Source organism: Neorhizobium vignae, from assembly GCF_000732195.1.
GTDB classification, from domain to species: Bacteria; Pseudomonadota; Alphaproteobacteria; order Rhizobiales; family Rhizobiaceae; genus Neorhizobium; species Neorhizobium vignae.
In genome coordinates, this window is the sequence record NZ_JNNU01000012.1 from 170,128 (window position 1) to 224,233 (window position 54,106).

The following is a 54,106-nucleotide window of genomic DNA, read 5'->3' on the forward strand; positions in this document are numbered from 1 at the left end:
CTCTCTTGCAATGCGAGTCCGATACTAAGGACGAGTGTCTTGCGGCGATCGAAAGCGGAATACGGCTTGTCCCAGCGGACGTGGAAAGGATTCGAGCTGGGCGTGCGCCGCAAGCCTGGCACCCGAGAGTGGCGCAACAACAGCGCCGGGCGAAGTTCAACGCCGCCGCGCTTGCCGTTGGTCGAGACATGCCTCGATCCTTGAAGACAAGCAGCCGCGAGCTGCTCGAACTCCTCAATAGGGCCGCACACACGGCGAAGACCAGCGCCACAGGAGGCACTGAGCACGGCGTGGACGCGGATATCGAAAGAATTCGCGAGAAGGCGGCGGTGGTCGCCCACTACTTCCAAGCAACGTTTGGCGAAAAGCAGCCGCCTCGCTCGCGCGTGCCTGTCCTCGCGAAGAGCGATATGATCGAAGCGGCATTCCTTCAATCCTGGCATGCTCTTTCCGATCTTCAGCAGCACGTATATTCGCCGAACGAAATCGCCTCGTCCGCCTCCAATCCCGATTCCTTGCTATTTCAAAGTATCGCCTTTCTCGCCGGCACGAGGAGTACGATACCCCTGATCCGCACGCCTCGCATCGACGGAACGCCACCTCGCGAGCTGTTGCACGTCGACGTGATGGCAGGAATCGGTGGTGCCTCTCTCGGCCTCGAGACCGCTGGTTTCGCACCCGCCGCACTTTTCGAACCGTCGATCAATGCACGCCGAATCCTTCAGGACAATCGACGCGCCTGGCCCCTCAAAGACTATACCGACCCAAGCGATCTTCTGCGCCAGTGCAAAGAAATGGGACTCCGAGAAGTCGATCTCGTGACGAGCGGCACGATGATGTTTCCATTTTCTCCAAAGGTGAAGGGTACCGACTTTCACCGATCTGTCTTCGACGGCTTTATTCTTGTCGTGCGCGACCTCCGTCCGCGCGCCGTGTTCTTTGGCGTGGATCCTTCGATGATGACGAAGGCTAGCGCTCCGTCCAGAGCGGAGATCGAGAACTCCTTCGACGTCCTCGGCTATGGGTCGAGGTGGATCGAAGTGCAGGCTTCGAGAGCCGGCCTGCCGAAAACGGAGCGGCATCACGTTCTCGTCGCGATGTCGCGTCGCGCGATCGAGACGTTCGAGATGCCGGTGATTATCAACCCGGTGCGGAAGTCGCTGTGGCATGCGATCGGTAATCTGGCAGCGCCCGGACGACATCGGTCGATCCAGAATAGCAAGCAAAACAGCGCCTACGAAGCGTGGTACCGCGCGTTCAAAACGAGACTTGGAGACGGGCTCGCGCCAGCGTTCACGCTGTCCAACGGGAAGTTTAATCTGGGTGAGTGGGAAGAACTAAGCATAGACATTTCGAAGCTCGCCGAGGAGCTCCCGGCGCCCGAGCTTGTGGTCGATCCCAACTATAAATTCAAACTGACGCGGAACATGCTCGCGTCGATCAATGGATTTCCACTCCGTTGGCGACTGACTGCAGCGCTGGATCTTGAGCGAAGACAGCTCGATGGTGCGATTTCGCCGATCGTTGCCAAGATGGTAGGGCTTGCGCTCTATCCCTTGCTCACCGGCAAATCATTGGACTACGAGCGGGCTGTGACGACCCCCTTGCTCCACTGGCCTACCCGCTCGGAACTTTTTCTTGGGCCGCCCCCGCCCCCATTGCTTCCACGTCCGCCTAGCATCGCACGCCATAGGCCGCGCAAGGCAACCTCGATCTAAGCCCGAGAAGGCCGGCGTCGAGGCGCAACGTTACCATGTTCTATCACCATCTCCTGTAGCCCAATCCTGCAAGATGACGCTTCATCATCTCCGTTACCTCCGTGGTGCTGGATTTGGAGCGATCGGAATCCTCCCCATCGATGCGCAGCTCCACTCCCGCTCGATAATCGAAAGAGAAGATCACTTCGAAGCTCTGACGGTCGTAGACGAACGAAAGCGTTTCGTTGCCTTGGGAGTCCCTGTCGACGATTACATCCGCGTCGTCAGGAAGTGCGTATTCCAGCTCGTGCCATAGCGATAGAAGCGCGCCGTGATCAGGGATGTTCGGCTGGCTCGTCCCAGTTGGATAAAACGGCTCGGTCCGAAGCCTGGTTTCGATCAACTCGAGAACGGTCTCCCGATCGCCGGGCGACTCGCCCTGCATAGGGTCGACCGGAAAATAGTAGTGCCATCCGTTCGTCCCCACCGGGTTCAACAGGACATCCTGAATTCCAATTTCCAGGTCAGCCCAATCGAGCTGCTCGAGTCCCGTCTCGGACTGAACCTTCAACATGACTTCCATGGGCGACCGCCACTCGCCTTCCCCCGGTCGCCAGAACACCATTCGATCATGAAGTCCCTGCCGGTGGAGGGTGTGAAACAAATCCAGTTCTGCCATCAAGGGCTCCAGCGCCTTGACGAGTTCCTCGATAATCTTCGTGTTGTACATTCTGCCCCCAGCGAGCGTTGTCCATTTGCGGACTCACGGTCTTGGATGCCGATGCATGAAACAAACCCGATGGATTCGACGCCGTCGGTACGAGTTTGCGGATCATACTAAAGTCGAAATTGACGCCGGACCTGTAAGGCGTCGGAATGCCTTCGCATCGTCGCCAACGTGGGATCCACGCAAATGACCATATCGCCTATAGCAGGCTCGATAGGAGCGGCTGGCATAGCCGCCCGCTGATTGCGCGATCCCCTCGGGGCCGCGCCGATCTCCCGGTGCTCCCCGCCATGCCAGCCCGAAAATCAGAACAGAACGGAACGAAATCCAAAGAGATTTCGAGGCCTTTTTCTGCCGTGGACTTCAAGCACCGCACTAGCGGGCGAGTTCGCTGCAACGGTCGTGATCAGGCAGTTGACGATGGAAGGGCCTGAGGCGAACTGCTAGGCCAGTCGCAGGCGGCCGCCCCATTGAACCAGAATTCGAACTCCAGCACGTAGTGGATTTCCGCTGCGATCGCTGAACTGTGACATGGAGATACGTCAGATGGAAGATATCATCACACAACTTACCCGCAGGCATCCGCATTGCCCCCGTTGGATGGGCAACCTCTCCAAAGATCCCTTGGGCACGGCGTTTCAGTTCGCCGTCATCGACAAATGGCGGCAGGCCCATGCGGGCGACGTCGACGCGCTTTATGTGCGACTGTTCGAGGAGATCGCCGTTATGATCGCCCGGACTGGGCGACACTACCCGGTACCGACCAGGGAAGAATTCGCCGAGACGATAAAGCTATACCTGCCTATGGTGCTCGGCGTCTCCTGGCAACGTCTTCGCAATCTTCCACCACCGCCCACGCCTGAGGAGATGCGCTCCCGGATCAAGCGCTCCCGCTAGCGAGACGCCGCGGCGGCTTTCCAAACGAAATCAATCGAATACGAACGGAGTCCTCGCGGATTGCGAAGGCGAACCCGCGCGCTCTGGCACCCCACCGTGAAAACCAACCATGAAAGAGGGAGATCCAGATGAAGAAAAGAAATTCCATAGACCTCGAACTTCCCGCCGGCGATCCTGTCGACCTCAGCTCGGTAGACCTGGAACCCGCCCGCGGCTCTGGCTCCTACCACGACCTCGAACGACGCCTGTTCGACTCGGTGCGGCTACGTCACAGGAGCCAGCCGCTCGTGGTCGAGAGCGATGGGGTCTCGCTCCTCGCAGAGCTGCTGACGAAATATGCGCCTCCGCCGAGAAACCACGCTTCTGACCCGGATGACACTCCCGCAAGCCTCTGGCGGCTCTCCCTGCGTCGTCGGGCCGTGAAGCGTCCGATCCATTAATCAGCGGGCCTTGTCGGTCGCCGACGAGGCCCGCTCTCCTTCCCACTTTCCAAGCCTCCCCAATCTGCTGCTCGCACGCGGACGGCGAAGCTATGTCGAAATCAGAGGATCCAATGAGACGAGTTTTTGAAACGCCATGTCGGGACGACGCCCGCGTCACCCCAAAAGTTCGACGCGGATACCCGCGTGATGTCCTCGCTAGACGAGGAGGTCTCACATGAGGCGCGAACATCTGGTCAAGCAGCACCTTTGGAGAAGCGCGCGGGGCTCGTGCCGGACTACCGGATCCCGGATGAAGTGACTTATCTACGCCCGACGATTACGGAAACGTTCGAGAAACCGCCGCTGCCGACGCAGGCGGCGCGCATTCCATCCGACAAGTCGCCATTCAACACCAGAGGCGATCGCTACAACCCGCTGAGCGGACGGCGCATCGTTGCTGAAAGCGCTCTCGAGATCAAGGCCGGGAAGATCCTGGCGACAAGGGAAATCGTCGAACTCCGCGAGCAGTGGCCCCGCGTGTATTACATCGACCGGCATGGCGTGAGGCGTTCCCACACGTTCGACATCTGGGCCAGGAAGCTCGATGGCAAACGGGTGGCGATTGCCATCAAGCCGTTCGACAAGATCGATCCGAACGAGTTCTTCGACATGCTGCTGCGGATCAAGGACGCCGGCATCGGCGGGCTTGCAGACGACGTCAGCTTCGTCACCGAGTACTACGCGAGCGAGTATGCCGCCGCGAACGCCGAGGAGATCCTATACGCGAGGCGGGGGAGAAACGAAGACGACGTCGAGGGGACGAAGGCGCTTCTACGCGAGGTGAAAGGCAGGATCCTTTTCGGTGAACTCCTAAAGGACCTCGAGATCCAGGCCTTCCGCCGCATCGCCCTTTGGTGTCTCGTCGACGAAGGCTGGCTGCGCCCAGTCAGGCCCTCGCTGATCGAGGACCACACCCTGATGGACGTTCTGGTACCGTCGAGGGCGTCATCATGGCAGTAGCCGCCCCGCTTGCCTTCAACCAGCCTGCCGCCGTGGTGCCGATGTACTACCTCGGCGACGCAACTCGTATCGTCGTCGACGAAAAGGACTACGTGCTCGTCAGCCAGGACGTTAGGAAGACGGTGCTGCGCGATAGAAACGGATTCAACGAGGAATTCGGACACGAGCAGATATACACCCTCCATTGCGAGAACCGGTTCAGGATCGAGCGGGGAAGCTCCGAGCTTGCGCTCGGCCTTCCAAACCTCACGGACGTCCCGCCGCACAAGCTGGAAAGGCGTTCTTCTACGCCGATGCTCTGGACGAATTCGTGAAGATCCAGGCCGTAGGTCCGGACTATCCGGGCCTGCGCGAGGCCGGTTTCAAGCGCAAGAAGGTCACGCTCGGCGCCGCATGCCTCGAAGATCTCATCCCCATCATCGAAAAGACCGTCAACGAACAGTCGATGCGCGGAAGCACGCGGGGCGGAACCGTCTGGAAGTGGAGGAAGCTGGTATGTCCGCGCCACTTCTATCGTCTGTTCATAAACTATGCCGAAAACAGCTTTCGAGTGGAGAGTCTCGTCAGCGCTCACAACGGCCCCGGCGTCATTCCGTCCCGGCACCACCCGGACGACCTGCTTGTCTGGCTCGACCATGCCAAGATTTACGCCAGCAAGAAGCGTCCGAAGGTCAAGGCCGCCCTCCAGATGCTGGAGGCGAAGGTCTTGGAGCTGAACGCCGAACGGGAGCTACGGGGCCAGAGGCTTCACGAGATGCCGTCCGAAATCCTCTTCGGGAAAATGGTCAAAAGCCTTGGCAAGTACTACATCGTCGCCGGCCGCCTGGGCGAAGAAATCGCCCAGGCTTCGTTCGCATCGGTCCGGAACGGACTTCAGATCAGGCGGCCTGGCCAGCGCATTGAGATGGACGAGTGGAAGATCGATCTCGTCACCCTGCTCGCCTTTTCCGGCCTCACCAGAAAGATGACCGACGAGCAACTGGATCTGATCAAGAGCGCCCGCATCTGGATCACGACCGTGATCGACGTCGCGACCCGAGCCATCCTGGCGATGCGCTTCAGCGCACGGGCGCCGTCCAAGGATTCCTCGCTCGCCGCTCTGGAGATGGCCGTCTCCAACAAGACGCATATCTCGGCGGTGATCGGAGCGGGCACTCCCTGGATCTACAACGTGTTGTTCTCGACGCTCGTGACCGACTGGGGGCCGGCTTTCCGAGCAGTGGAACTGCGCGCCTCGGTAGCGCAGCTTAGGGGCGAGCATCAGTTCACGGCTGCAGGCTGGGCCGCCGGCCGCGGCCACATCGAGTCGCTCTTCAAAACGGAGGGGCTTCGGTTCCTTCACTGGTTCGAGGGACGAACGTTCGCGAATGTGGTCGAACGCGGACCGAACGGTGCGGTCGCGAGGCTCAACGTTGACGAACTGAACCGTCTTCTGGTCCGCGCCATCGTCGACATCTACCACCATACGCCGCACGAGGGACTGGGCGGCGAGACGCCGCATAACGCCTGGCTCCGCCTTACCGCGAAACACGGCATCCTGCCGCCTCTGCATCCCGACCAGAGGCGCCATGTCTTCGGCACGAAGATGCGCCGCTCCATCTCCGACAAGGGCGTGCGGTTCCTTGGGATCCACTACAACCATCTCAAGCTCCAGCAGATGAGGCGAAACCAGGCCGCCCTCCCCGGCTCCAAGGCGCCCACGGCGGACATCCGGATCGACCGCTTCAGCCTCTGGAAAATCTCCTTCTTCGACGGGTCCGAGTGGGTGACCGCGGAAGCCAGCATGGGACTGCCCGACGACGTCAGCGTCTGGGAATGGGTCGGCGCTGCCAAGGAGCACGCCGCAATTCACCGGGCCAACGCGAAGATGAAGCTCTCCGTCCTGCTCGCGGCGGTCAACGACCTCCGTCGCGCAGGTCACGCCGCATCCGCACGCGCTGAGCTGGGCACCGACGTTCCGTCCGCCAAGCAATATGCGGTTGCGGAAAAGAACTACTTCGACCGGGAGATCGAAGACGACATCGATGGTCCAGCTCCCGATCTGGCCGAACTCCGAATCCCGCACGACCCGCTGGAAACCGGCATCGATGCCTTTCGCCACCTGGGGACCAGCCGCGCGGCGGTGGAGGCACAGGCCCAGGCCGAGAAGGTCGTGCGACCCGATCCGTCCGGCTTCATGAACCCAGCAGATCCATCGTCAGACGACGACGATGGCCTCGACTTCGAATATTAGCAATGGAGCATCACATGACCTTCAAGAATTATGACGCAAGTTTCAGCGAGGCCGCGAGAGCGCTCTTCGACACGCTCTCTCCGGAGCAGCAGGAGCGTGCACGCCGGATGGGCGGCATGCAGGCAGCCTATATCGGTACCAAGCGGGATCTGGAACTGGACAGGGAGTTCGACCGGGTGACCGAGAACGCGGCCGCCGCGCTGTTCGGCAAGTCGGGCAAGGCGCGAGCGCTCTTCGTCCTGGGCGAATCGGGCTCCGGCAAGACGACTTCTGTCGAAAAGCACATCGCGAAAAGGCGCCAGTTCCTTCCGAGAACGACCGCGGATGGCGTGTCGGTGCGGCCGCTGGTCCCAATGCTCGCGCCGAAGCCCCTGACACTCAAGGGTCTGGCGCTCGCGGGCCTTGGGGCGCTCAACTACGAAGTCCACAACACTAGGATCTCGGGCTTTGACCTTTTTAAAGAGTGGAAGAACCAGCTCCGCGAGCAGCAGGCTCTGTTCCTTGCGATCGACGAGCTTCAACATGTGCTTCGCGGCGACACCGTCAAAGAACTTCAGACGGTGGCCGACGTGCTGAAGGACTTGCTTCAGATTCCCGGCTGGCCCCTGCACATGTTCCTCAGCGGGGTTCCAGCGCTCGCCGGATTTCTTCATCAGGATGGTGAGTCGGAACGGCAGCTCAAGGAGCGGAGCCATATCATCGAATTCCGACGCATGAGCTTTCCCGAGGACATCCCTGTCACGACCAAGATCGTCGAGAAGATCATCCGCGTCGAAGCCTGTCTCGAACCCCGCGACGTGCTCCACGAAGAGTTCGTCCATCGGATCCTCCACTCCAGCCACTTCGCGTTCGGCTCGTCGATCGAGTTGACCCGGATCGCCTGCGACAACGCCATGAGGCTGGAGCAGGATTACGTGGGTCCGGCAAACTTCATCGCAGCATACGCCCTCAAGAGCGGCTGCCGGCCATCGCAGAACATCTTCGCGGTCAAAGAGGGATGGCTCGACATATTGCCGATCAACTCTCTCCAGGAACTACTCGACAGCGTCCGTAGGCCTGCTCGTAGCACGAAGGGACGTTGAGATGGCCTACCCCTGTATCAAACCGGTGGAACCGCTCACGCAGTTCATCTCGCGCGTCGCCGCCTCTCGTGGCGTCTCCCTGTTCCACTACCGCCGGCACATGGACATCCGGGCGCGTTACAGCCGTCGCGAAAAGCTGTATGAGCGTTTTTCTGGCATGAGCGGAATCTCGGAGGACGTCCTGCGCCGCCACGACTTGGTCAAGGTCGGCGGAAACGTCCAGATCTTCGACATGACCTTCGACCTGAGAGACGTATGGGCGAAATCCGCAAGGGTCTGCGCGTCGTGCCTACGTGACGACCGGCTCAACGAGAGCGGTCGTCACGAGGCCAGGCCCCATCAGCGGTTCTCATGGATGCTGCGTGTTCTTGGACGTTGCCACAAGCACGGATCAGGGCTCGTTCAGATCGGCAGCGACTACGACCGGTTCTCATATGGAGACTTTTCACGCGCGGTCGTTAGCGGGTCTGGAACTCTCGACGCCCTTCTTCGGGACGAAGGCGACAACTCGTGCATCCAGGCTTCGGACGTCTACTTCCATCAACGGATCGAGGACGCGGCAACGCTCTCACAGGACGCGGCACGCGTACCGGGAGGAGCCGGGCCGTCGGGAGACATGTTGGAAGACCTTCCCCTCCCCGCCGCGCTCCTTCTGACCGAAATCGTCGGCGGCATGAAGCTGCTTGGCGACCGCTACCGGCGACGGAGACTTGGCGAAGAGGTGCGCCAGGCTGCCGTCGTCGCGGGGTTCGAGGTCACCTCGCGCGGCTACGACGGTCTTCGTGATTTTCTAAAGGAACAGGATGCCGTGCACTGGACGAATGCACGGCGAGGACACTTCAAAAACCTGTACGGACCGCTGCAGGAGTTCCTGCGCACGAGGCTGGAAGACGACGACTATCGGGATGTCGTGTCGTTCATCGCCGAGCACGCGATGTCGGCTCATCCCCTGGGACCCGAGGACGGCTTCCTGGGCTCGGCCCTGCCCCGAAGGTACCACAGCATCAGGACGGCAGAGGTGAGGCATCATATTCATCGAACGACCTTGCGGGGCATTCTTTCAACGGCGGGTGTGCTGCCTCCTGGTTCGGACGCCAAAGCCGACGGTCGCGTTTTGATCGACGCGAACAGATTGGAAGAACTTGTGACGCAGTGGCGAGACCGCCTGCCCACGGAAAAGGCGAAGTCCGCCTTACGCATCAGCGGTCCGGCGCTGCGATCGATCACCCGCAAAGGCCTATTGCTGAAGACGAGCACGGATAGTGAGACCGACAGCAAGATTTCCGCCGCATCGTACGCGCAATTGATGGAACTGCTCGATGAACTCCCCCGCGGTTCGCCTGCGCCCAGGATGAAACGCCTAAGCTACGTCGCGAGAATGGTCGGCCGCAGCTACGCCGAGATTGTTTCGCTGGTTGTCGACGGCGTCGTGGCGAATGCTGTCATTGACGCAAGCCAGAGCGAAGCGTTTCGGCTCGACCAGATCTTTTTGGATGCCTATGAGGTCAAGCGCGCTTTCGGAACCGCCGATCCACCTGGCGTCACGTTCGAACGCGCGGAGCGTATGCTCGGCACCACGACCCAGACGGTCAGGCGTATTGTAGAGGTCGGCCTGATCGAGACGTTCGAAACCGAAAATCCCGTGAACAGGCGGAAGCAGCGGTATTTCTCCCCGGAGGCTATCGACCAGTTCAAAAAGGACTACGTGACGCTGAGGAACTTCGCCCTCGGGCGAGGAAACATCGCTCGCGTGAAGGCTGCATTGACTGCCTTGGGTATCACGCCTGTTCTCAAGGAAAAGGGAGTGGCGACGATCTACAAAGCGTCGGAAATACCGAGCGATTTGGCAGTGAAGTAGCTAACTTCACGAACGTGCCTCAGACCCGCCTAGGCGGGTCTTTCTTTAATGTATGAAATCGTGACTCAACAGAATGCGACTTCGTGACATTTGGCGCGAATAGTTAGCATCGACTCTTTGTTTTTATTGAGAAAATAGCGGAAAATTCGTTAGATCGTGCTATTTCAGTGGAGTCTATCCAGTGTGGGCAGCCATTGATTTTGACGCACAGCCAATAAAGTGACGCAGTAAAACCTCCGCCTGAAGCGAGAAATTCAGGCGGAGGACGGAAATCAAAGAGAAAACAAGACCACCTTCAAATCTAACGACTAAACTGCCCAAGCATCAACCAAGCAATAGGCAAGTACGCCTGGAATTGATAGTTAACGCCCGATGCGGCGCTCTACACGAAGAATCCACAAACGCATTAAGAAGTTTGATTCTTACTAGAACAAAACATGAAACAATCGCATTGGTATGCGTGAAATACTTCATACTATCGGCCCATTGAGCACAGCCCTAAGGGTAGAGATAAAGGATATGGTGATCAGTTGGTCTCGCCACTGGCGGCAGTCTCGTTCGGACTTGTCGGCGGCCACGCGATGTGAGCTACTGCTCGTCCATGAGGGGTCGGGGGTGCCTTCTTCGCACATCCCCGATCCCCACTTGATGAAGATCAACGCAGGCGTATCGTGAAGCGATAGGTTGTTCCCGGGCGCAACAGGGCGAGCAAGATGAACCTGCGGAGGCTGTCACCGCTGATTTTGAGGATATGCGTCGCGATGATCGCGGCCGCCATTCTCTTCGGCGCGCCCGCCTCCCATGCCGCCCATCAGCCATGCTCCACCGAGACCGTTGCTTCGATCGGCCATTCGCACGGTGACGATCACCATTCGAGAGGCAAGGTGGCGCTCGGCGATCAGGCATGCTGCAGCAGCACCTGCCCTGTCTGCCTGCTGGTTTTCCCTTTTCCGACCACATCGGCGGGCATCTCGATGCTGGTGGTTCGTGTCTCCGATCTTCAGGATCACCTGACCGGGAGAGCCCCCTCGCCCGGCCTCAAGCCTCCGCAGTCCGCCGCCTGATGAATCCGTCCGCGTTCCAGCGGAAATCCATCATCAGCATGTCGGCATGCCGACAAGGATCGAGAGGCATATCATGTATCGCCGTCAATTTCTGAAGACGCTGGCCGCGGGTGCGGCAGCGGTCTCGCCCGTCATCAATTCCACCCGCGTGTTTGCAAACCCCGCCCCCGTGGATCTCATCATTGGAAAGAGGATCCTGGACGTGAACGGCAAGGCCGCCAGCGTGTTCGGTTTGGCCGACCGCAGCGGCAGGCCCGGCCTCGTTCTCGATGCGGGTTCGGACCTCAGCGTCCGCCTTTTCAACCAGTCCCAGGAGGACACGCTCATCCACTGGCACGGCCTGACGCCGCCGTGGGACATGGACGGCGTGCCGGAAAACCCGGCAGCACCGCTCGCAGCCGGACAGAGCCGGGAGTACGCCTTCCCTGTCGGTCCCGGCGGCACCCACTGGATGCACGCGCACACCCTGCAGGAACAGGGCCTGCTTGCGGCACCTCTGATCGTCCGGACGGCAGAAGACCGCGCCCGCGACGAGCAGGAAGTCGTCGTCCTGCTGCATGACTTCTCGTTCAAGTCACCCGAAGAACTGCTGGAAACCTTGAAGGGCGGCAGCTCCTCCGGCCATGGCGGGATGCAGTCGAGCCACAAGGGCATGATGCAGACAATGACGAACATGCAGGGTCACCAGATGCCGATGACAGGCATGTCGACGATGAGCATGCCGATGAAAGGGATGTCGTCATCGGATCTGAACGACATCGAATACGATGCATATCTCGCCAACGACCGCACCCTGGACGATCCCGAGGTCGTCAGGATCGAGAAAGGCGCCCGCGTCCGCCTGCGCATGATCAACGGAGCGACCGCCACCGCGTTCACGATCGACACGGGCGGCATCGTCGGCAGCCTGATCGCCGTGGACGGCCGCGATGTCGAACCCGTGGCTGGAAGCCGCTTTCCCATCTCGATGGGGCAGCGCATCGACATCCGGCTGGAGCTTCCTCCTGGTTCGGGTTCGTATCCGGTTCTTGCACTGCGCGAAGGCGCGGCGGAGCAGACCGGAATTGTCCTCGCGACGAAGGACGCAGCTATCGCAAAGATCGGCAGCGCCGCCTCGAAGACGGGTCCCGTTCTCGACCTCGCTCTCGAGCAGAAGCTTCGTGCAAGGACCGCTCTCTCCGCGCGGGCGCCCGACAATCAGTTCGCGGTGACGCTGACCGGTGACATGGCTGCATATGCCTGGGACCTCGCTCCGTCCGCGCCCCTGGAAGTCTCGAAGGACAAGCGGGTTCGCCTGACGATGCGGAACATGTCGATGATGGGGCACCCGATGCATCTCCATGGGCATCACTTCCAGGTCGTGCGCGTCAACGGCCAGGATATCCCCGGGGCCGTACGCGATACTGTCCTTCTCACTCCGATGGCCGAGGTGACCGTGGAATTCGACACGGCCAATCCCGGCCGCTGGCCGCTCCACTGCCACCACCTGTACCACATGGCCACAGGAATGATGACGTACGTCGCCTACGACGGCGCGATCTGATCAAGAAGGAGACCGACATGGCCCACGACCATCATGGACATCCTCACCACCACGATCACGGGGATAGGCACGAGGCGGACAACGCGCCTCCCCTGAGGACGGTGACAAATTCCTCGGCAGGAGAAGGAACCGTCTACACCTGCCCGATGCACCCGCAGGTCAGGCAGATCGGGCCTGGCAACTGCCCCATCTGCGGAATGACCCTCGAACCGGAAGCGCCGACGATCGCTTCCGGGCCTAGCCCCGAGCTGATCGACATGCAGCGGAGATTCTGGATCGGCCTCGTGCTGGCGCTTCCGGTGCTGGCGCTGGAGATGGGCGGCCATCTGACGAACCTGCACATGCTGCTGGGACCACAGACATCGAACTGGATTCAGATGGTTCTGGCAACTCCCGTCGTCCTCTGGGCGGGGTGGCCCTTCTTCGAGCGCGGCTGGCAGTCCGTGCTGACGCGCCACCTGAACATGTTCACTCTGATTGCCATGGGAACCGGGGTCGCGTGGATCTACAGCGTCATCGGAACGATCCTGCCGGGCGAGTTTCCGGAAACCTTGCGCTCGCCCGAGGGCACGGTCGCGGTCTATTTCGAGGCGGCCGCCGTCATCACCGTCCTGGTGCTGCTGGGGCAGGTTCTCGAACTTCGGGCGCGTGAACAGACAGGGGGTGCGATCCGGGCGCTCCTGGATCTGGCGCCCAAGACCGCGCGGCGGGTCAAGGCCGACGGCACCGACGAGGACATCGGGCTGGAAGCGGTCGCCGTGGGCGACAGGCTGCGAGTACGACCAGGGGAGAAGGTCCCGGTCGACGGCACTCTCCTCGAAGGTCGAAGCTCCGTCGACGAGTCGATGATCACGGGCGAGTCCATGCCCGTGACCAAGGAAGTCGGTGCCAGGCTCATCGGAGGCACGATGAACCAGACTGGCGGCTTCATCATGGAGGCTGGCAAGGTCGGACGCGATACGATGCTGTCGCAGATCGTCCGGATGGTCGCGGAGGCGCAGAGATCCCGTGCTCCCATCCAGCGCCTGGCGGACGAGGTGTCCGGCTGGTTCGTTCCGGTGGTGATCGTGATCGCCATCGCGTCCTTCGTCACCTGGATGCTGGTCGGCCCCGAACCGCGTTTCGCCCACGGCCTCATAGCGGCGGTTGCCGTGCTGATCATCGCCTGCCCCTGCGCCCTCGGGCTTGCCACCCCCATGTCCATAATGGTCGGTGTCGGTCGTGGCGCTAGGCTCGGCGTGCTGATCAAGAATGCCGAGGCCCTCGAACGCTTCGAGAAGATCGACACGCTGGTCGTCGACAAGACCGGCACCCTGACAGAAGGCCGACCCAAGGTCACGGCGATCGCACCCCGCGAGGGCATGTCCGAAGAGGAACTGCTCCGACTGGCGGCGACGCTGGAAAGGTCTAGCGAGCATCCCCTGGCACTGGCGATCGTCAACGCCGCGAATGAACGTGGCATTCCCCTCGGCGACGCGCAGGACTTCGACAGTCCGGTGGGCAAGGGCGTGACGGGCACTGTCGAAGGCAGGAAGCTCATCCTTGGCAGCCACCGGATCATGGGCGAGGCCAATGTCGATGTGTCCGCAATGGCATCGAGGGCCGAGGAGCTGCGCGGTGAAGGCGCGACAGTGATCTTCATGTCGGCCGACGGAACCCTCGCTGGTCTGTTCGCCATCGCCGATCCGATCAAGGCCACCACGCCGGAAGCTGTGAGGACGCTCGTGGGCGAAGGGGTTCGGGTCGTGATGCTGACTGGCGACAACAGGACGACAGCCCAGGCGGTGGCGCGCAAGCTCGGCATCGGCGAAGTCGAGGCAGAGGTCCTGCCCGAAGACAAGAGCAAGATCGTCGCCCGCCTCCGGAACGAAGGACGCATCGTCGCCATGGCCGGGGATGGCGTGAATGATGCTCCCGCACTGGCGGCGGCGGATGTCGGCATTGCGATGGGGACAGGCACCGACGTTGCGATCGAAAGCGCCGGGGTGACGCTCCTCAAGGGCGATCTGCAGGGCATCGCACGCGCTCGGCAGTTGAGCCGGATGACGATGCGCAACATCCGTCAGAACCTATTCTTCGCGTTCATCTACAACGCCGCAGGCATTCCCATCGCCGCAGGCGTTCTCTATCCGACCTTCGGGCTTCTCCTGTCGCCCATCATCGCCGCCGCGGCAATGGCCCTCTCATCCGTAAGCGTGATCGCCAACTCCCTCAGGCTCAGGAGCACAAACCTATGAACTCGTCCCGCACATGGCTGCTGATGGCGGCCTCGCTCATCGTCATCGTCGCCTTTTTCTTCCTCCGCGAGCACTGGGCGCATGCGCTGGGGCTAGCGCCATATCTCCTGCTGCTCGCCTGCCCGCTGATGCACCTGTTCCACGGTCATGGTGGTCATGGCCATGGCAGCGGGCAAGATCAGAAGGACCGGTAGACCCGGTGACCTATGATCGCTCGACATCGCGCACGGCTGTCGTGGAGGCGCGGCCGGAGGAGGTGTTCCAGGTCCTCGATGATCCGAAGACCCTCGGCGCTCACATGGAGAGGCCATCGGTCATGATGCTGGGCGCGACCATGAAGTACGATCTTGACGAGGCCGGAGGTCGTGCTGTCGGGTCCGTCATCAGGATGACCGGATCAGTCCTCGGGATTGGTCTATACCTTGAAGAGGTGGTGGCCGAACGGCTGCCGCCTCTTCGGAAAGCGTGGCAGACACGCGGTCCTGTGCGCCTCCTTGTCATCGGTGCCTACAGGATGGGGTTCATGATCGAACCATCGCTTTCAGGATGCTCGGTCAAGGTGCAACTCGAATACGATCTGCCGGACGGCCTGCCAGGCAGGCTTCTTGGACGCTTGTTCGGTAAAAGCTACGCCAGCTGGTGCGTCAGCAGGATGGTCGCGGAAGTGGACGCGCTTCGCAGAAGCCTTCGATGACAGCCTAGTTCTTTTCCATGAAGGCGATAGCCTCCGCGATTGCAACAGACAAAGCTCTGGATAGGCCTGCAGTCAGGCTCGGGGCCAAGGGACCGCGTCAGAAATCGCCCAAAGCATATCCGGCGCCGCGCACGGTCCGGATGACTTCGTCGGACTTGCCAAGGCTGATGACCTTGCGAAGCCGGCCGATATGGACATCGATCGCGCGCTCGTCGACGGTCGTGTCGTCGCCCCACAGGGATGCCTTGAGTTCCGAGCGGGAATAGACCTTGCCCGGTGTCCGCATCAGGAATTCAAGAAGCTTGAATTCCTTTGGCCCGAGCTTGACCTCCCGTTTCTGCCGGTGAACCCGATGGGCTTCCCGGTCGAGCGTGAGATCGCCGACCTTGAGCATATGGTCCAGGAGGGCGGGATTGACGCGCCTGAGCAGGTTCTTCACACGGACCACGAGCTCGACCGGGGAAAATGGCTTCATGACGCAATCGTCGGCACCCGCCGCCAGCGCGGTAAGGTGAAGGCCTTCACCGCCCGACGGCACGAGGAGGATGATCGGAAGGCGCGACAGGACGGGATCGAGACGCACCTCGCGGCAGACCTCGAGACCTTGCACGCCCGGAAGGTCCGAACTCATGACCAAGATATCCGGCGGAACGGCTTTCAAACGGTTCGAGATCTCGGCTCCACTTGCCAGCATCGATACGACGAAGCTGTCGGCCACGAGGGCTTTCCGCAATATCAGACGGAACGACTCGTCGTCGTCGACCAACAGGACCCGCGCGCTCATCTCGTGGCCACCAACTATGTTTCCATGGAGTATCCGGCACCGCGGACGGTGCGGATGACATCCTGCATGTTGGAGAAGTTGAGTGCCTTGCGAAGTCTTCCCACATGGACATCGACCGTACGCTCGTCGACATAGATGTCATGGCCCCAGACGCCGTCCAGAAGCTGCGAACGGGAGAAGACCCGTCCCGGCGCCGCCATCAGGAATTCGAGCAGGCGGAATTCGGTCGGACCCAGACGCACTTCGCGGCTCTTGCGGTGGACGCGATGGGTTTCCCGATCAAGTTCGATGTCGCCGCAGCGCAGAACGCTGGAGAGCACCTCGGGACGGGCCCGGCGCAGCATCGCCTTGACGCGGGCCATCAGTTCCGGCGTCGAGAAGGGCTTCACCACATAGTCGTCGGCACCGGTGGCGAGGCCGCGAACACGTTCGCTCTCCTCGCCACGGGCCGTCAGCATGATGATCGGCAGGCGCTCCGTTTCCGGGCGCATGCGCAGCCGGCGGCAGAGTTCGATGCCGGAAACGCCGGGCAGCATCCAGTCCAGGATCAGAAGGTCCGGTACCCGCTCCTGAAGCCGAATCTCGGCTTCGTCGCCCCGCAAAACGGTATCGACCTCATAACCCTCGGCTTCCAGATTGTAGCGAAGAAGCACGCTCAGCGCTTCTTCGTCTTCTACGACAGCGATTTTTGGCAGCATTCTTGAGCCTGCTCCGTCAGCATTCCGTCTTATTCGGTGATCGCGCCGAGCGTGTTCGACGAATCGTCCTTCGGACGATCGCCTTCCGGCTGGGCGCCTGTCGTCATGTAGTAGATGGTCTCGGCGATGTTGGTGGCGTGGTCGCCGATACGCTCGATGTTCTTGGCGCAGAACAGAAGATGCGTGCAGGTGGTGATGTTGCGCGGATCCTCCATCATGTAGGTGAGGAGTTCGCGGAACAGCGAGGTGTACATCGCGTCGATTTCCTCGTCGCGGCTGCGGATCGCCTCGGCCTTTTCCGCCGAACGCGTCGCATAGACGTCGAGGACGTCCTTGAGCTGCACGAGAGCGAGATCGGAGAGATGTTCCAGACCTCGGGCGAGCTTGCGCGGAACGCCGGTGCCCTGAACCGCGATGACGCGCTTGGCGGTGTTCTTGCCAAGGTCGCCGACGCGCTCCAGATCGGAGGCAATGCGCAGCGAGCCGACGATCTCGCGAAGGTCGGCTGCAACCGGCTGGCGGCGGGCGATCGTGACGATCGCCTTGTCGCCGATCTCGCGCTCGGCGTGATCGAGGATCACGTCGTCGGAGATGACCTTCTGCGCGAGTGCTGCGTCGGAATTGACGAGCGCCCGCACGGCGTCCGAGCACATCTGCTCGGCGAGGCCGCCCATTTCGGAGATGCGGCGGCTCAGGTATTTCAGTTCGTCGTCATAAGCCGACAGGATATGGGTCGATGCCATCTTCTAGTCCTCAAAATTGATTTTCAGGCGGCACAGTCGGCTGGATCAGCCGAAACGGCCCATGATGTAATCCTGGGTGCGCTGATCGTCGGGATTGGTGAACATCTTGTCGGTGTCGTTCTCCTCGACGAGCTGGCCGAGATGGAACATGGCGGTGCGCTGCGAGACGCGGGCAGCCTGCTGCATCGAGTGCGTCACGATCACGATCGTGTAGTTGGCACGCAGTTCATGGATGAGTTCCTCGACCTTGGCGGTCGCGATCGGGTCGAGCGCCGAGCAGGGTTCGTCCATGAGGATGACTTCAGGCGACACGGCGATCGCGCGGGCGATGCACAGACGCTGCTGCTGGCCGCCGGAAAGCCCGGTGCCGGATTCGTGCAGGCGATCCTTGACTTCGCCCCAGAGGCCGGCGCGCTGCAGGCTCGCCTCGACGATCTGGTCCATGTCGGCCTTGTTCTTGGAAAGGCCGTGGATGCGCGGACCGTAGGAAATGTTCTCGTAGATGGTCTTCGGGAACGGGTTCGGCTTCTGGAACACCATGCCGACGCGGGCGCGAAGTTCCACGACGTCGATGTTATTGTCGTAGATATCGTCCTCGTCGAGGGTGATCTTGCCGGTTACGCGGCAATTCTCGATCGTGTCGTTCATGCGGTTGAGGCAGCGCAGGAAGGTGGACTTGCCGCAGCCGGAAGGACCGATGAGAGCCGTCACAGTGTTTTCGCGGACGTTGAGGTTCACGTCGAAAAGCGCACGCTTTTCGCCGTAATAAACCGAAACGTCCTTGCCGATCATCTTGTGGGAAGCATCGCTCATCTTTTGGTCCAGCGCCTTTTCTACTGCCGATTCTGACATCATATTCATTGTCATACTCCTTCTACCAGCGCCGCTCGAAGCGACGCCGCAAGAGAATTGCGCCAACATTCATTAGGATGAGGAACAGGAGCAGGATGATGATTGCTCCCGAGGTACGTTCGACGAACGCGCGTTCCGCTTCGTTCGCCCACATGTAGATCTGCACCGGCAGCGCCGTCGACGGGTCGAGCGGCGTGGTCGGATAGTTGGCGACGAAGGCCACCATGCCGATCAGGAGCAGCGGCGCGGTTTCGCCGAGTGCGTGGGCCAGGCCGATGATGGTGCCGGTCAGGATGCCCGGCATGGCAAGCGGCAGGACGTGGTGGAAGATCGTCTGCATCTTCGATGCGCCGAGCCCGAGGGCGGCCGCCCGGATCGACGGCGGCACGGCCTTCAATGCCGCGCGGGTCGCGATGATGATCGTCGGCAGCGTCATGAGGGTGAGCACCAGACCGCCGACGAAGGACGCGGAACGCGGCAGGCCCATGAAGTTGACGAAGACCGCCAGACCGAGAAGACCGTAGACGATCGAGGGAACGGCCGCGAGATTGTTGATATTCACCTCGATCAGGTCGGTGAACTTGTTCTTCGGGGCGAACTCCTCGAGATAGATCGAGGCGGCGACGCCGATCGGCAGCGCCAGGACAAGCACGATCAGCATCATGTAGAACGAGCCGATGAGCGCGACGCCGACGCCGGCCGCTTCCGGACGGCTCGATGCGCCGTTGACGAAAATGCCGCTGTTGAAATGCTTGGCAAGCGCTCCGCTGTCGGAAAGCTGCGTCATCCAGCCGAGCTGCTGATCGTTGATCTTGCGGTTTTCCTGGCTGACGTTGAGGTCGATCTGGCCCTTGTAGGCCGAGTCGATATCGCCGGACGCGAGCAGTCTTACCGTCTGCGTCGTGCCGATGATGGCCGGATTGGCGACCACCAGGTCACGCAGCTGAACGCGGACGCCATCCGACAGCATCTGGCTGACTGCGCGGGCTGCGACACGGTCGTCCACGCTGACATTGAGCAGCTTGGCGAGCGCGTTGCGGGCGACGACCGGATAGTTCGCCGTCATCAGCTTCTGCGGATTGGTGGCACGTTCGTTCTGCGGGTCGATGATCTGCTGTGAGAACTCGACCGGCATGGTGATCATGGTCTGCTGGAAGGCGGTGTAACCTTTGGAGACCACCGACCACAGGAGAAGCATCAGGAAGATGATGCCGAAGGAAAGCGCGGCGATGCCATAGGCGCGGAAGCGGCGTTCGGCGGCGTAACGGCCCTTGATGCCGATATCGCGACGGACGGACTTGGCCTTGGGGATGCCGGCGGCGGGAGAAACCACATCGGTCATTCGTACTGCTCCCGGTATTTGCGCACGATATAGAGCGCGTAGATGTTGAGGCAAAGCGTGATGGCGAACAGCGTGATGCCCAGCGCGAAGGCAACCAGGGTCTGCGGCGAGGTGAACTCGAGGTCACCCGTCAGCTGGTTGACGATCTTGACCGTCACGGTCGTCATCGGCTCGAACGGATTGATCTGCAGGCGGGCGGCGACACCGGCCGCAAGCACGACGATCATGGTTTCGCCGACGGCGCGCGATGCGGTCATCAGGAGCGCGCCGACGATGCCCGGCAGAGCAGCCGGCAGGACGACCTTCTTGATGGTTTCCGACCGGGTGGCGCCGAGACCGAGCGAGCCGTCACGCAGGGCACGCGGCACTGCGGTGATGATGTCGTCCGACAGCGAGGAGACATAGGGGATCAGCATGATGCCCATGACGAAACCGGCCGTCAGAACGCTCTGTGCCTGGATGAAGTTGGCATAGTCGCCGGTGACGAGGCCGTTCAGCTGCGAAGAAATGTCGCGAAGGAACGGACCGACCGTCGTCAATGCGAAGAAGCCGTAGACGATGGTCGGAATGCCGGCGAGCACTTCGAGCAGCGGCTTGGCAACCGCGCGGACTTTCGGCGAGGCGTATTCCGACATGTAGATTGCCGAAAAGAGGCCGATCGGAACCGCGAAGAGCATCGCGACGAAACCGATATAGAGCGTGCCGAGCAGCAGCGGGATGAGGCCGAACTGACCTTCGGAGCCACCCGAGCCCGCGGCCGCAAACCGCGGATCCCATACGGTGCCGAAGAAGAATTCCCAGGCGGGAATGGCGGTGAAGAAGTGGGCGGCTTCCGTCAGCATCGATGCGACGATGCCGACCGTGGTCAGAATAGCGATCGAAGAAGCGACGACGAGGCTGCCGAGAACCACTTTTTCCACCCGATTGCGGGCGCGGAAGCGCGGCGCGATCTGGCGGTAAGCGAAGAGGCCGCCTCCGATGGAAGCCCCCAGAACGACGATCGTCATCAGGATACGGCTGACGAAGGTCATCCGGTTCAGTTTGGCAGCGGCCTTGACCATGAAGGGCTGCGGATCGCCCGCAAGCGCAACGCCCTTGGCGCCGAGCGCAGCACGAAGCTCCACCGGGTTGTTCTCGATGCGGGCGATCTCGTCGCCGGTCAGCGCATTCATGCCGCGGGCGATCGAGGTAATCATGCCGTAGCTCAGGCCCTGTTCGGCCTGCGACTGGGTTTTGACCTCTTCGGGAAACGCACCGCGGACCGAGGAGCTGATATACATCGGGCTGGCGACCAGCCAGACAAAAAGAATGACGACGGCCGGCAAGATCGCCCAGACGGCGACAAAAGAACCGTAATATCCAGGCCGCGAATGAAGTTTGGAGGAAATTCCTCCGACCAGTGCCAATGCATACCGGGCACCGGCGACGTAACCGGCTACGCCGATTATCGCCAAAATCAACAATATTAGTGATGTGTTCATCATAATCCCCCGGCGTACCGCCTTCGGCGGCAACCCATCACCGCCCAGCTCCGGTCATCGGAACCGATCGCATCGCCGTCGCGCTTCGCGCAACACCATCGCCGCAAAATCGACGATTTCCTACCGAGGCAAAAGCCTCCGGTCGGAGAGAAACGGCGCCGCCGGAAGCGGCGCCGTTCTTTTGATTACATGGTCTTGCCAGCGGTAAAGTCCTTGCGGGCCTGTTCGCGCTGCGCGTCCGGAGCGGCAACCAGACCGTATTCGATGAGCGGCGAGTCGGGGCCGATCATGTCGTCGGAGAGGAAGAACTCGACGTATTCTTTGAGGCCCGGGACGACGCCCAGGTGAGCCTTCTTGACGTAGAAGAACAGCGGACGGGAAACCGGATAGGTGCCGTCAGCGATCGTTGCCGCGGTCGGCTTGATGCCGCGCATGGTGGCGACCTTCAGCTTGTCGGCGTTGTTTTCGTAGAAAGCGAGGCCGAATACGCCGACACCGGTCTTGTTGGCAGCGATACGAGCGAGCGTCTCGGTGTAGTCGCCGTCGATGTCCACGGCAACGCCGTCCTTGCGAACAGCAACGCAAGCCTTGGTCTGGGCAGCCTTTTCAGCGATTTCCTTGGCGATGACGTCGGTTGCGCCGGAATCCTTGCAGCCTGCGGCAAGAACGTTCAGTTCGAAAACTTCGCGCGTGCCGTGCTTTTCGCCCGGGATGTAGGCAGCGATCGGGCCCTTCGGAAGCGTCGGGTTGATCTCCGACCAGTTCTTGTAGGGGTTGGCGACGAGCTTGCCGTCAACCACGACCTGAGCGGCGAGAGCCTTGTAGATGTCCTTCGGCTCGAGCTTCATCTCGCCGTTGCTGCTGGCAGTCGCGAAAACGATACCGTCGTAACCGATGCGGATTTCCTGGACGTCGGTGACGCCGGCCGCCTTGCAGGCTTCGGCTTCAGACTTGTTGATCGCGCGGGAAGCATTTGCAATGTCGATCGTGGCTTCGCCGACGCCCTTGCAGAATTCCTTAAGGCCAGCGCCCGTGCCGCCCGACTCGACGATCGGGGTCTTGAACTTGGGGAAGGCTTCGCCGAAAGCTTCTGCAACGATCTTCGCATAGGGAAGAACGGTGGAGGAACCGGCAACCTGAACCTGATCGCGAGCCGTTGCGACGCCTGCGGTGGCCAGCAGAATTGCGGCTACGGCGCAGCTTCCTAGATACTTCTTCATGGATTTCTCCCTTGGAATTCGGATTGACGCTTGGGCGTCGGCTACCCTCTATCTGTTGCTCATTACAGTTTTGTGACAGATTTATTTCATTTATGAAAAGGACACGCCCCAGCATTTGCACAGGTTTGCAGCCTCCGCGCCTGCTCCGGCGGAAGGGACAGAATATCGGTTATGACAGCGATATCGGCGAGGGTGGAGATTTCTATCGCCGCAGTTCGTCGAGCGCATCAGGATGGCGTGATCCGGTATCGGTGACATCAAGCCACGACGCGCGGTCAGGCGGGTCATGGGGCAGAAGACGCCCGATGAGACCAAGGTCCCCGCCCCTACCGGACCTTGGTCCCGAAGGCAGGCTCATTGGTCCTACTCCCATGGATTTATATCCGCCGCTGCTCCAGAGTGCACGGCATCTGAAAGCCACGAAGCGCAAAGCAGTTGTGGCTTTGGCAATGCATATCAGGAGATGGGTGAACATGAACAAGGTCCTCAAGAACGGCATCGTCGTGCTTGCGCTCGCCGCCGTGTCCGTCGGCGGCGGTGTAACCGCATTTCCGGACCTCGCCTTGGCCAAGGATGGCAATGGCGGAGGTAATGGGGGCGGCGGTGGAAACGGTGGCGGCGGTGGAAACGGCGGCGGCAATGGCGGTGGCCGCGACAACGTCTCGAACCATGGCAATTCCGGCAAAAGCCGGTCGACTTCGGCCAGTCTCGGCTCCGGCAAGGAGCGGGCGAAGAAGGATGCCGACCGCAAGGTTTCGAACGGAACACCGGCGCAGAAAGCCAAGCCACAGGCCGCAAAAGTGGCGGGCCTCAGCTCCCTGAAGCGCAATTACCACGCCTATCTCAACACCAACGATCCGCGGATGACATCGCTCTCGGCCTACGTGAAGGCCTATGCGCAATACGAACTGACGAACGGCATCGACCCTGCCGCCACCGATCCCGAGCTCGGCGAAGCCGCGCTTCGCGATGCGCTGGAGGATTTCGCGGGCGCGCCGGTGAGCGACGAGGCCTTCGGATGGGCGCAGGACGAGCTTGGAGTGGGGCCGGCGGTCGGCAAGATCGACCAGGTCCGCGACCAGCTCGACACGGACGCGGCTCTCTAAGAACCGCCCTCAAAACCGACAGCGCCGTAGGCCTTCCGGCATACGGCGCCTTGCAGATGGTCGAACCGCAACGATACCCTCTCCGGATCCGTGGGATCCGGAGAGCTTGCGGCACTAGAACTTGTAGTTCACGCCAGCCTTGAGCGTCTGGTCGCGCACGTCGGTCCTCGATGAGACGCCGCCGGAAGTGCTGCGGACATCGTTGGTCATGGTGTAATTGTATTCGACCCGGGCCGACAGGTTGTCGGTGAGCTTCTGCTCGACGCCCGCGCCCAGGATCCAGCCCGGCTTCCAGCCATCCGGACCGGACGTGCCGTTCTTGCCGCCGAAGCTGGTGAGCGCAGCGCCCGCGGTGCCGTAGACGAGCGTCTGGTTGAAGCCGACGCCGGCCTTGGCCTTGGCAGCCACGCGGCCCTTTTCGGTGATCTTGCCGCCCGGTACGCGGCTTTCCACGTTGCCCAGATGCGAGGCTTCGATTTCCGCGCCGACGACGCCGGAATCGAGGTCCATGTTGTAGCCGCCGTGGGCGCCGAGAACGAGGCCCTTGTCGCCATCGAACGGGTTCAGCTTGCGGGATGCCATGCCGAGATCGGCACCGACATAGGCGCCGCCCCAGCCCGCTTTCGGCGCGCCGGCAGGTTCGTTATAGGCCGGCGGTTCGGAATACGGTGCGAGGTCGGCCGCCCAGAGGGGCGTGGCGAAAGATGCGGCGAAGATCGCCAGGGCGAAGGGCTTCTTGTTCATGGTCTTGGCTTTACTCCGTACGGCACCTGCGTCGCGAACGCATGCAGGCGGTTACTCAAAAGGTTACGCACCGCTCGGCAGTCACGGTCATCCCAACAAAGCCCCTCAGGCCCGGACCGCCGGCAAGTATCCATTCATTTTTCACGAATTCATAAACACTTCCTTAACTGGCCGGCGACTGCCGCGAACGACGCGATCAACAAGTGTAACAGTCCCGAGATCAGGCTCCCGCGCCATGGCCAGATGAAGCGGCATTGCCACGAATAGGCTCTATACGGGCGCATCGCGGCTGGATCCTCGGGTCATCCTCGGGTTCAACCCGAGGACGAGTATGACGGAGGATAGGGCGGCGCCCACCCAGCGGCGTCATCCTCGGGCTCGACCCGAGGATCTACCCTCCGAACGCAAACCCATCCGGGCACATTCGGCACCTCCCCGTCAGCCCCATCAAACACTTAGCCTCTCTCTCATCCCCGCCCTGCCAACCCGTGCCTACAATCCCCTCGTTCCGTCGCGGATACGCCGGCAGCCGTGCCGGCGAGGCGGGACCGGCGCTGGGTGGCAGGAAACGACGTCAGTCCTTCCATTCGGGGTCCGCGGAAAATGGTCTTCCTCCGGCGACGTGGGACGGGTGAGAAGCTGTCGGACCGACTTCTCGTTTTGTTTTCCATCATGGGGCGCCGGGCGTGCCTGTGAGGCACACAGGGTGATCGGGGCCGCGCCGTGCGGCGTCCGAGGGTTTTTCAAGAACCCGGATGTGCGGCGCAGGTGGAAGACGACGCCGGGCGGCAGTCATGGCCTGCGGCACGTAACCTGAGAGCGTGCATGACGCCCTCTTTAGGAGGGGCACGCAACCGTTCCCACAAACCCCGTCATTATAGAGGGACCGAAGTCGCGGATAATAACCGCCGAACGGGGCGCTGAGAGGTGTCACCTATTACTTACCTTACGAGGCAGCTTTCAGCGCCCCGTCCGATCCATGCTCCAGACCACGGCGAGACATCGCGCGTAAACGACACGGCATGCCCTTCACGCCTCTCCCCTACCGCGCCGAGCACAAACGGCCCCCGAACCAACCCCAGGAGGTGAAAAACGGCAAATATCCCCGCCGCAGGAACCAATGGGCATCCGGCGTGTTGGAAGGGCGCAATCAAGATCAACAAACTGTTATCTTTCAGGAGGTTCACCATGGGACGCGGCATTCTGCTCTGGCTTCTCGGCATTCCACTACCGATCATCATCCTTCTCGTTCTCTTCATGCGTTGAGGAGGCGAACATGCCAATTTCATCCACAGGCTCCGCGATCGCAACTCCGGTGGAGTCGTCAAATTCCGCGATCGCATGGGGGCCGATCATCGGCGGCGCGGTCGCCGCCATCGGCATCAGCCTCATCCTCATCCTTTTCGGTTCCGGCCTCGGCCTCACTATGATCTCTCCCTGGTCGGGTGAAAGCAGTTCGGCCGCAACGGTCGGCATCAGCGCGGCGATCTGGCTGGTGGTGGTGCAATGGCTGTCGGCAGGGCTCGGCGGATATCTGACCGGCCGGCTGCGCACCAAATGGGCCGCCGTCCACACCGACGAGGTGTTCTTCCGCGATACCGCCCACGGCTTCGTCTCCTGGGCCGTCGCAACCGTCTTCGTCGCGGGCTTCCTTGCTTCGTCGCTCGGTTCGCTTGCCGGCGCCGGGGCTCAGGCGGTCGGTTCGGCTGCAGCGACCGCAGGCGTAGCGGGTTCGGCAGCGGCGGCAGCCTCCTCGGAAAATTCGTCCTCGGGCGGCACCGACATGGCAACCTCCTACTTCACCGATGCGCTCCTGCGTCCGCAGCAGGCCCAGGCCCGCGCCCAGAACGACAATACGGCCGCAACCGCAGAAGTGTCGCGCATTCTTCTCAACGGTGCCCTCCAGGGCGGCGTGCCGGAAGACGACAAGGCTTATCTGTCAACCATCGTCGCTTCCCGCACCGGCCTTTCGCCGCAGGATGCCCGCGCCCGCGTCGATGCGGTCCTGAAGCGGATCGAGGACGCCAAGGTCGCCGCCCAGCAGGCCGCGGACGAGGCCCGCAAGGCAGCCGCCACGACGGCGCTGGTCGGCTCGCTGTCGCTGCTGGTCGGCGCGTTCATCTCCTGTGCCGCCGCCGCACTCGGCGGTCGCCAGCGGGACGAGGAGGAAGACCTGCTCGTCGCGACGCGGTACTGATCGCCACGATCATGATCGAGCGGCCGTGTGGAAACGCGGCCGCTCTTTTTCGTCTCAAGGCTTGCCGGCGCGGATATGCAGGAAGATCGGCGCAACGCGGGTATCAGCGACGACCGGTTCGGCCAGCGCCAGTTCTTCCGACGCCATCGGCTCGCCAAACGCCTCAATGACCAGCCCCGCCTCGACGATCATCGAAACCCAGGTGGTCAGCGTCCGGTGGAAACGCGGCACCGAAAAGGGCGTCAGCCCGGCCCGCTCCTCGGCGGGGATTTCGGAAAACAGCCAGCGCTCGATGCGATCCGTCTCATCGAAATAGTCGGCCACCTGCACGGCCACCGCCTCGCCCGTCTCATCGCGGATATTCTTGCGCGTCGGCGGCACGAAGCAGGGATGCAGGATCGAGAACTGCAGGAAACCACCGGGCTTCAGGACACGATAAACGCCCTTCAGCACCTCGCGCTGGTCGGCCATGTCCATCATCGACATGAAGGCGGTGACGAAATCGAAGCTCTCGTCCGGAAAGTCGATCCCCTGCCCGTCGCCGAGCACGTAAGTGATGCCGAGCGGCTCGCTCTCCTCGGTTTCGCGGGCATAGCGGATGAAGGTCGGAGCGATATCGAGGCCGGTCATCTCTGCCCCGCGCCGGGCGACGTCGCGGGTATTGGTGCCTTCGCCGCAGCCGAGATCGAGGCCCTTCAATCCGGCAACCGGCGGCAGCATGTCGAGAAAGGCCGGCGTGTTCAGCGCATCCCGATATTTGTCGTAACCGGCCCGTGAATAGATCGTCCAGGTCTCGGCATTGCTCTCCCAATGGGCGCCGACAACAGTCGCATCCATGCTCGTCTCCTCTCAATCGTCGGTTGGGGGGCGAGCTATATCCGCGACCGATGACAAAGGGAAGACGGCGAAAGCAAAAGAAAAACCTTCCGGCAGCACAACCGCCGGAAGGTTCTGACTGGAACGGTATTCAGGGGTCAGAACCCCGGAAAGCGGTTGCGGTGGAAGCGGGACACGTCTTCACGAAATCCGATATCGCGCAGCAATCGCTCGTCGAACATGTGCTCAGCCTTAAGCTTCGCCCGGCCGCGCTCTCCATCGGCGTCAGTCGGCACGACGGGCGAAAAGAGCCAGCGGCCGGAGACCACGAGGATGGCGCCGAGCAATGTCGTTGCAGGCATTCTCCTCCCCTTCCCCGGTCAGGCGGCAGCCGCCGGCAGGCAGGCGTCGCAGATCGCCTGTAGATGCCGGTGATCGGTGCCGCAGCAGCCGCCGAGCACCCGCATCGACGGATAGCTCTGCCGGAGCGAACGGTAGCGGAGCCCAAGGTCGCGCGGATCACCGATATCGAGCTCGGTCGACTCGTCCAGCTCCTGATGGCTCTTGGGCGACGCGTTGGCGCGAATGCCGGCGATCCGCTTCACCCAGGCTTCGCCGCAGACAAGCGCATCCTCGAAATGGCTCGGATGGGCGCAGTTGACCATGTAGTAGGCCGCGTACCCGTCGGTCGCCGCATCGGTCTCTTCGATCGCCGCCTGCAGCGTCTTGTCGTTGACGAGCCTGCCGTCGGTTTCGACCGTGAAGGAAACGACGCAGGGCATGCCGGCACGTTTCGAGGCCCGGACGATGCCGACTGCCTCGCCGATATTGTTCATGGTGATCGCCGAGATCATGTCGGCCTCGCTGTCGGCAAAGGCCTCAGCCTGGAAGGCGTGATAATCCTCGGCCGCCAGCGGCTCCATGTTGCCGTCCTTGTAGCCGTCGCCACGCGGTCCGATGACGCCGTTGAGGATGATCGGGGAGCCCGGCCGTTCCCAAACCTGGCGGAGCTTGGCGATATACTTGACCGCGCGGATGTTGAGCGCCCGCAGCGCCGCCCGGTCGTAACCGAGCTGCGGCCCCCAGTCGGCATTCGCCCGCCAGGTCGGCGTGTCGAGGATGAAGCCGAGGCCCCGCTCACGGGCGATCGCCAGGTAGGCTTCGTAATATTCGGTCAGTTCCTCGCGGCCCCCGGCATCGTCGAGCAGCGGAAAGGCGGCGAAGGCCGGCAGGTCGACGCCGCGCAGGAAGACGAGCGTCGTCTCGAGCCCGCCGTCGGAAAGGAAGTCGCCGCGTTTGAGCTGCGGCAGGTCATGGCGATACTTGGCCATCATCTGTCTCCTGTGGTAAAACATGGCAAGCGGATCCCGGCTTTGCTTCGGTCCGCTCTGGGAATGACCGATTTTTCGCAGATTTCAGTGCGGAGCTTCTAGTAAGCTTGCGGTACAGCCGGGCATATTTTTGAAATTCGCTAGAACTCACGGGAGGTTAGCATGTCTCAACGGACGGGAATGCTTGACGCTGCCGATGCCGGGCAGCGCGAAACTGTACCGGTGGTCAAGTTTTCGGAAACGCGGGAGACACGCAAAGGAGCAGCCACCCGCGACCGCATCCTGGAGATCGCGGAGGCCTCGGTGCTCGCCAAGGGCTTCGCCGCCACCTCGATCGACGAGCTGATCGCCGAAGCCGGCATCACCAAGAGCGGGTTCTTCTACCATTTCCGGGACAAGAACGAGCTGGCGCGCGAGATGCTGCGCCGCTACGTCGCCGAGAACGACCGCATCTTCGACGATATCTTCGGCCGGGCCCGGGAGCTCAACGACGATCCGCTGCAGGCTTTTCTTCTGGGGCTGAAACTGCTGAGCGAACTGGTGCGCGACCTGCCGGGCGGCCATCCGGGCTGCCTGATCGCCTCGGTCTGCTATCAGGAGCGGCTGTTCGACCATGAAGTGCTGACGCTGAACTCGGAGTCGATCCGGTCCTGGAACGCGCGGTTTCTAAGATATATCGAGGAGATCGCCGCCATCTATCCGCCGCGCGAACCGGTCGATCTGGTCGATGTCGCCAACATGGTGTCCTGCGTCATGGACGGGGCGATCATCATGTCGAAGGCGCTCAAGGATCCCGCCCTGCTGGAGCGGCAGGTTCTCGCCTACCGCTCCTATGTCAAATTGCTGTTTTCTAAATAGATGCGATTACTGCAGCGTGCGCTGGTAAGGCTGCATGTCCGCCGGAGTGCCCGGAGCGACCCCCGCTTCGCCGCCATCGAGGCCGGTCGCGACGACCGAAACGCGGAACTTGCCGTCGAGATTGCGGTCGAAGATCGCGCCGACGACGATGTCGGCATCGTCCATGACTTCGTCGCGGATGCGGCTTGCGGCCTCGTCCACCTCGAACAGCGTCATGTCGGAGCCGCCGGAGATCGAGATCAGCACGCCCTTGGCACCCTTCATCGAGATGTCGTCGAGCAGCGGATTGGCGATCGCCGCTTCCGCGGCGAGCAGCGCGCGGCCGTCGCCGGAGGCTTCGCCCGTGCCCATCATCGCCCGGCCCATGCCCTTCATCACCGATTTCACGTCGGCGAAATCGAGGTTGATCAGGCCTTCCTTGACGATCAGGTCGGTAATGCAGCCGACGCCGGCAAACAGCACCTTGTCGGCGGTCATGAATGCGTCGGCAAACGTGGTCTTGGCATCGGCAATGCGGAACAGGTTCTGGTTCGGAATGACTATGACGGTGTCGGCGGCGCGGCGCAGTTCCTCGATGCCGGCATCGGCCGTCTTCATGCGGCGGTTGCCTTCGAAGGTGAACGGCTTGGTGACGACGCCGACCGTCAGGATGCCGGCATTGCGAGCTGCCTGGGCGATGATCGGTGCGGCACCGGTGCCTGTGCCGCCGCCCATGCCGGCCGTCACGAAGCACATGTGCGAGCCGGAGAGATGGTCCATGATCTCGTCGATCGATTCTTCCGCTGCAGCGCGGCCGATCTCCGGCAGCGAGCCGGCACCAAGACCTTCGGTCACGTGGGCGCCGAGCTGGATGCGCCGCGATGCCTTTGACGTTGCGAGAACCTGCGCGTCGGTGTTGGCGGCGATGAAATCGACGCCTTCCAATTCCTCGGCGATCATGTTGTTGATGGCGTTACCGCCGCCGCCGCCGACGCCGATCACGGTGATCTTCGGCCGCATTTCGGTGATCTGGTATTTTTTGGCGTCCGTCATCACAATCTCCTTGGCATCGGCACCCGCCGGCCGGGCGGCCTCGTGGCACCCGAATCACATGTATTTTAGCCCGGCAACAAGGCAGAGGCTTGGCGAAAGAACAAGCTTTAGGCTGCAGAAAGCATCCTGATGAAATTTTCCACAAGTTGGGTGGAACTTTTTCCGCTCACAGCAATTGTGAGGATTCGATCACAAAAGAGAGAGGAGCCCAGCGTATCATGCCTACGTCCGCTGCACGTACGTCCATCGCCCCGCCGGATGAACATATCCTCACCGTTCAGGAGGCTCTCGAACCGCTCTTTCTTGCGCTCGAAGAGGAGGCGGAGATCAAGATGGTTGCCGCTGCCGTCAAGGCCGGTTGGTCCGTGGAGGACGCCGTTGCCGCCATCGACGAGCTTCGCCGGACGGAACTCGTCGCCAGCAGAACTCATTGACCCATCACAAAAACTCGTTCGCCTGACCGTCGGAGATGTCCTAGATCTACCGCATTGCATTTCAGTGTCGGTGAGGATCATGACCATCAGGAATATCTGCGTCTATGGTGCGGGCGCTCTCGGGGGCACGTTTGCGACGAAGATCGCAAGCGGGCTCGGCGCTGAGGCCAATGTCTCCATCGTGGCGCGCGGCGCGCATCTGGCCGCCATTCGCGACAAGGGCCTGACCGTCGAGCAGGGCGGCGATGCCGCGCCACTCCACGCGCGTATCGCCGCCACCAGCGACCCGTCGGAGCTGCCAAAACAGGACCTGATCGTTACCGGTCTCAAGGGACACCAGCTTAGCGACGCCGCCGAAGGCCTTGCCGGCCTTCTCAAGGACGGCGCGCGGGTCATCATGATCCTCAACGGCATTCCCTGGTGGTATTTCCATCGGGATTCCGAAAGCGGGCATGCGGAAAGACAGCTCCCGGAACTCGATCCTGAAGGCAAGCTCTGGCGGCTGGTCGGGCCGGAACGGGTCATCGGCTGCGTCGCCTATCAGGGCGCGGAAGTGACCGAACCCGGCACCATTCGGCTCAACGGCGAGGGCCGCTTTTTCCTCGGCGAACCATCGGGCGAGCTTTCACCGGACCTGGTGTCGATCTGCGAGCTTCTCGGCCGCGCCGGTCTCAACATCATCCCAACCCAGCGTATCCGTGACGAGATCTGGACCAAACTGATGGGCAACGCCGCCTATAACCCCATCAGCGCGCTTACCCGCGGCCGGATGAACAGCATCATGGAAAATCCGGTTCTGGTCGCGCAGGTCGGCAAGGTGATGGCGGAAACCAAGGCTGTCGGCGAGGCGCTTGGCGCGGTCTTCAGCGGCGGCGTCGAGCAACAGCTCGGCCGTTCGGGCGGTTTCGGCCCGGTCAGAACCTCGATGCTGCAGGACCTGCTTGCCGGAAAGGCACTGGAGATCGTTCCGCTGACCGGCATGGTGGTGGCGCTCGGCAAGCTCGCCGGCGTGCCGACCCCGACCTGCGAAACGGTGCTGGCGCTGACGCTGCAGCTCGACCGCGAAAACCTCAGAAACTGATTCAAGTGTTTCCGAAGGGGAATCCGCAGATGCCGGCAAGTGCTTGAAATGGAAGCCATGCCGGCCTTTCGGCCGGCATGGCATTTATTGCGGTTTCACTTCCTGACCTGCTCCGCCCAGTTCGGCGCGTTGCTCTTGCCGTTGAGGAAAGGAAGCACGGTCGGCACCAGGACCGGCGATGCGAATGCTTCGTAGTGGGTCAAATCGGGCAGGATCGCCAGCCGGTTCTTCGGCATGTTCTCCCGCATCCAGCCGGCATCCTTCAGGCCGCCGCCGAGCTTCTGATAAAACTCGACGATATGCTCTGGGCGCACCATGTCGCTGTCGCCGAAGACCAGCATGACCGGCATGGTCAACTTGGCCACCGCATCGGAGAAATCGTAGTCCCGGCGCATCAGATCGCCCATCGCATCGAGGAGCCGCGGGAATTCGGAGACATCCGGTGCCACGGCCTTGTAGGAGATGAACATCGGCGTGTCCTTCATCATCTCGGCCATGGCACCGGTGACGGCCTCCTGCTGCGGGATCATTTCCGGAAAGAAGCCGCGCCTGGCAAACGGTGCCGAGGCGATGACGAGCCGCCGCACCTTTTCAGGCGCCTGAGCGGCCATCTGCAGCGCGATGCCGCCGCCCATGGAATAACCGAGCACATCGACCTGGCGGTAGCCGAGTTCGGAGACGATCCTGCCCATGTCGGCGCCCATGGCTTCCAGGCTGATCGGACGCTTGCCGAGCGGGGTGCGGCCGTGGCCCTGGAGATCGACGGCGATGACCTGGCGGTGCTCCGTCAACGACGGCATGATCGGGGCGAACATGTCGATGGAGCCGAGACCCCCATGGAGCAGCAGGAGCGGTTCGCCTTCCCCGCGGATCTCGTAATAATAGCTGATGCCGCCGGCCTCGACGCGGCCCTTCTTCGACGGCTCGACGGCCGCCGCCTGCGGTGCGGCCGATTTCGGCTCCTGCGCTTCGGCGAATGCCGGAATAAACGATGCGGCAAAGGCTGCAATTGCGGTGGCGATTATCCTGATCGACATGACGTCCTCCTCGGGAATTTGCTTGGGGGTGATGCCCCAAGGACGGAGAGGACGAGCCCGGGCCTACAATCCATGCCAAAAATTCTTCGCCCAAAGAAAATCCCGCCGCGGGGAGACGGCGGGACAGGCAGATTGGAGGTCAAAATATTATTTTTGTACGGCGGCTGCAGGGGACGAAAGCCGCCTGATTGTCTTCTGCTCGGCATGGGGACCGTGCCGGCTGAAGCTGGTCTTCAGAAACTAAACACACAGCTAGCCGTTATGTTCCACCATTCGTTAACGACATATCGTTAAGATTGATGAACTTCTATGCTGGCACCAATGAGGCAGGAATGGCCGTACCGAATTTCCGCTTTACCCACTACGATCTGAAACCGCAACGCGCGGGGACGACGATCGAGGTGACGTTGAATGCGGTCAACAACGTGCGCCTGATGAACGCCGCCAACTTCCAGCGTTTTACGGAGCTTCTCGATTTCAAATATGTCGGCGGCATCGCCAAGCGGTCCCCCATTCGCCTGGTGATCCCGGAGGCCGGCCACTGGCACGTCATCGTCGACATGGAAGGCCATCACGGGCTGGCTGAATCCTCCGTCCGGCTGATCGGGGCGCCGGCCAACGTCGTGGCCCAGAAACAGGCCTCCTGATCGGTTTCAGAAGAGGATCACTTCGGGTTTCGTTCCTTGCGAAGCTTGGCCCACCAGTCGAGCCGCTTGCGGATGTCACGCTCGAAACCGCGCTCCGGCGGATCGTAGAACGTCTGCCGCCCCATCTTTTCCGGAAAATAATCCTGGCCTGAAAAGGCATCCGGCTCGTCGTGGTCGTAGCGATAACCGTCGCCATAGCCCTCGCCCTTCATCAGCTTGGTCGGGGCATTGAGGATGTGCTTGGGCGGCAGGAGCGAGCCGTTTTCCTTGGCGGCCCGAGTGGCCGCCTTGAAGGCCATGTAGACCGCGTTGGATTTCGGCGCGGTCGCCAGATACACGCAGGCCTGGGCGAAAGCCAGCTCACCTTCCGGCGAACCGAGATAGTCATAGGCATCCTTGGCGGCATTGCAGACGACCAGCGCCTGCGGATCGGCAAGGCCGATATCCTCGACCGCCATGCGCACCAGCCGGCGGCCGAGATAAAGCGGGTCCTCGCCGGCATCGAACATCCGCGCCAGATAATAGAGCGCCGCGTCCGGATCGGAGCCGCGCACCGACTTGTGGAGCGCCGAGATCAGATTGTAATGGCCGTCCTGCGCCTTGTCGTAGACCGGGGCGCGGCGCTGGACGATCTGGGTGAGGCCCGTCGTATCGAAGACCTCCCCTTCCCTTGCGGCGCGCCAGACCTCCTCGGCGAGCGTCAGCACGGCGCGGCCATCGCCATCCGCCATGCGGATAAGGCTGGCGCGGGCGTCCTCGTCGAGCGGCAGCGGCTTGCCTTCGGCCTGTTCGGCGCGGGTGAGAAGCTCGCTCAGGCTTTCCTCGTCATGGCTGCGGAAGGTCAGCACCCGGGCACGCGACAGGAGAGCGGCGTTGAGTTCGAAGCTCGGGTTCTCGGTGGTGGCGCCGACCAGGATGACGGTGCCATCCTCCATGACGGGCAGGAAACTATCCTGCTGGGCGCGGTTGAAACGATGGATCTCGTCGACGAAGAGCAGCGTCTGGCGGCCGTCCATGCGGCGCAGGCGTGCGGTCTCGAAAACCTTCTTCAAGTCGGCAACGCCGGAAAAGATCGCCGAGATCTGTTCGAAGGCGAGCCCCGCCTCGCCGGACAGCAGCCGTGCCACCGTGGTCTTGCCTGTGCCGGGCGGACCCCAGAAGATCATCGAGCCTAGCGAGCCGCTATCGATCATCCGCCGCAGCGCGCCATCCTCGCCTGTCAGGTGCGGCTGTCCGGTGACTTCGGCAAGCGACTTCGGCCGCAAGCGGTCGGCAAGCGGCCGCCGGTTGGCGACCTCTTCCGGAACCTTCGGCGCGAAGAGATCACCGCTCATCGGAAGAACTGCCTGATACGCTGCCCACCACGCTCGATCTCCACCCGCCAGAAGCCCGGATCGTCGCCGAGCATGGTTTCCATGCCCTTGGTGCTGGTGACGGCAGTGCCGTTCAGGGAGATCAGGATGTCCTTCGGCTCGAAACCGAGGCGGGCGGCGGGAGAGTTGCGCGTCACGTCGGTCACGACCACGCCGGTCTTTTCAGCCGGGATGCGCAGCTCGGTCGCGAGCTTCGGCGACAGGTTGGCAACGCGAAGGCCGGCAAACGGATTGCGCCCCTCGATCAGCCGCTCGTCGCGCGGCGTTGTTTCCGGGGCGGTGTTGAGCGCCAGGTTCACCTGCCGCTGGCCATCGGCGGTCTGGACAGTCAGCACCGCCTGCCTGCCGAGGCCGGCGGTCGTCAGCCGGTAACCGAGAGCATCGGGATGCTCGACCGAAATGCCGTTGACGGCGGTCACCACTTCGCCGGGCTTCAGGCCTGCCTTGTCCGCCGGTCCACTCTCGACAACGCGTGTCACCAGCGCGCCGCGGGCAGTCTTGAGGCCGAGCGCCTCGGCCACATCTGAGTTGACCGCATCGAAGCTCGCGCCGACGAAGGGGCGTTCGAAGCTCGTCTTGCCTGCGGCAGCCGCCGCCAGGAAGACTTTCACGAGATTGGCCGGGATCGCGAAACCGATACCGTTCGAACCGCCGCCGCGCGAAAAGATCGCGGTGTTGATGCCGATCAGCTCACCATTCATGTTCATCAGCGCGCCGCCGGAATTGCCCGGATTGATCGAGGCGTCGGTCTGGATAAAGAAGCCGAAATCGCCCGTGGTGACCTGGTTGCGGGCCAGTGCGGAGACGATGCCGCTGGTCACCGTCTGGCCGACGCCGAACGGGTTGCCGATCGCAAGCACCAGGTCGCCTACTTCGGTTCGATCGGAATCACCGATGGCGAGAACCGGAAAATGCTCCTTCGACTTGATGCGCAGCACGGCCAAGTCGATGCTCGCGTCCTTCAGCACCACGTCGCACGGAAATTCGCGGCCGTCGGCGAGCGCGATCTTGATGTCGTCGGCGCCTTCGATGACGTGGTTGTTGGTGACGACGAGGCCGTCTGCCGCAAGGATGACGCCGGAACCCAGCGACGACTGCTTTTCCGAGCGGTTCGGCATGCGCTGGCCGAAGAACTGTTCGAAGAAGGGGTCCCCCGCAAACGGATTGAGGCGCTGCACGACGCGCTCGGCATAAACGTTGACGACGGCACCGGCCGTCTGCTTGACCAGCGGTGAGAAGGAGAGCTGCATTTCCTGGCGGCTCTGCGGCACCGCCTTTTCCTGAGCGCGCGCCGCGACCGGCATCAGGAGAGCGAGAGCGAGAAGGCCAGTCGACACGCGTTTCAGCATGGTCAGCATGTAAGTCCTCATTTTCAGAAAATCCGGATCGATTTGTAGCGCGGGACGCTAGAAAGGAAAGGTGGCGGAACAACGGAAATTATGGCGAAAACCGTCAAGCATTTCACACTATATAGGGCCGATATGCGGAGAAAAACATGACCTTGTTGGTTAAGGCGAAAGGCTGGGCGAAACGGCTGAAACGCGACGTTCTGGCCTTGTGGCTCGCTTCGCGCGACCGCCGCGTGCCGTGGCATGCCAAGCTGGCGGCCGGCGCGGTTGCGGCCTATGCGCTGTCGCCGATCGACCTCATTCCCGATTTCATCCCGGTTCTCGGCTATCTCGACGATCTGCTGATCGTGCCGCTCGGCATCATGCTGGCGGTGAGGCTCGTGCCGGCGCCATTGATGAGCGAGTTCCGCCAGGAGGCCGAGCGTTGGGCGGAACGACCGACCAGCCGCATCGGCTTCGCCTTCATCCTTGCCATCTGGATCTGTTGTTTCGGCTTCGCTCTGTGGAGCCTCTGGGAACTGACCTGATCCCGAAGCGTTGCGCATCGAGATCAGGAGTGCAGCCATGCGACATGTGACCACCGCCATTGCCTCGACCGGCCTTCTCCTCGGCCTGACGATCTCGGGCCTACCCGCGTCGGCAGCAAGCTTCGACTGCGAGCGCGGCGATCTCGCCGCCGACGAGAAGGCGATCTGCGACACGCGCACGCTCAACGATGCCGACGTGAAGATGGTGACGACCTTCGACATCCTCACCGGCCTGATGGCGATGGGCAACCGCGGCAAGCTGCAGGACGAACAGAGCGCCTGGCTGAAGAAACGCCAGGCCTGCGGCGAGGATGTCGAATGCATCCAGGCGTCGTATACGGAGCGGCTGAAGCAGCTCGACGAAGCTTACAAGAATTTGGCTCGGCCGCTCTAGGATATCCAGACATAAGCGCCAGAGCCATTATTGACAACATGCTGTCAATTTGACAGTATGCTGCCATGAAAGACAATATTGATGAAATGGTCACCACGCTTGCCTTGACGGTTTTTCGCGCCAATGGAGCACTGATCGCCGCAGGCGACAGTCTCACCGCTCCTTTCGGCTTGTCCAGCGCCCGCTGGCAGGTGATGGGCGCTGTCGAGCTTGCTGGCCAACCGCTCACGGTCGCGCAAATCGCTCGCAACATGGGCCTCGCACGGCAATCGGTGCAGCGGCTTATCGATGAACTCGAGCGGGATGGCATCGTGGCGCTTGACGAAAACCCGCATCACAAGCGGGCGCGGCTCGTTCGCCTCACCCTCCACGGACAGGAGGCCTATGCGGCGATCATGAAAGAATGGCATGCCATGGCCGCCAGATTGGCGGAAGAAATGAATGCCGCCGGGCTTCGTGCCGCGATCGGCAGTCTCGAACAGCTTTCAGCCGGCCTCGACGCCCTGCGCCCGCCGGACTAATCTCCTCTAAGGACCAAATCGATGAAAGTTCTTCATCCCGTCGCCGGGGCACTGGCGCTGGCGAGTATACTCGCCTTCTGGTTATCGACCGCATTCAGCGAAATCTCCGGCAATATGGAGATGATCCGCTCGGTCAAGCTTGCCATTCCCTGGGGATTGCCGCTGCTGATCCCGGCGCTCGCCTTTTCGGGGTTCAGCGGCTTCCGGCTCGGCGGGCGATGGAAACACCCGGCAATCGTTGCAAAGAAGAAGCGGATGCCGGTGATCGCGCTCAATGGATTGCTGGTGCTGGTCCCCTGCGCACTCATACTGCGGCAGCTTACGCTGAACGGCGATTTTGGCGCGACGTTCTATGCCGTGCAGGCGCTTGAGCTCTGTGCCGGGGCTCTGAATATCGTGCTTCTGGGGATGAGTTTTCGGGATGGATTGCGGCTCAAGCGCCGGATAGGCGCCTGAGCCGCAACGTCGTCTGGCTTACTCCGGCAGGATCCGCACGGCGCCCTTGTCAGCACTCGCGGCAAACGCGGCGTAAGCCTTCAGGGCCGTGGTGACGTTGCGCTTGCGGGGATGCGAGGGCTTCCACCCGAAAGCATCCTGCTCTTTGCGGCGCTCGGCGAGGACCGCATCCGAAACCGCGAGATTGATCGTGCGGTTCGGGATGTCGATCTCGATCATGTCGCCTTCGCGCACCAGGCCGATCGTGCCGCCGTTTGCCGCTTCCGGCGAGGCGTGGCCGATCGAGAGGCCGGACGTGCCGCCCGAGAAACGGCCGTCGGTGATCAGCGCGCAGGCCTTTCCGAGGCCCTTCGATTTCAGGTAGCTGGTCGGATAGAGCATTTCCTGCATGCCCGGGCCGCCCTTCGGGCCTTCGTAGATGATGACCACGACGTCGCCCGCGACGATCTCGTTGGCGAGGATCGCCTTGACGGCGGCATCCTGGCTTTCGAAGACGCGGGCCGGGCCCGTGAATTTCAGGATCGAGTCGTCGACGCCGGCCGTCTTCACGATGCAGCCGTCGATGGCGATATTGCCCTTGAGGACCGCAAGGCCGCCATCCTTCGAGAACGGATGTTCGACCGAGCGGATGACGCCGTTTTCGCGGTCGGTATCGAGCTCGTCCCAGCGGGCGTCCTGGCTGAACGCGACCTGGGTCGGAATGCCGCCCGGTGCTGCGCGGAAGAAGTTGCGGACCGTCTCGCTGTTGGTGCGAGTGATGTCCCAGCGGTCGATCGCATCGCCGAGCGTTTCGGCATGGACCGTGAAGCAATCGCGGTTGAGCAGCCCGCCCTTGTCCAGTTCGCCGAGGATGGACATGATGCCGCCGGCGCGGTGGACGTCTTCCATATGCACGTCAGCCTTGGCCGGCGCGACCTTGGAGAGGCACGGGACGCGACGCGAGAGCTGATCGATGTCGTCGAGGTTGAAATCGACCTCGCCTTCATAGGCTGCCGCGAGGATGTGCAGGACGGTATTGGTCGAGCCGCCCATGGCGACGTCGAGCGTCATGGCGTTCTCGAAGGCCTGCTTGGTGGCGATCGAGCGCGGCAGGACGGAATAGTCTTCCTGCTCGTAATGACGACGGGCGAGATCGACGATCAGGTGGCCGGCCTCGACGAAGAGGCGCTTGCGGTCCGCATGGGTGGCAAGCGTCGAGCCGTTGCCGGGCAGCGACAGGCCGAGCGCTTCGGTGAGGCAGTTCATCGAATTGGCGGTGAACATGCCCGAGCACGAACCGCAGGTCGGACAGGCAGAGCGCTCGATGACCTTGACGTCCTCGTCGCTCATCTTGTCGTCGGCGGCGGCGACCATGGCGTCGACCAGGTCGAGGGAATGGGTCTTGCCCTTCAGGACGACCTTGCCGGCCTCCATCGGGCCGCCCGAGACGAAGACCGCCGGGATGTTAAGGCGCATTGCTGCGTTGAGCATGCCGGGAGTGATCTTGTCGCAGTTGGAGATGCAGACCATGGCGTCGGCGCAGTGGGCGTTGACCATGTATTCGACCGAGTCGGCAATGATTTCGCGCGACGGCAGCGAATAGAGCATGCCGTCATGGCCCATGGCGATGCCGTCGTCGACGGCGATCGTGTTGAATTCCTTGGCGACGCCGCCGGCCGCTTCGATCTCGCGGGCGACGAGCTGGCCGAGGTCCTTCAGGTGCACGTGGCCGGGCACGAACTGGGTGAAGGAGTTGACCACCGCGATGATCGGCTTGCCGAAGTCGCTGTCCTTCATGCCTGTTGCGCGCCAAAGCCCGCGCGCGCCTGCCATGTTGCGGCCATGGGTCGTGGTTCTCGAGCGGTAAGCTGGCATGGTGTTGTCCTCGATCTCTTGTTCGGGCCGGCGCAGTCTACCCCTTTCGGGAGACGCGCGCAAAAGCCCATGGTTTTGCGGCTTTCCTAGCGCAAAGCGCCCGGAGTGTCACTATCACGACAGGCCAAAGCGGTACGGTTGGACCTAAGCGTCGGACCAGGCCGCCTTCACCTCTCCCGCAGTTCATCGGGATGGACGTCGAAGTGCTCGAGGATCATCTTCACGTTGCGGCGGTGCGACTTGAAGAAGAGGTCGAAGACATCGCCTGCCAGCGGCACGCTGCCGAGCACGGAGTCGGCGGCGACATTGCCGAGCATGCGGGTGAGCTTTGCGGGCGGCAGGCCGAGCTTGCGCGCTTCGTTGACGATGTAAAGGCCGACCAGCGCGCCGCCCGCATCCCCCACGAGCGGGATGAGGCCGAAGACGGAGTCGGCGCCGAAACGGATGCGGGTGCCCGGAATGCCGATCGCCGTATCCATCAGCCGCGCGATGCCCGCAAGGCGGCGCAGGCGCCGCAATCTCTCGGTGCGATCGGCAATTGTTTCATCCCGCCCGGCATCCCAGGTGCGTGCCGTCATATGCCATCTCCTCCTGTAGGGCGAATGGCCCTGCGATGAGAACTTAAAAAACCGAAATGGGGTTCCATCGATTGCATTTCCATCCGCAAACCTCCGGTTTTTTCACGCAAACGTGGTTCGAAGCAATCTTCGCGCCGCTGTGAAACCTTTCGGTTCCGCGTTACGTATAGGAGCAGGAAGGCACCCCGTTGCCGCAGAGGAGATTTTCGACATGCCCGCCTATCGCCTGCCGCATATTCCGGCTTCCGAAATCACCCCCCGCGATATCTACATGTCGCGTCGGAACTTTATGGGCGCTGCCGCGGCCGCCGGTCTTGCCTTTGCGGGCGCCGACAGCGCTTTTGCCGCACCGCTGACGGCCAATCCCAGCCCCTACAAACTCGACGAGAAGCTGACGCCGAAGGAAGCGGTCACCACCTACAACAATTTCTACGAATTCGGCGTCAACAAGGACGATCCCGCAGCCAATTCCGGCGACTTCAAGCCGACGCCGTGGTCCGTCAAGGTGGACGGCATGGTCGGCAAGCCGAAGGATTTCGGGCTCGATGAACTGATGAAGATGAACCTCGAGGAGCGCACCTACCGGATGCGTTGCGTCGAGGGCTGGTCGATGGTGATCCCCTGGATCGGCTTCCCGCTGTCTGCGATCCTCGACCAGGTCGAACCGCTCGGCAGCGCCAAATACGTGTCGTTCGAGACTGTCGTGCGGCCGGAGGAAATGCCGGGCCAGAAGGGATTCTTCCAACCCCTGCCGTGGCCCTATATCGAAGGGCTGAGGCTCGACGAGGCGCGCCATCCCCTGGCGATCCTTGCGGTCGGCCTTTACGGCGAGACCCTGCCGAACCCCAACGGCGCGCCGATCCGGCTCGTCGTGCCGTGGAAATACGGGTTCAAGAGCATCAAGTCGATCGTCCGGATTTCGCTCGTCGAGAAGCAGCCGGAGACGACCTGGAAGAACGCCAACGCGCGCGAATACGGCTTCTATTCCAACGTCAACCCGGCGGTCGATCATCCGCGCTGGAGCCAGGCGACGGAGCAGCGGATCGGCGAAGGTGGCTTCTTCGGTGCCAATCGTCGCCCGACGCTGCCCTTCAACGGTTATGCCGATCAGGTGGCGAGCCTCTATGACGGCCTCGACCTGAAGGCGAATTACTGAGAATGGCGAGCCTCCCCGCCCTGCCCCGCCGCTATCACAAGGCCAGCGTCTGGGCGCTCTATGTGATCGGGCTCTGTCCGGCCGCCTGGTACTTCTATCTCGGGCTGACCGGGGGACTGGGCTTCAATCCGGTCAAGGAGTTCGAACATCAGCTCGGCATCTGGGCGCTGCGGTTCATCATCGCGACGCTCGGGATCACGCCGCTGCGCGATCTCGCCGGCATCAACTGGATCCGGTATCGCCGGGCGCTCGGGTTGATCGCCTTCTACTATGTGCTCCTGCATTTTTCCGTTTATGTGTCGCTCGACCTCGGCTTCAATTTCGGCGCGGTGGGCGGCGATATCGCCAAGCGGCCCTATATCACCATCGGGTTTGCCTGCCTGCTGATGCTGATCCCGCTTGCGGTCACCTCCAACAATTGGTCGATCCGCAAGCTCGCCCAGGGCTGGAACAGGCTGCATAGGCTGATCTATCTGATCGCGGCCGGGGGCGCGCTCCACTACGTTCTGGCGGTCAAATCGGTGACGCTGGTACCGTTCATTCATATCGCGCTGATCGCGCTGCTGATCGCCTACCGGGCTGTCAGGCGACCGGTCATGAACTGGAAACGGGGGAACGGCAAATCGGCGAAGCCTGCGGCCTCACAAAGGGCAAGACAGAACGGTTGACGCGGAGGACTTGGACACAGCGGTCCGCATGAATGCCCCTTAACGCAAGGAGCCGGATCGATCGATCCGGCTCTTTTATGTTCGACAGCCTTTCCGGACCATTCAGAAATGCTTGCGGAACAGCAGCCGGTCGAGCGACAGGTAGCCTCCTCCGAAGGCGGCGTAGAGGAAGGCGCCTCCGGTCCAGAACAGCGATGCCAGTTCTGCCTTGCCCTGAACCTGCTCCAGGAAGATGTGACCGCCATCCTTCAGCCGCACCAATGCCTGCGGCGTGAAGAGCTGCTGGCCGCCGGCCTTCAGCGCCTCGATGCCGGCCGGGGTCAGGAAGGCGTCGCCATAGGGATGGGTGACGTGGAACCAGAGGGTCATGGCCAGCATCACGCCATTGGCAAGCGCCACGGGGCGGGTGAACAGGCCGGCAGCGATGAACATGCCGCCGAAGAATTGCAGGGCGGCTAGGAAGGGCGACCAGAACCAGCCCGGATACATGCCGATATTTTCGACGAAGCCGACCTGCGCGAACGGCGCGATGATCTTCGGCCATCCCTCGATCACCAGCATGCCGCCGACCGCCAGCCGGAATATGCTCCAGGCCATGGGCTGCGCCAGCTTTTCATAGACAGGGGCCAAAGCGGGAATGACGAGTTCGTCTTTTTCGTTATCAAAAACTACATGTTCAACCATTTTCCGTACCTCACGATTTTGTCTCAATGCCGAGACCTTATCGCGTTGGCGGGGGAAGCTCTTGACGCAGGTCAAGCTATGCGGTCGATCGGTGAAGTGGCCATCATGGTTGGCCTGAAACGCGAAAAAGCCGGGCGTCTCCACCCGGCTTTTTCAATTCCGACGATGCGGAAAATTATGCGGCTTCTGCAGCGTCTGCTTCAGCGGCAACACGAGCCTTGTCGGCTGCGCCCTTGGCGTCAACATCGCGTTCAACGAACTCGATGACGGCCATGGCAGCGTTGTCGCCCTGGCGGAAGCCGGCCTTCATGATGCGCAGGTAACCGCCGTTGCGGGTTGCGTAACGCGAAGCGATGGCGTCGAACAGCTTCTTGACGGCGTCCTGGTCCTGGATCTGCGAGATCGCCTGACGACGAGCGTGCAGGTCGCCGCGCTTGCCGAGGGTGACGAGCTTTTCGACGATCGGACGGATTTCCTTCGCCTTCGGAAGGGTCGTGACGATCTGCTCGTGGGTGATGAGCGAAGCCGCCATGTTGGCGAACATCGCCTTGCGGTGGCTGGCGGTACGATTGAGCTTGCGGCCGGCTACTCCGTGGCGCATGGCTATTCTCCTTTAATGCAGGTACCCATTCTTCTTAGGGCCTGCCGTTTCCTGGCACATACGGGCACTCGCATCTTTCGATCAGAGGCCCGCTGTTTGACGGGGAAAGGCAGTCAAAACCTGCCTTTGCTGATTTCAGTACTGGTCTTCGTAACGCTTGGCGAGATCTTCGATGTTTTCCGGCGGCCAGGCGGGAACTTCCATACCCAGATGGAGGCCCATGGATGCCAGAACTTCCTTGATCTCGTTCAGCGACTTGCGACCGAAATTCGGAGTGCGCAGCATTTCCGCCTCGGTCTTCTGGATGAGATCGCCGATGTAAACGATGTTGTCGTTCTTCAGGCAGTTGGCCGAACGGACAGACAGTTCCAGTTCGTCCACCTTCTTGAGAAGCGCCGGGTTGAACGCGAGTTCGGTAACCGACTCCTCTTCGACGTCCTTCTGCGGCTCGTCGAAGTTGACGAAGACCGAGAGCTGGTCCTGAAGGATGCGAGCGGCGAAGGCAACGGCGTCTTCACCCGTGACCGAGCCATCGGTTTCGATGGTCATGGTCAGCTTGTCGTAGTCGAGAACCTGACCTTCGCGGGTGTTTTCCACCTTGTAGGACACTTTCTTAACAGGCGAATAGAGGCTGTCGACCGGGATGAGACCGATCGGAGCATCTTCGGCACGGTTACGATCGGCAGGGACGTAGCCCTTGCCGTTGTTGACCGTGAATTCCATGCGGATCTCGGCACCCTCGTCGAGGGTGCAGATGACATGGTGCGGATTGAGGATCTCGATATCGCCAACCGTCTGGATGTCGCCGGCGGTCACCGAGCCCGGGCCCTGCTTGCGCACGACCATGCGCTTTGCGTCGTCGCCATCCATCTTGATGGCGATTTCCTTGATGTTGAGCACGATGTCCGTCACATCTTCCCGGACGCCCGGAATGGAGGAGAACTCATGCAATACGCCGTCGATCTGCACGGCGGTCACAGCCGCACCGCGCAGAGACGACAGAAGCACGCGACGAAGCGCGTTGCCGAGCGTCAGGCCGAAGCCGCGCTCGAGGGGTTCGGCAACCAGGGTTACCTTGGTACGGCCGGAGGAGGAGAATTCCACCTTGTTCGGCTTGATCAGTTCCTGCCAGTTCTTCTGGATCATCACTAAATACCTTCCGTTCGTTGCCACCATCCAATCGTGGCAACCGAGCATGAGGGGCACCGATCGGAACCATGTCCATCGGCGATATGGGTAAAGCCGCCGAACCTCTTGAGGAGGGTCAGGCGGCTATTCCCGAGCTCAGACAGAGGCCGCCCAATTCTCGATGCGAGATCGGCAGCCTCTTCAATTTCCGACGATCAGACGCGGCGCTTCTTGCGCGGGCGGCAGCCGTTGTGCGGGATCGGGGTCACGTCACGGATCGAGGTGATCATGAAGCCGGCAGCCTGCAGAGCGCGCAGAGCCGATTCACGGCCGGAACCCGGGCCGCAGACTTCGACTTCCAGCGACTTCATGCCATGCTCTTGCGCCTTCTTGGCGCAGTCTTCGGCAGCAATCTGGGCTGCGAACGGGGTCGACTTGCGCGAACCCTTGAAGCCCTTTGCACCGGCGGACGACCAGGCAATCGCATTGCCCTGCGCGTCGGTGATGGTGATCATCGTGTTGTTGAAGGTAGAATTGACGTGGGCAACGCCCGACGTGATATTTTTACGCTCGCGTCTACGGACGCGGGTGGCTTCCTTGGCCATTTTATCCCTTTCGTTGATCTCTGCACCGCCGTAATTCCAGCGGCTCCACCTGGGAACGAGCAGTCGTTAGTCGTTGGCGGGCAGGATCTGATCACTACCCACCCACCACTGCTCACCCAAATTACTTCTTCTTACCAGCGATCGCCTTTGCCGGACCCTTGCGGGTGCGGGCATTGGTGTGCGTGCGCTGACCGCGGACCGGAAGGCCGCGGCGATGACGCAGGCCGCGGTAGCAGCCGAGGTCCATCAGACGCTTGATGTTCATCGCGGTTTCGCGACGAAGGTCGCCTTCGACCTGATAGTCACGGTCGATGGTTTCGCGGATCTGGAGGATTTCCGAGTCCGTCAGCTGATGGACGCGCTTCTCAGCCGGAAGACCGACCTTCTCCATGATTTCCGATGCGAATTTCGGGCCGATCCCGTGAATGTAGGTCAGCGCGATGACAACGCGCTTCGCAGTCGGGATGTTGACGCCAGCGATACGTGCCACGCCTATTCTCCTTGTTCCAGTTGCCATCCGGCAAGTGGTACTTCTTCCATGAAAGCAGCCAGATCTATGACCGCCAGTTCAAACACCATACGGAACAGGTCAAAACGACCGGTCTCGGATGTCCTTGCGGGAAATCCGCGCCGATCGCTAAAGCTGTCGCGAGTTGGCGCGGTGTTTAACGGAATCAGCGCTGAAATGCAACCGCTCCGCCCAAGATTCTTTAACAGATAGATGACGGCTCAAAGAGCCGCCAGGATATTTTCGATCTCGGCCGTGACCTTGTCCATCTCGGCCATGCCGTCCACAGCCTTGAGCTTGCCCTTGGCGTGGTAATAACCGATCAGCGGCGAGGTTTCCTTGTAGTAAACCTCGAGGCGCTTGGTCATGGTCTCGGCATTGTCGTCGGGACGGCGCTTGAAATGCGTCGAACCGCACTTGTCGCAGACGCCTTCCTGGGACGGCTTCTTGTCCGTGTCGTGATAGGTCGTGCCGCAGCTGGCGCAGGAATAACGCCCCGAAACGCGACGCACGAGTTCCTTGTCGTCGACCCGCAGCTCGATGACGACGGAAAGATCGAGACCCTTGGCCTTCAGCATCGCCTCGGTCGCATCAGCCTGCACCAGGGTGCGCGGGAAACCATCGAGGATGAAGCCGTTGGCGCAATCGGGCTGGTCGATGCGTTCGGAGACGATCGCGTTGACGATCTCGTCGGAGACGAGGTTGCCTGCATCCATGACGGCCTTGGCGCGCTTGCCCACTTCCGTCTCGGCGGCCACTGCCGCACGCAGCATATCGCCCGTGGAGAGCTGCGGGATACCGTGCTTCTCCACGATCCGCTGGGCCTGGGTCCCCTTCCCCGCGCCCGGCGGCCCTAAAAGAATCAGTCTCATCGTCCCCTCTTTCCTCCGCGCAGTTTCGACTTCTTGATCAGACCCTCATACTGCTGCGCAATGAGGTGCCCTTGGATCTGTGCTACCGTATCGAGGGTTACACTGACAACAATCAAAAGCGAAGTCCCACCAAGGGCTAATGGCACGCCGCTGCGGGCCACGAGGAATTCCGGCAGGATGCAGACGAAGACAAGGTAGATCGCGCCGACGACCGTGATGCGGGTCAGCACGTAATCGATGTATTCGGCCGTGCGTTCGCCCGGACGGATGCCCGGAATGAAGCCACCATGCTTCTTCAGATTGTCGGCGGTGTCCTTCGGATTGAAGACGATCGCCGTGTAGAAGAAGGCGAAGAAGGCAATCAGCAGGCCGTAGAGCAGCATGAACAGCGGCTGGCCGTGGCCGAGCGCCGAGATGATCATCGTCGCCCAGTCCGGCAGCCCGGAATTGCCGGCAAAGCCCGCGGCGGTCGCCGGCAGAAGCAGCAGCGATGAGGCGAAGATCGCCGGGATGACGCCCGAAGTGTTGAGCTTCAGCGGCAGGTGCGACGTATCGCCCTGGAACATACGGTTGCCAACCTGGCGCTTCGGATACTGGATCAGAAGGCGGCGCTGGGCGCGTTCGACGAAAACGATAAGGGCGATGACGCCGATGGCCACCACGATGACGGTGAGAATCAGCGCAGTCGGGAGCGCACCGGTACGGCCAAGCTCCAACGTACCGGCGAGCGCAGTCGGAAGACCTGCGGCGATACCTGCGAAGATGATCAGCGAAATGCCGTTGCCGATGCCGCGCGAGGTGATCTGCTCACCGAGCCACATCAGGAACATGGTGCCGCCGAGCAGCGTCACGACCGTCGAAATCTTGAAGAACCAGCCCGGATCCAGCACCAGGCCCTGGCCGCTCTCGAGGCCGGCTGCAATGCCATAGGCCTGCAGCGTACCAAGCAGCACCGTGCCGTAACGGGTGTACTGGTTGATGATCTTGCGGCCGGCTTCGCCTTCCTTCTTGAGGTTTTCAAGCGAGGGGACGACCGAGGTCATCAGCTGCACGATGATCGATGCGGAAATATAGGGCATGATGCCGAGCGCGAAGATCGCCATGCGCTCCACTGCACCGCCCGAAAACATGTTGAAAAGTCCGAGGATGCCGCCGGCCTGGCCGCGGAAGGCCTGCGCATAGGCTTCGGGGTTCAAGCCCGGAAGCGGAATATGGGTACCGAGGCGATACACGAGAAGTGCCGCGAGGGTAAACCAAAGCCGCTTCTTGAGATCCTCCGCTTTTGCGAAAGTCGCAAAATTCAGATTGGAGGCAAGTTGTTCCGCTGCAGAAGCCATGCAATTCTCCGCCTGACCAATTCTCCGGCGGCGGGGGAAATGCCAGGTCCGGAAAGCAGTCTAAAAATTGTGGTTCAAAAAACCGGGCGCGCGAGATTGCCAATGCAATCGGATGCCTCACCCTGTTTTCCGTATGATCCCGGTCAGGCGACCAACAGGATCGCTTCGGGATCGTGAGGCTCACATATGGAGATAAAATCGCCCGGTGTGAAGCACAAACCGGGCGATTTCAAAACGATTTATTCGGCCGCTGCTTCGGCTACGACGAGCAGCTTGATCGAAGCTCCGGCCTTCTCGATCTTCTCTACGGCAGCCTTGGAGGCGCCCGCAACTTCGATCGAAACCTTCGACGTCAGCTCGCCGTCGGCGAGGAGACGAACGCCGTCCTTCGGGCGACGGATGACGCCGGCAGCCTTAAGGGCGGCAGCATCGATCGTTGCCTTCGGGTCGAGCTTCTTGGCATCAATCGCGGTCTGGATACGGCCGAGCGAAACGGTGGCGTAGTCAGTCTTGAAGATGTTGGTGAAGCCGCGCTTCGGCAGGCGACGATAGATCGGCATCTGGCCGCCTTCGAAGCCCTTGATAGCGACGCCGGAACGGGCCTTCTGACCCTTCACGCCGCGACCACCGGTCTTGCCCTTGCCCGAACCGATGCCGCGACCTACGCGGATACGGTCCTTGGAAGAGCCTTCGTTGTCCTTGATCTCATTCAGTTTCATGGTCAATTCCTCCGTCTCACTTCTCGTCGACGACGCGAACGAGATGCTGGACAGCCCGGATCATGCCACGAACGGAAGGAGTATCTTCCAACGTACGGGTCCGGTGCATCTTGTTGAGGCCGAGACCGATCAGCGTCTGACGCTGTACGGCCGGGCGGCGGATGGGGCTACCGGTCTGCTCGACCGTAACCGTCTTCTTGGCTTCTGCCTGAGTGGCTTTCTTGGCCATTATCGCTCTCCTTATTCTTCCTGCGCATTGCCGGAAGCGGCGCGGCGAGACTGCAGCGTTGCATACTTGATGCCGCGCTGAGCTGCTACGTCCTTCGGATGCACCTGATGCTTCAGGGCGTCGAACGTGGCGCGAACCATGTTGTAAGGGTTCGACGAACCGGTCGACTTGGCAACGACGTCATGGACGCCGAGCGTTTCGAATACGGCGCGCATCGGGCCGCCGGCGATGATGCCGGTACCAGCCTTGGCCGAGCGCAGCAGAACCTTGCCGGCGCCGTGACGGCCGTTGACATCGTGATGCAGCGTACGGCCATCACGCAGGGGAACGAAGATCAGATCGCGCTTTGCGCTTTCGGTCGCCTTGCGGATGGCTTCCGGCACTTCGCGTGCCTTGCCATGGCCGAAGCCGACGCGGCCCTTCTGGTCGCCGACGACGACGAGAGCTGCGAAACCAAAACGACGGCCGCCCTTGACGACCTTGGCGACGCGGTTGATCGCGACCAGCTTGTCGACGAATTCGCTATCGCGCTCTTCGCGGCTCTGGCGATCTTCGCGCTGGCCTCTTCTTTCTTGTGCCATTGTTCTTTTCCTTTTTCTTTTCCGGGTGCAATGGGCAATTTCCGGGAGCCAACCATCCCCTGCCCGTGAAGGACTAGGATGGGACGACTGATGCGTGCGGCGAACCGCATTTCGCCCGCCTCCCCTTCTTCAGGGATGCGGGCGAAAATTCTTAGAAGCTCAGGCCGCCTTCGCGGGCAGCTTCGGCCAGGGCCTTGATGCGGCCGTGATAGATGAAGGCGCCGCGATCGAACACGACTTCCGTCACGCCGGCCTTGGTGGCGCGTTCCGCAACCAGCTTGCCGACAGCGGCGGCAGCCGCAACGTCAGCGCCGGTCTTCAGCGAGGCGCGCAGACCAGCGTCGAGCGTGGAGGCGGCAGCGAGCGTGCGGCCGGCCACGTCGTCGATGACCTGGACATAGATGTTCTTGGACGAGCGGTGAACCGACAGACGCGGACGGCCGTTTGCGACCTTCTTGATCTGGCGGCGAACACGGCTCGCACGCTTGGTGAGTGCTTCTTTTCTCGTTGCCATGATCCGTCGTCCTTACTTCTTCTTGCCTTCCTTGCGGACGATCCGTTCCTCAGCGTACTTGACGCCTTTGCCCTTGTAGGGCTCTGGACCGCGGTATTCACGGATCTCCGCGGCAACCTGACCGACCTGCTGCTTATTGATGCCGGTGACGATGATTTCCGTCGGCTTCGGCACGGCAATGGTGATGCCTTCCGGGGTCTGATAGACCACGTCGTGGGAAAAACCGAGAGCCAGCTGCAGGTTCTTGCCCTGCAGCGATGCGCGGTAACCAACGCCGTTGATTTCAAGCTTGCGCTCAAAACCGTCCTTCACACCCTTGAAGATGTTTTCGATCATCGTGCGGGACATGCCCCACTTCGAACGAGCATCCTTGCTGTCGTTGACCGGGGTCACCGAGACAGCATTGTTTTCGAGTTCCAGCTTGATTTCGTCGTTTGCGACGAAGAAAAGCTCACCCTTCGGGCCCTTGGCAGTCACTTTCTGGCCATCAACAGTGGCCGTGATCCCTGCAGGAACCGGAACGGGTTTTTTACCGATACGAGACATGTTTCAATCCTGTCTGTTCGCTATGGAGTTCCCCTACCCTGTCTTAGAAGACAGAGCAGAGAACCTCACCACCAACGTTCTGTTCGCGAGCCTGGTGATCGGCCATCACGCCCTTCGGAGTCGAAAGGATGGTGATGCCGAGGCCGTTCGCGACCTGCGGAATGGACTTTACCGAGACATAGACCCGGCGGCCCGGCTTGGACACGCGGCCGATCTCACGGATCACCGACGCGCCTTCGTAGTACTTGAGTTCGATTTCGATCTCGGCCTTGCCGTTACCGTAGTCGATTTCCGAATAACCGCGGATATAGCCTTCAGCCTGCAGAACGTCGAGGACGCGGGCACGCAGCTTGGAAGCAGGCGTGGAAACGGTCGACTTGCGGCGGGCTGCGCCGTTGCGGATACGGGTGAGCATATCGCCCAAGGGATCAGTCATGGTCATCTAACGATCTCCTTACCAGCTCGACTTGACGATGCCCGGCACCTTGCCGAGATTGCCGAGCTCACGAAGCGCGATACGCGACATCCTGAGCTTGCGATAGAAAGCGCGCGGGCGACCGGTGACTTCGCAACGGTTGCGGATACGCGTCTTCGAGCCATCGCGCGGCAGAGAAGCGAGCTTCAGGGTTGCCTTGAACCGTTCTTCGATCGAAAGTTCCTGGTTCATGATGGTTGCCTTCAGGGTCGCACGCTTGGCGGCCTGGTTGGCAACTGTCTTGCGGCGGCGCTTGTTCTTTTCAACTGCGCTGGTTTTCGCCATATGGGAGTTCCTTCTAAACGCTCGTCGTTACGGTTACTGGCGGAACGGGAAGTTGAACTCTTTCAAGAGAGCCCGTGCTTCGTCGTCCTTGGTAGCCGTCGTGCAAACGATGATGTCCATGCCCCACATCTGATCAACCTTGTCGTAGTTGATCTCTGGGAACACAATGTGCTCCTTGATGCCCATGGCGAAGTTGCCACGGCCGTCAAAGCTTTTCGGGTTCAAGCCACGAAAGTCGCGAACGCGCGGAAGCGCGATGTTGATCAGACGGTCCATGAATTCGTACATGCGGGCGCCGCGAAGCGTGACCTTTGCACCGATCGGCATGAATTCGCGAACCTTGAAGCCCGCGATGGAATTCCGTGCCTTGGTGATGACCGGCTTCTGGCCGGCAATGGCGGCCAGGTCGGCGGCAGCCACGGAAGGCTTCTTCGAGTCAGCCGTCGCTTCGCCGACACCCATGTTGATGACGATCTTGTCCAGCTTGGGGATCATCATGTCGTTGGTGTAGGAGAACTGCTCCTTCAACGCGGCGCGGATACGGGAATTGTATTCCACCTTGAGCCGCGGCTCATACTTTGCCTCAGCCATCGATCACATCTCCCGTACGCTTGGCTACACGCACCTTCTTGCCGTCGACGACGGAGAAGCCAACGCGGGTCGGCTTGCCGTCTTTCGCGACGATCGCGATGTTCGACAGGTGAATGGACGCTTCCTTGTTGATGATGCCGGCTTCCTGCGTCTGAGACTGACGCTGGTGGCGCTTCACCATGTTGATGCCACGCACGACGGCGCGGTCTTCCTTCGGCATAACCTGAAGGACTTCGCCGGTACGGCCCTTGTCCTTGCCGGCGAGTACGACGACGCTGTCGCCCTTCTTGATCTTGTTCATCGCATGAGCTCCTTACAGTACTTCCGGAGCCAGCGAGATGATCTTCATGTGGTTCTTGGCGCGAAGTTCGCGCGGAACCGGTCCGAAGATACGGGTGCCGATCGGCTCTTTCTTGTTGTCGATGAGGACCGCTGCGTTGTTGTCGAAGCGGATGACGCTGCCGTCCGGACGACGGATGTCCTTGGCGGTACGCACTACAACCGCCTTCATCACGTCACCCTTCTTGACGCGGCCGCGCGGAATGGCTTCCTTGATCGAAACGACAATGATGTCGCCGATGGAAGCGTACTTGCGCTTGGAGCCGCCCAGCACCTTGATGCACATGACACGACGTGCGCCGGAATTATCCGCCACGTCGAGGTTTGTTTGCATCTGAATCATGTCAGGTCGCCTTTTTTTAATGACCGAAACGACCGGGCGTTAAAAACGCCCCGTTTCGGCTTATGGACAGAATCTCGTTGTGCGCGGGTGGGGTCTTGCCAAGGTGGTTTCCTTAAAAAGGACCTTCCCTGCGCTCAAAGCAAAAGAACGCTCGTTTCCGAGCGTCCTACGCCAGTGGGGTGCTTCTTACAGGATTCTGCGCCGGGCGCAAGGCCCAGACGCAATCCGAAGCAAATTAAGCCTGGGCGGAAACGACCGTCCAGGTCTTGTCCTTGGAGATCGGCGCGCATTCCTCGATGGAAACGACGTCACCTACCTTGTACTGGTTGTTCTCGTCATGCGCCTTGTACTTCTTGGAACGGCGGACCGTCTTCTGAAGCAGCGGATGCGCGAAGCGGCGCTCGACCCGGACAACAACGGTCTTCTCGTTCTTGTCGGAAACTACGACGCCCTGCAGAATGCGTTTCGGCATATTATTTTTCCTTAGGCCTTGGCTTCTGCCGCCTTCTGGCGGGCAATGGTTTTCACGCGGGCGATGTCCTTGCGGACTTCGGTGATGCGCGAGGACTTCTCGAGCTGGCCGGTTGCCTTCTGGAAGCGCAGGTTGAACTGCTCTTTCTTCAGGTCGGCGAGCTTGTCCTTGAGCTGATCGGCCGTGAGGCCGCGAACGTCTTCGGCTTTCATGTGCCTTGCTCCTTACTCTGCGATGCGCTGTACGAAGCGCGTCTTGACCGAGAGCTTGGCAGCACCGAGACGAAGCGCCTCGCGGGCGAGCTCCTCGGAAACACCGTCGATCTCGAACATCATGCGACCGGGCTTGACCTTGCAGGCCCAGTATTCGACGCCGCCCTTACCCTTACCCATGCGGACTTCGGTCGGCTTTGCGGTGACCGGAACGTCCGGGAACACGCGGATCCAGACACGGCCGGCGCGCTTCATCGCGCGGGTGATCGCGCGGCGGGCCGCTTCGATCTCGCGGGCGTTGACGCGGTTGGG

At 61.5% G+C, this 54,106-nt stretch carries 63 protein-coding genes (2 of these 63 running past the window's edge); 25 read left to right on the plus strand and 38 right to left on the minus strand.

All coding sequences use genetic code 11. The annotated features are described in order from the left end of the window. On the plus strand, nucleotides 1–1,718 hold the 3' portion of the coding sequence (locus GQ59_RS20935) for a DNA cytosine methyltransferase (RefSeq protein WP_037084652.1). Its footprint begins 298 nt before the window's first position; 1,718 of the gene's 2,016 nt are visible here — the last part of the coding sequence; the start codon falls outside the window, past its left edge; the stop codon is at nucleotides 1,716–1,718. Nucleotides 1,719–1,761: 43 nt separating this feature from the next. On the opposite strand, the gene GQ59_RS20940 is transcribed toward GQ59_RS20935, so the two are convergent. Next, complete coding sequence (locus GQ59_RS20940; RefSeq protein ID WP_037084653.1) at nucleotides 1,762–2,427, minus strand: hypothetical protein; 666 nt, start codon at nucleotides 2,425–2,427, stop codon at nucleotides 1,762–1,764. 543 nt (nucleotides 2,428–2,970) lie between these two features. On the opposite strand from GQ59_RS20940, the gene GQ59_RS20945 reads away from it, so the two are divergent. The 12 genes from GQ59_RS20945 to GQ59_RS20995 all read left to right on the plus strand — a co-directional run bounded on the left by GQ59_RS20945 (nucleotide 2,971) and on the right by GQ59_RS20995 (nucleotide 15,474). Then, nucleotides 2,971–3,321, plus strand: a complete 351-nt coding sequence (locus tag GQ59_RS20945; protein WP_037084655.1) for a hypothetical protein — start codon at nucleotides 2,971–2,973, stop codon at nucleotides 3,319–3,321. A gap of 128 nt (nucleotides 3,322–3,449) precedes the next feature. Further along, a complete protein-coding gene (locus GQ59_RS20950) occupies nucleotides 3,450–3,761 on the plus strand; it encodes a hypothetical protein (protein WP_037084657.1) in 312 nt (103 codons plus the stop codon). A gap of 189 nt (nucleotides 3,762–3,950) precedes the next feature. Further along, complete coding sequence (locus GQ59_RS20955) at nucleotides 3,951–4,763, plus strand: hypothetical protein (RefSeq protein ID WP_244448017.1); 813 nt, start codon at nucleotides 3,951–3,953, stop codon at nucleotides 4,761–4,763. Next, nucleotides 4,754–5,077: a hypothetical protein gene (locus GQ59_RS33120; protein WP_244448018.1), complete on the plus strand. Its 324-nt coding sequence runs from the start codon at nucleotides 4,754–4,756 to the stop codon at nucleotides 5,075–5,077. Before GQ59_RS20955 ends, GQ59_RS33120 begins: the two co-directional genes overlap by 10 nt. Next, nucleotides 5,074–6,996, plus strand: coding sequence for a TnsB C-terminal domain-containing protein (locus tag GQ59_RS20960; RefSeq protein ID WP_244448019.1), 1,923 nt, complete (start codon nucleotides 5,074–5,076; stop codon nucleotides 6,994–6,996). Before GQ59_RS33120 ends, GQ59_RS20960 begins: the two co-directional genes overlap by 4 nt. Nucleotides 6,997–7,010: 14 nt before the next feature. After that, nucleotides 7,011–8,078, plus strand: a complete 1,068-nt coding sequence (locus tag GQ59_RS20965; protein WP_037084781.1) for a TniB family NTP-binding protein — start codon at nucleotides 7,011–7,013, stop codon at nucleotides 8,076–8,078. Nucleotide 8,079: 1 nt separating this feature from the next. Further along, nucleotides 8,080–9,936, plus strand: coding sequence for a TniQ family protein (locus GQ59_RS20970; RefSeq protein ID WP_037084658.1), 1,857 nt, complete (start codon nucleotides 8,080–8,082; stop codon nucleotides 9,934–9,936). 713 nt (nucleotides 9,937–10,649) lie between these two features. Continuing rightward, nucleotides 10,650–11,000, plus strand: a complete 351-nt coding sequence (locus GQ59_RS20975; RefSeq protein WP_152564408.1) for a hypothetical protein — start codon at nucleotides 10,650–10,652, stop codon at nucleotides 10,998–11,000. 73 nt (nucleotides 11,001–11,073) lie between these two features. Next, on the plus strand, nucleotides 11,074–12,543 hold the full coding sequence (locus GQ59_RS20980; RefSeq protein WP_037084782.1) for a multicopper oxidase family protein: 1,470 nt from the start codon (nucleotides 11,074–11,076) through the stop codon (nucleotides 12,541–12,543). Nucleotides 12,544–12,560: 17 nt separating this feature from the next. Beyond that, nucleotides 12,561–14,780: a copper-transporting P-type ATPase gene (locus tag GQ59_RS20985; RefSeq protein WP_037084661.1), complete on the plus strand. Its 2,220-nt coding sequence runs from the start codon at nucleotides 12,561–12,563 to the stop codon at nucleotides 14,778–14,780. After that, nucleotides 14,777–14,974 carry a DUF2933 domain-containing protein gene (locus GQ59_RS20990; RefSeq protein ID WP_037084662.1) on the plus strand — a complete coding sequence of 66 codons (198 nt, stop codon included), beginning with the start codon at nucleotides 14,777–14,779 and terminating at the stop codon, nucleotides 14,972–14,974. The genes GQ59_RS20985 and GQ59_RS20990 overlap by 4 nt, the downstream gene beginning before the upstream one ends. Nucleotides 14,975–14,979: 5 nt before the next feature. Next, nucleotides 14,980–15,474 (plus strand): SRPBCC family protein, encoded by a 495-nt coding sequence (locus GQ59_RS20995; protein WP_037084664.1) that lies wholly within the window; start codon nucleotides 14,980–14,982, stop codon nucleotides 15,472–15,474. 97 nt (nucleotides 15,475–15,571) lie between these two features. On the opposite strand, the gene GQ59_RS21000 is transcribed toward GQ59_RS20995, so the two are convergent. From GQ59_RS21000 to GQ59_RS21030, 7 genes are all read right to left on the minus strand, one after another. Next, on the minus strand, nucleotides 15,572–16,258 hold the full coding sequence (locus GQ59_RS21000) for a winged helix-turn-helix domain-containing protein (protein WP_037084666.1): 687 nt from the start codon (nucleotides 16,256–16,258) through the stop codon (nucleotides 15,572–15,574). Between the two features lie 14 nt (nucleotides 16,259–16,272). Beyond that, a complete protein-coding gene (gene phoB / locus GQ59_RS21005) occupies nucleotides 16,273–16,956 on the minus strand; it encodes a phosphate regulon transcriptional regulator PhoB (protein ID WP_037084667.1) in 684 nt (227 codons plus the stop codon). Nucleotides 16,957–16,985: 29 nt separating this feature from the next. Further along, the gene (phoU, locus tag GQ59_RS21010) at nucleotides 16,986–17,699 is read right to left on the minus strand and encodes a phosphate signaling complex protein PhoU (RefSeq protein WP_037084669.1); all 714 of its coding nucleotides are present in this window, start codon (nucleotides 17,697–17,699) and stop codon (nucleotides 16,986–16,988) included. A gap of 45 nt (nucleotides 17,700–17,744) precedes the next feature. Next, complete coding sequence (pstB, locus tag GQ59_RS21015; RefSeq protein ID WP_037084671.1) at nucleotides 17,745–18,560, minus strand: phosphate ABC transporter ATP-binding protein PstB; 816 nt, start codon at nucleotides 18,558–18,560, stop codon at nucleotides 17,745–17,747. A gap of 13 nt (nucleotides 18,561–18,573) precedes the next feature. Further along, nucleotides 18,574–19,893, minus strand: coding sequence for a phosphate ABC transporter permease PstA (gene pstA, locus GQ59_RS21020; protein WP_037084672.1), 1,320 nt, complete (start codon nucleotides 19,891–19,893; stop codon nucleotides 18,574–18,576). Then, nucleotides 19,890–21,374, minus strand: a complete 1,485-nt coding sequence (pstC, locus tag GQ59_RS21025; RefSeq protein WP_037084783.1) for a phosphate ABC transporter permease subunit PstC — start codon at nucleotides 21,372–21,374, stop codon at nucleotides 19,890–19,892. The genes pstA and pstC overlap by 4 nt, the downstream gene beginning before the upstream one ends. A 185-nt stretch (nucleotides 21,375–21,559) precedes the next feature. Continuing rightward, complete coding sequence (locus tag GQ59_RS21030; protein WP_037084674.1) at nucleotides 21,560–22,594, minus strand: substrate-binding domain-containing protein; 1,035 nt, start codon at nucleotides 22,592–22,594, stop codon at nucleotides 21,560–21,562. 473 nt (nucleotides 22,595–23,067) lie between these two features. Here GQ59_RS21030 and GQ59_RS32380 point away from each other — a divergent pair, with 473 nt between their 5' ends. Next, on the plus strand, nucleotides 23,068–23,700 hold the full coding sequence (locus tag GQ59_RS32380) for a hypothetical protein (RefSeq protein ID WP_156376358.1): 633 nt from the start codon (nucleotides 23,068–23,070) through the stop codon (nucleotides 23,698–23,700). Nucleotides 23,701–23,814: 114 nt separating this feature from the next. On the opposite strand, the gene GQ59_RS21040 is transcribed toward GQ59_RS32380, so the two are convergent. Next, entirely contained in the window at nucleotides 23,815–24,444 is a 630-nt protein-coding gene (locus GQ59_RS21040) for an outer membrane protein (RefSeq protein WP_037084677.1), read from the minus strand. Nucleotides 24,445–25,720: 1,276 nt separating this feature from the next. Between GQ59_RS21040 and GQ59_RS21050 the strand changes: the two genes are divergently transcribed. Further along, nucleotides 25,721–26,641 (plus strand): membrane protein, encoded by a 921-nt coding sequence (locus tag GQ59_RS21050; RefSeq protein ID WP_037084680.1) that lies wholly within the window; start codon nucleotides 25,721–25,723, stop codon nucleotides 26,639–26,641. Nucleotides 26,642–26,695: 54 nt separating this feature from the next. Here the strand turns inward: GQ59_RS21050 and GQ59_RS21055 are convergent, their stop codons facing one another. From GQ59_RS21055 to GQ59_RS21065, 3 genes are all read right to left on the minus strand, one after another. Next, entirely contained in the window at nucleotides 26,696–27,478 is a 783-nt protein-coding gene (locus GQ59_RS21055; RefSeq protein ID WP_037084681.1) for a class I SAM-dependent methyltransferase, read from the minus strand. A 137-nt stretch (nucleotides 27,479–27,615) separates the two neighbouring features. Then, nucleotides 27,616–27,819, minus strand: coding sequence for a hypothetical protein (locus GQ59_RS21060; RefSeq protein WP_152564409.1), 204 nt, complete (start codon nucleotides 27,817–27,819; stop codon nucleotides 27,616–27,618). 18 nt (nucleotides 27,820–27,837) lie between these two features. After that, nucleotides 27,838–28,788: a homocysteine S-methyltransferase family protein gene (locus GQ59_RS21065; RefSeq protein WP_037084684.1), complete on the minus strand. Its 951-nt coding sequence runs from the start codon at nucleotides 28,786–28,788 to the stop codon at nucleotides 27,838–27,840. Nucleotides 28,789–28,950: 162 nt separating this feature from the next. On the opposite strand from GQ59_RS21065, the gene GQ59_RS21070 reads away from it, so the two are divergent. Continuing rightward, nucleotides 28,951–29,646 carry a TetR/AcrR family transcriptional regulator gene (locus tag GQ59_RS21070; protein ID WP_244448020.1) on the plus strand — a complete coding sequence of 232 codons (696 nt, stop codon included), beginning with the start codon at nucleotides 28,951–28,953 and terminating at the stop codon, nucleotides 29,644–29,646. Nucleotides 29,647–29,652: 6 nt separating this feature from the next. On the opposite strand, the gene ftsZ is transcribed toward GQ59_RS21070, so the two are convergent. Continuing rightward, a complete protein-coding gene (gene ftsZ / locus GQ59_RS21075) occupies nucleotides 29,653–30,678 on the minus strand; it encodes a cell division protein FtsZ (RefSeq protein ID WP_037084685.1) in 1,026 nt (341 codons plus the stop codon). Between the two features lie 218 nt (nucleotides 30,679–30,896). Between ftsZ and GQ59_RS21080 the strand changes: the two genes are divergently transcribed. Both GQ59_RS21080 and GQ59_RS21085 read left to right on the plus strand, forming a co-directional pair. Beyond that, nucleotides 30,897–31,112 carry a hypothetical protein gene (locus GQ59_RS21080; RefSeq protein WP_037084687.1) on the plus strand — a complete coding sequence of 72 codons (216 nt, stop codon included), beginning with the start codon at nucleotides 30,897–30,899 and terminating at the stop codon, nucleotides 31,110–31,112. A gap of 79 nt (nucleotides 31,113–31,191) precedes the next feature. Further along, nucleotides 31,192–32,193 (plus strand): ketopantoate reductase family protein, encoded by a 1,002-nt coding sequence (locus tag GQ59_RS21085; protein ID WP_037084787.1) that lies wholly within the window; start codon nucleotides 31,192–31,194, stop codon nucleotides 32,191–32,193. 95 nt (nucleotides 32,194–32,288) lie between these two features. Here GQ59_RS21085 and GQ59_RS21090 read toward each other — a convergent pair whose 3' ends face one another. Beyond that, nucleotides 32,289–33,230: an alpha/beta fold hydrolase gene (locus tag GQ59_RS21090; protein WP_037084689.1), complete on the minus strand. Its 942-nt coding sequence runs from the start codon at nucleotides 33,228–33,230 to the stop codon at nucleotides 32,289–32,291. Nucleotides 33,231–33,562: 332 nt separating this feature from the next. On the opposite strand from GQ59_RS21090, the gene GQ59_RS21095 reads away from it, so the two are divergent. Continuing rightward, nucleotides 33,563–33,877, plus strand: coding sequence for a DUF1883 domain-containing protein (locus GQ59_RS21095; RefSeq protein WP_037084690.1), 315 nt, complete (start codon nucleotides 33,563–33,565; stop codon nucleotides 33,875–33,877). 17 nt (nucleotides 33,878–33,894) lie between these two features. Here GQ59_RS21095 and GQ59_RS21100 read toward each other — a convergent pair whose 3' ends face one another. Further along, nucleotides 33,895–35,211: a replication-associated recombination protein A gene (locus GQ59_RS21100; RefSeq protein ID WP_037084691.1), complete on the minus strand. Its 1,317-nt coding sequence runs from the start codon at nucleotides 35,209–35,211 to the stop codon at nucleotides 33,895–33,897. Next, nucleotides 35,208–36,608: a DegQ family serine endoprotease gene (locus GQ59_RS21105; protein ID WP_037084692.1), complete on the minus strand. Its 1,401-nt coding sequence runs from the start codon at nucleotides 36,606–36,608 to the stop codon at nucleotides 35,208–35,210. The genes GQ59_RS21100 and GQ59_RS21105 overlap by 4 nt, the downstream gene beginning before the upstream one ends. A 137-nt stretch (nucleotides 36,609–36,745) precedes the next feature. On the opposite strand from GQ59_RS21105, the gene GQ59_RS21110 reads away from it, so the two are divergent. The 4 genes from GQ59_RS21110 to GQ59_RS21125 all read left to right on the plus strand — a co-directional run bounded on the left by GQ59_RS21110 (nucleotide 36,746) and on the right by GQ59_RS21125 (nucleotide 38,497). Continuing rightward, nucleotides 36,746–37,126, plus strand: coding sequence for a YkvA family protein (locus GQ59_RS21110; protein ID WP_037084694.1), 381 nt, complete (start codon nucleotides 36,746–36,748; stop codon nucleotides 37,124–37,126). A gap of 37 nt (nucleotides 37,127–37,163) precedes the next feature. Then, complete coding sequence (locus tag GQ59_RS21115; protein WP_037084695.1) at nucleotides 37,164–37,520, plus strand: lysozyme inhibitor LprI family protein; 357 nt, start codon at nucleotides 37,164–37,166, stop codon at nucleotides 37,518–37,520. 65 nt (nucleotides 37,521–37,585) lie between these two features. Continuing rightward, nucleotides 37,586–38,041: a MarR family winged helix-turn-helix transcriptional regulator gene (locus GQ59_RS21120; RefSeq protein ID WP_037084697.1), complete on the plus strand. Its 456-nt coding sequence runs from the start codon at nucleotides 37,586–37,588 to the stop codon at nucleotides 38,039–38,041. Between the two features lie 21 nt (nucleotides 38,042–38,062). Next, on the plus strand, nucleotides 38,063–38,497 hold the full coding sequence (locus GQ59_RS21125) for a hypothetical protein (RefSeq protein ID WP_037084698.1): 435 nt from the start codon (nucleotides 38,063–38,065) through the stop codon (nucleotides 38,495–38,497). An 18-nt stretch (nucleotides 38,498–38,515) separates the two neighbouring features. Here GQ59_RS21125 and ilvD read toward each other — a convergent pair whose 3' ends face one another. Together ilvD and GQ59_RS21135 are read right to left on the minus strand one after the other, a co-directional pair. After that, entirely contained in the window at nucleotides 38,516–40,351 is a 1,836-nt protein-coding gene (gene ilvD / locus GQ59_RS21130; protein WP_037084700.1) for a dihydroxy-acid dehydratase, read from the minus strand. 167 nt (nucleotides 40,352–40,518) lie between these two features. Further along, nucleotides 40,519–40,929, minus strand: coding sequence for a DUF4112 domain-containing protein (locus tag GQ59_RS21135; protein ID WP_037084702.1), 411 nt, complete (start codon nucleotides 40,927–40,929; stop codon nucleotides 40,519–40,521). Between the two features lie 211 nt (nucleotides 40,930–41,140). Here GQ59_RS21135 and msrP point away from each other — a divergent pair, with 211 nt between their 5' ends. Beyond that, nucleotides 41,141–42,085, plus strand: a complete 945-nt coding sequence (gene msrP / locus GQ59_RS21140; protein WP_037084703.1) for a protein-methionine-sulfoxide reductase catalytic subunit MsrP — start codon at nucleotides 41,141–41,143, stop codon at nucleotides 42,083–42,085. Nucleotides 42,086–42,087: 2 nt separating this feature from the next. Beyond that, complete coding sequence (gene msrQ / locus GQ59_RS21145; RefSeq protein WP_037084704.1) at nucleotides 42,088–42,753, plus strand: protein-methionine-sulfoxide reductase heme-binding subunit MsrQ; 666 nt, start codon at nucleotides 42,088–42,090, stop codon at nucleotides 42,751–42,753. A 102-nt stretch (nucleotides 42,754–42,855) separates the two neighbouring features. Here the strand turns inward: msrQ and GQ59_RS21150 are convergent, their stop codons facing one another. From GQ59_RS21150 to rplP, 20 genes are all read right to left on the minus strand, one after another. Then, a complete protein-coding gene (locus tag GQ59_RS21150; RefSeq protein ID WP_037084706.1) occupies nucleotides 42,856–43,437 on the minus strand; it encodes a DoxX family protein in 582 nt (193 codons plus the stop codon). A 175-nt stretch (nucleotides 43,438–43,612) separates the two neighbouring features. Next, the gene (gene rplQ, locus GQ59_RS21155) at nucleotides 43,613–44,038 is read right to left on the minus strand and encodes a 50S ribosomal protein L17 (protein WP_007766870.1); all 426 of its coding nucleotides are present in this window, start codon (nucleotides 44,036–44,038) and stop codon (nucleotides 43,613–43,615) included. Between the two features lie 135 nt (nucleotides 44,039–44,173). After that, complete coding sequence (locus GQ59_RS21160; RefSeq protein WP_007766867.1) at nucleotides 44,174–45,184, minus strand: DNA-directed RNA polymerase subunit alpha; 1,011 nt, start codon at nucleotides 45,182–45,184, stop codon at nucleotides 44,174–44,176. A gap of 197 nt (nucleotides 45,185–45,381) precedes the next feature. Next, nucleotides 45,382–45,771, minus strand: a complete 390-nt coding sequence (gene rpsK / locus GQ59_RS21165; RefSeq protein ID WP_007766864.1) for a 30S ribosomal protein S11 — start codon at nucleotides 45,769–45,771, stop codon at nucleotides 45,382–45,384. A 121-nt stretch (nucleotides 45,772–45,892) separates the two neighbouring features. After that, the gene (gene rpsM, locus GQ59_RS21170; RefSeq protein ID WP_037084707.1) at nucleotides 45,893–46,261 is read right to left on the minus strand and encodes a 30S ribosomal protein S13; all 369 of its coding nucleotides are present in this window, start codon (nucleotides 46,259–46,261) and stop codon (nucleotides 45,893–45,895) included. 239 nt (nucleotides 46,262–46,500) lie between these two features. Beyond that, complete coding sequence (locus GQ59_RS21175; protein ID WP_037084709.1) at nucleotides 46,501–47,151, minus strand: adenylate kinase; 651 nt, start codon at nucleotides 47,149–47,151, stop codon at nucleotides 46,501–46,503. Next, entirely contained in the window at nucleotides 47,148–48,488 is a 1,341-nt protein-coding gene (gene secY, locus GQ59_RS21180) for a preprotein translocase subunit SecY (RefSeq protein ID WP_037084710.1), read from the minus strand. The genes GQ59_RS21175 and secY overlap by 4 nt, the downstream gene beginning before the upstream one ends. 239 nt (nucleotides 48,489–48,727) lie before the next feature. Next, nucleotides 48,728–49,207: a 50S ribosomal protein L15 gene (gene rplO / locus GQ59_RS21185; RefSeq protein WP_037084712.1), complete on the minus strand. Its 480-nt coding sequence runs from the start codon at nucleotides 49,205–49,207 to the stop codon at nucleotides 48,728–48,730. Nucleotides 49,208–49,223: 16 nt separating this feature from the next. Continuing rightward, nucleotides 49,224–49,436 carry a 50S ribosomal protein L30 gene (gene rpmD, locus GQ59_RS21190; protein WP_037084714.1) on the minus strand — a complete coding sequence of 71 codons (213 nt, stop codon included), beginning with the start codon at nucleotides 49,434–49,436 and terminating at the stop codon, nucleotides 49,224–49,226. An 11-nt stretch (nucleotides 49,437–49,447) separates the two neighbouring features. After that, nucleotides 49,448–50,017 carry a 30S ribosomal protein S5 gene (gene rpsE, locus GQ59_RS21195; protein WP_037084719.1) on the minus strand — a complete coding sequence of 190 codons (570 nt, stop codon included), beginning with the start codon at nucleotides 50,015–50,017 and terminating at the stop codon, nucleotides 49,448–49,450. A gap of 151 nt (nucleotides 50,018–50,168) precedes the next feature. After that, nucleotides 50,169–50,531: a 50S ribosomal protein L18 gene (gene rplR, locus GQ59_RS21200; protein ID WP_037084721.1), complete on the minus strand. Its 363-nt coding sequence runs from the start codon at nucleotides 50,529–50,531 to the stop codon at nucleotides 50,169–50,171. A gap of 12 nt (nucleotides 50,532–50,543) precedes the next feature. Beyond that, nucleotides 50,544–51,077 carry a 50S ribosomal protein L6 gene (gene rplF / locus GQ59_RS21205; RefSeq protein WP_037084723.1) on the minus strand — a complete coding sequence of 178 codons (534 nt, stop codon included), beginning with the start codon at nucleotides 51,075–51,077 and terminating at the stop codon, nucleotides 50,544–50,546. A 43-nt stretch (nucleotides 51,078–51,120) separates the two neighbouring features. Then, the gene (rpsH, locus tag GQ59_RS21210) at nucleotides 51,121–51,519 is read right to left on the minus strand and encodes a 30S ribosomal protein S8 (protein ID WP_037084724.1); all 399 of its coding nucleotides are present in this window, start codon (nucleotides 51,517–51,519) and stop codon (nucleotides 51,121–51,123) included. A 12-nt stretch (nucleotides 51,520–51,531) separates the two neighbouring features. Further along, nucleotides 51,532–51,837, minus strand: coding sequence for a 30S ribosomal protein S14 (rpsN, locus tag GQ59_RS21215; protein ID WP_007770129.1), 306 nt, complete (start codon nucleotides 51,835–51,837; stop codon nucleotides 51,532–51,534). A 33-nt stretch (nucleotides 51,838–51,870) separates the two neighbouring features. Beyond that, entirely contained in the window at nucleotides 51,871–52,428 is a 558-nt protein-coding gene (gene rplE / locus GQ59_RS21220) for a 50S ribosomal protein L5 (protein ID WP_037084726.1), read from the minus strand. Continuing rightward, entirely contained in the window at nucleotides 52,421–52,729 is a 309-nt protein-coding gene (gene rplX / locus GQ59_RS21225) for a 50S ribosomal protein L24 (protein WP_007770136.1), read from the minus strand. The genes rplE and rplX overlap by 8 nt, the downstream gene beginning before the upstream one ends. 12 nt (nucleotides 52,730–52,741) lie before the next feature. Then, nucleotides 52,742–53,110 (minus strand): 50S ribosomal protein L14, encoded by a 369-nt coding sequence (rplN, locus tag GQ59_RS21230; RefSeq protein WP_007770138.1) that lies wholly within the window; start codon nucleotides 53,108–53,110, stop codon nucleotides 52,742–52,744. A 235-nt stretch (nucleotides 53,111–53,345) separates the two neighbouring features. Next, complete coding sequence (gene rpsQ, locus GQ59_RS21235; protein ID WP_037084728.1) at nucleotides 53,346–53,582, minus strand: 30S ribosomal protein S17; 237 nt, start codon at nucleotides 53,580–53,582, stop codon at nucleotides 53,346–53,348. Between the two features lie 11 nt (nucleotides 53,583–53,593). Further along, on the minus strand, nucleotides 53,594–53,794 hold the full coding sequence (rpmC, locus tag GQ59_RS21240; protein WP_007770142.1) for a 50S ribosomal protein L29: 201 nt from the start codon (nucleotides 53,792–53,794) through the stop codon (nucleotides 53,594–53,596). A gap of 12 nt (nucleotides 53,795–53,806) precedes the next feature. Beyond that, nucleotides 53,807–54,106 carry the 3' portion of a 50S ribosomal protein L16 gene (gene rplP, locus GQ59_RS21245; RefSeq protein WP_007770145.1) on the minus strand. Its footprint extends 114 nt past the window's final position, so only the last 300 of its 414 coding nucleotides appear in the window; its start codon lies off the right edge, out of view; the stop codon is at nucleotides 53,807–53,809.

Bases quoted from the DNA above. Each gene is read 5' to 3' on its own strand.
- rpsH (WP_037084724.1), bottom strand. From the start codon at position 51,519: ATGACCATGACTGATCCCTTGGGCGATATGCTCACCCGTATCCGCAAC.
- GQ59_RS21030 (WP_037084674.1), bottom strand. From the start codon at position 22,594: ATGAAGAAGTATCTAGGAAGCTGCGCCGTAGCCGCAATTCTGCTGGCC.
- GQ59_RS21150 (WP_037084706.1), bottom strand. From the start codon at position 43,437: ATGGTTGAACATGTAGTTTTTGATAACGAAAAAGACGAACTCGTCATT.
- rplN (WP_007770138.1), bottom strand. From the start codon at position 53,110: ATGATTCAGATGCAAACAAACCTCGACGTGGCGGATAATTCCGGCGCA.
- ftsZ (WP_037084685.1), bottom strand. From the start codon at position 30,678: ATGACGGACGCCAAAAAATACCAGATCACCGAAATGCGGCCGAAGATC.
- GQ59_RS20980 (WP_037084782.1), top strand. From the start codon at position 11,074: ATGTATCGCCGTCAATTTCTGAAGACGCTGGCCGCGGGTGCGGCAGCG.
- pstA (WP_037084672.1), bottom strand. From the start codon at position 19,893: ATGACCGATGTGGTTTCTCCCGCCGCCGGCATCCCCAAGGCCAAGTCC.
- GQ59_RS21050 (WP_037084680.1), top strand. From the start codon at position 25,721: ATGCCAATTTCATCCACAGGCTCCGCGATCGCAACTCCGGTGGAGTCG.
- GQ59_RS21055 (WP_037084681.1), bottom strand. From the start codon at position 27,478: ATGGATGCGACTGTTGTCGGCGCCCATTGGGAGAGCAATGCCGAGACC.
- GQ59_RS20970 (WP_037084658.1), top strand. From the start codon at position 8,080: ATGGCCTACCCCTGTATCAAACCGGTGGAACCGCTCACGCAGTTCATC.
- rpmC (WP_007770142.1), bottom strand. From the start codon at position 53,794: ATGAAAGCCGAAGACGTTCGCGGCCTCACGGCCGATCAGCTCAAGGAC.
- pstB (WP_037084671.1), bottom strand. From the start codon at position 18,560: ATGAATATGATGTCAGAATCGGCAGTAGAAAAGGCGCTGGACCAAAAG.
- GQ59_RS20940 (WP_037084653.1), bottom strand. From the start codon at position 2,427: ATGTACAACACGAAGATTATCGAGGAACTCGTCAAGGCGCTGGAGCCC.
- GQ59_RS21110 (WP_037084694.1), top strand. From the start codon at position 36,746: ATGACCTTGTTGGTTAAGGCGAAAGGCTGGGCGAAACGGCTGAAACGC.
- GQ59_RS21090 (WP_037084689.1), bottom strand. From the start codon at position 33,230: ATGTCGATCAGGATAATCGCCACCGCAATTGCAGCCTTTGCCGCATCG.
- ilvD (WP_037084700.1), bottom strand. From the start codon at position 40,351: ATGCCAGCTTACCGCTCGAGAACCACGACCCATGGCCGCAACATGGCA.
- GQ59_RS20990 (WP_037084662.1), top strand. From the start codon at position 14,777: ATGAACTCGTCCCGCACATGGCTGCTGATGGCGGCCTCGCTCATCGTC.
- GQ59_RS21060 (WP_152564409.1), bottom strand. From the start codon at position 27,819: ATGCCTGCAACGACATTGCTCGGCGCCATCCTCGTGGTCTCCGGCCGC.
- msrQ (WP_037084704.1), top strand. From the start codon at position 42,088: ATGGCGAGCCTCCCCGCCCTGCCCCGCCGCTATCACAAGGCCAGCGTC.
- GQ59_RS20975 (WP_152564408.1), top strand. From the start codon at position 10,650: ATGAACCTGCGGAGGCTGTCACCGCTGATTTTGAGGATATGCGTCGCG.
- rpmD (WP_037084714.1), bottom strand. From the start codon at position 49,436: ATGGCCAAGAAAGCCACTCAGGCAGAAGCCAAGAAGACGGTTACGGTC.
- rplR (WP_037084721.1), bottom strand. From the start codon at position 50,531: ATGGCAACGAGAAAAGAAGCACTCACCAAGCGTGCGAGCCGTGTTCGC.
- pstC (WP_037084783.1), bottom strand. From the start codon at position 21,374: ATGAACACATCACTAATATTGTTGATTTTGGCGATAATCGGCGTAGCC.
- msrP (WP_037084703.1), top strand. From the start codon at position 41,141: ATGCCCGCCTATCGCCTGCCGCATATTCCGGCTTCCGAAATCACCCCC.
- phoU (WP_037084669.1), bottom strand. From the start codon at position 17,699: ATGGCATCGACCCATATCCTGTCGGCTTATGACGACGAACTGAAATAC.
- GQ59_RS20985 (WP_037084661.1), top strand. From the start codon at position 12,561: ATGGCCCACGACCATCATGGACATCCTCACCACCACGATCACGGGGAT.
- GQ59_RS21070 (WP_244448020.1), top strand. From the start codon at position 28,951: ATGTCTCAACGGACGGGAATGCTTGACGCTGCCGATGCCGGGCAGCGC.
- GQ59_RS21080 (WP_037084687.1), top strand. From the start codon at position 30,897: ATGCCTACGTCCGCTGCACGTACGTCCATCGCCCCGCCGGATGAACAT.
- GQ59_RS21160 (WP_007766867.1), bottom strand. From the start codon at position 45,184: ATGATCCAGAAGAACTGGCAGGAACTGATCAAGCCGAACAAGGTGGAA.
- rplX (WP_007770136.1), bottom strand. From the start codon at position 52,729: ATGAACAAGATCAAGAAGGGCGACAGCGTCGTCGTACTCGCCGGCAAG.
- GQ59_RS21175 (WP_037084709.1), bottom strand. From the start codon at position 47,151: ATGAGACTGATTCTTTTAGGGCCGCCGGGCGCGGGGAAGGGGACCCAG.
- GQ59_RS33120 (WP_244448018.1), top strand. From the start codon at position 4,754: ATGGCAGTAGCCGCCCCGCTTGCCTTCAACCAGCCTGCCGCCGTGGTG.
- GQ59_RS20955 (WP_244448017.1), top strand. From the start codon at position 3,951: ATGTCCTCGCTAGACGAGGAGGTCTCACATGAGGCGCGAACATCTGGT.
- GQ59_RS20945 (WP_037084655.1), top strand. From the start codon at position 2,971: ATGGAAGATATCATCACACAACTTACCCGCAGGCATCCGCATTGCCCC.
- rplO (WP_037084712.1), bottom strand. From the start codon at position 49,207: ATGAAACTGAATGAGATCAAGGACAACGAAGGCTCTTCCAAGGACCGT.
- rpsN (WP_007770129.1), bottom strand. From the start codon at position 51,837: ATGGCGAAAACCAGCGCAGTTGAAAAGAACAAGCGCCGCCGCAAGACA.
- GQ59_RS21105 (WP_037084692.1), bottom strand. From the start codon at position 36,608: ATGCTGACCATGCTGAAACGCGTGTCGACTGGCCTTCTCGCTCTCGCT.
- rplF (WP_037084723.1), bottom strand. From the start codon at position 51,077: ATGTCTCGTATCGGTAAAAAACCCGTTCCGGTTCCTGCAGGGATCACG.
- GQ59_RS21115 (WP_037084695.1), top strand. From the start codon at position 37,164: ATGCGACATGTGACCACCGCCATTGCCTCGACCGGCCTTCTCCTCGGC.
- rpsK (WP_007766864.1), bottom strand. From the start codon at position 45,771: ATGGCCAAGGAAGCCACCCGCGTCCGTAGACGCGAGCGTAAAAATATC.
- GQ59_RS21095 (WP_037084690.1), top strand. From the start codon at position 33,563: ATGGCCGTACCGAATTTCCGCTTTACCCACTACGATCTGAAACCGCAA.
- GQ59_RS21000 (WP_037084666.1), bottom strand. From the start codon at position 16,258: ATGAGCGCGCGGGTCCTGTTGGTCGACGACGACGAGTCGTTCCGTCTG.
- secY (WP_037084710.1), bottom strand. From the start codon at position 48,488: ATGGCTTCTGCAGCGGAACAACTTGCCTCCAATCTGAATTTTGCGACT.
- rplQ (WP_007766870.1), bottom strand. From the start codon at position 44,038: ATGCGCCACGGAGTAGCCGGCCGCAAGCTCAATCGTACCGCCAGCCAC.
- GQ59_RS21135 (WP_037084702.1), bottom strand. From the start codon at position 40,929: ATGACGGCACGCACCTGGGATGCCGGGCGGGATGAAACAATTGCCGAT.
- GQ59_RS21040 (WP_037084677.1), bottom strand. From the start codon at position 24,444: ATGAACAAGAAGCCCTTCGCCCTGGCGATCTTCGCCGCATCTTTCGCC.
- GQ59_RS20950 (WP_037084657.1), top strand. From the start codon at position 3,450: ATGAAGAAAAGAAATTCCATAGACCTCGAACTTCCCGCCGGCGATCCT.
- rpsQ (WP_037084728.1), bottom strand. From the start codon at position 53,582: ATGCCGAAACGCATTCTGCAGGGCGTCGTAGTTTCCGACAAGAACGAG.
- rpsE (WP_037084719.1), bottom strand. From the start codon at position 50,017: ATGGCACAAGAAAGAAGAGGCCAGCGCGAAGATCGCCAGAGCCGCGAA.
- GQ59_RS21100 (WP_037084691.1), bottom strand. From the start codon at position 35,211: ATGAGCGGTGATCTCTTCGCGCCGAAGGTTCCGGAAGAGGTCGCCAAC.
- GQ59_RS21125 (WP_037084698.1), top strand. From the start codon at position 38,063: ATGAAAGTTCTTCATCCCGTCGCCGGGGCACTGGCGCTGGCGAGTATA.
- GQ59_RS21085 (WP_037084787.1), top strand. From the start codon at position 31,192: ATGACCATCAGGAATATCTGCGTCTATGGTGCGGGCGCTCTCGGGGGC.
- GQ59_RS21065 (WP_037084684.1), bottom strand. From the start codon at position 28,788: ATGGCCAAGTATCGCCATGACCTGCCGCAGCTCAAACGCGGCGACTTC.
- GQ59_RS21120 (WP_037084697.1), top strand. From the start codon at position 37,586: ATGAAAGACAATATTGATGAAATGGTCACCACGCTTGCCTTGACGGTT.
- GQ59_RS20965 (WP_037084781.1), top strand. From the start codon at position 7,011: ATGACCTTCAAGAATTATGACGCAAGTTTCAGCGAGGCCGCGAGAGCG.
- GQ59_RS32380 (WP_156376358.1), top strand. From the start codon at position 23,068: ATGAACAAGGTCCTCAAGAACGGCATCGTCGTGCTTGCGCTCGCCGCC.
- phoB (WP_037084667.1), bottom strand. From the start codon at position 16,956: ATGCTGCCAAAAATCGCTGTCGTAGAAGACGAAGAAGCGCTGAGCGTG.
- rplE (WP_037084726.1), bottom strand. From the start codon at position 52,428: ATGGCTGAGGCAAAGTATGAGCCGCGGCTCAAGGTGGAATACAATTCC.